Consider the following 57,671-nt stretch of genomic DNA (forward strand, 5'->3'; position numbering starts at 1 on the left):
TTTACGCATAAAGTCATGGGGGTATTAAGTTATTTCTTTCATTTACAAATTTAATAATTCTCTTGGCTTTATGCTATTTTGCTAGCACATTACAAACATAGGAACTAATTTGCATAAATTTCTCTTTGTTTTATACTATGCGCGGTATGTGTCCTGCATGCTGTGACGCATATACAAAATGCACACTTAAAGTATAGCATATTCAAGGTTGGTTTGTTACCGGACGGATAGAATATCCATCACACCGTTCCCCTCCTCGAGCAATCCAGCAATTTCCATCATTATCAAAATAGAAACAACTGGCATGCTCAGGTTCATCTTTGTTTAAAGTACTGCTCCAATATAAGCTACTTTGATGGAAGGTGCCCGAAACCGTATCCCATTCACTCCATCTGATTTCTGTCCCATTCCGAGATGGACTATATGGGAAAAACAATGTATTACCATTTATATTACTCGTAAATAAACAGCCTTTCACACCATTTTGCGTAATCCATTCCACCGTACAATTTCGGTCTAAATCGCTTAATTCACCACTCGTTGGAATACGCCAATTTCCTCCCCACATAGCACGCGCCACATCATATTCCGTTCCACTAATATCAGCAGGAGGTGTTGCACTGGGATACTCATCCAAATTTTCAGATATTTTTTCCCCTGTCGGGTCAGCCCAACCATAAAGTCCGCCATAATCTTCGGGAGAAGAAGCACCCAAATTGCAGGTAGACCAATACAAAGGCTTACCATTTTCTCCATCAAATCCCATGTAAACGGCTTCGCCTGCAGAAGTATCTGGTACTAGATTTTCCGTTCGGCTCACCACGATAGGATACGTATATTGCTGACCAGCCTCCCATGAATAAGTGGAAATAACCGAACCTTCAGATCCATGATTAACGTTAGCCGACAAGGGGAATTCATATTCCTTCCCATCAATTGTTAAAATAACACCAATACCGCCTCCATGCCATACATTGATTTGTAATGATGAATAAAAAACAGGAAGTAACAGAATATCTATATTTTGTGCTTTTGAGGTATTTATAGTACAATTTACCGGTATTTCAACGAAATAATCTTCTTCACTTGTTATTTTTCTCTTTTCGCCTGTTTTGATACTCATTTTTCCACTGGTGGCAATTTTGGTATCCCGTTTCGTAGGTTGTTCCCCTACATATTGTCCCATATAATACATCAATTTATTTTCTATCCGCACACGGCTAATCACTCCTTCTCCCACATCGTTCAATCCTTTCGTAACCGCAAACGTCAATCTTGTCAAGGCATGATTGAAACGAATATTTGCCGTTGTGTTGTTGATGCTAACTCCTTGGCAACTGCCTTGTAGATAGTCAATCTGTTCAGGAGTAGTTGTAGGATTCAGATAGATATCAATAGAATCCGTAGCATTGGCATTGTACGGATAATAAGCATATACGATAGCTTCATCTTCACGCAACTCCACCTCCCGCTCCAATCGCCAGTCTGATCCAGTGTATATGGCACGTATATTTTGACTGTTTCCTGTATAATCGTGCCCATCCACCGTAGTTACACAGATACCTATTTCATCGCCTTGTTGGAAAGTTGTACCTGTGATAACTCCACGCGAATCTGCCACGCTGGTACGTATTTTCAGCAGGTTACTTTTCTCTTGAATGACGGCATTATCTTCCTCCTGGCTGCACGAAGCGAAACCTATCGCCCCTAACATAAGCAACCCTATTCCGACTATGGTCTTTATTGATTTCATAACTAAATCTGTTTTAATTATTCTACATAATTATCATCACCTACAGTGATTCCTCCTTGCATATTGTTTTCCCACGGAATAATTTCTCCTTCAGATATTTTCAATCCATGATTGGTAATAACCAACTCATAAGTATACTCATGTCCAGATTCCCAAGAAATATCTTCAGAGAAATCAGATGAAAAAACTTTGTTATTACCACACAACAATTGTACAAAAGCGTTTCCTGCACTGAACTTAGTAGGAACCATAAATGTCTCTACTACCTGCGCATCAGTACTCGGACGAATAACACAATCCAACCATACGCCATCATGACTATTATATATAGGTGTAAGTGTATTGGTAGTCATGTTCACATGTCCTGCCCAAGGTATGGCTTGATAACGATCATAAATTACCGGATTATTATTATTACCTATTACAACCGTATTTATCGTTTCGTCCAACGAATATCCATCTTCTATTGTTATGCTAAAGTTCACCTTTGCCATCACATGATTCAAGTAAATATCTGCTTCACGATTAGAACTATTCAAACCTTCACACGTACCATACATATAATCAATGCCATTATAAACCACAAATTCCCACGGATTGGCTTGTTGCTGATAAGGCCAATACGCTATCAACGCCGCATCTCCTTCTGTATAATCTGATACTGGCATATTCCATACTTTATTTGTAAAATCATAAGAAACCATCAAATTATTTTGCCAAATATCTCCCTGCAAATTGCCATGCAATAAGAAACAGCCAAGAGGAATTTCATTTACAAAATCTGTCTGATTCCCTCCCCAAGGAGTATAAGTAACGGAATTAAGAGACAACTGCGACCAATCCAAGGTAGTAAACGATACAATATTTCCTTGCACTTCACTTTCTCCAACCACAGCACAAAGTTGAGCATAATAAGTCGTTCCAGGCTGCAAATCACCAAGCCCGCAATAATATTCCCAATCTGCCGGATTATCACTTCCTTTAGGATCAATTTCAGCATAGTATCGTTGCGCATCAGCCATATTCGCAGAGGTAGAGATTAGAAAATAACCAGCCGCCTCAACACTAATTCGACCTGTTACAAATATATAATCTGAAGAGACATCCACCTCGTTTGTTATGACTTCAATTTCCGGTGTCGGTTCAGGTTCCGCCCCATCATAACCACCTAACCGGTAATAATAATAAATGATGATGTAATCGCCATAAAAACGGTAGATAATGAAAACGTGCTCGGTAAGCTGGAAAATATACCAATGATAATCATCATAATGAAACGAAGGACCGCTTCCGTCGTATTCTCCACTACTTCCACTACCCGGACCAGGTTTATCTCCTTCGTCTACATTCCATACGAAATCACCTCCGCCTGTGCTTCCACCCGGACCGCTTCCACCTTGAGACACATCAATTGTACTATCATCATAGATATTCATCCACGGCATTTCGCCCGGAGATATCACTTCGATTACCTCTCCAGTATTCGGGTCGGCTATTTCTCCTCTGTTCGGCTGCCATGTGCCGACAATCATCTGTGCCAGACTCGGCTGTCCGTCTTCTATCACAATGGTTTCAATGCCGTCTTTATTACACGCAGACATCAATACAGCCAGCAATAAAAACGCAAAGCTATTTATTATTGCATTTATCTTTTTCATAATCTTTCCTCCTTAACTTATTATTCGGTAATTTCAAATTCTACACGACGGTTCATCAGCCGCCCTTCCGGAGTATCATTGGTCGAAATAGGACGCGTCATTCCGTAATATTCATACGACAAATGACTGGGTTCTACACCCGCTTTCAACAAATAATTGTAAACGGCCTCCGCACGTTTTTTCGAAAGTTCCATATTGTAATCGGCATCACCAACATTGTCCGTATGCCCTCTTACAACCACATGAATCGGCGTATTCTTCATCAAGCGCACAATTTTGTCAAGATACGGATACGACTCTTTCTTGATGGTACTCTTATCAAATTCAAAATTAATGATGTCTATCGCACAAATGGTCTTACCTGTAATAGACTCGCCCTTACCCAGCAATTCCATAATTTCCTCCAATGTATAGCAAGGCTTTTCTTCCACCACCGGTTTTTCTTCCACTACTACCGGTTCGGGTACATATACAGGTTCTACGACTTTCTTTTTAGGTGTCCGTTTAAAGATACTCAACGGCACAGAAAGCGAAGCGGTTATCTCAAGTCCCTGCAATTTCCGGTTACCACGGATGTCATACCAGAAACGATTAACAGCAATAGCCTCTCCACTCTTTTCCATATCACTGTAGGTATCGGTAAACCCATACTGATAATTGGCTTCCAAAGCAAACTGCAAACGTTTGCCTCCGTTCAAATGAATGGGTATTTTCACTCCGGCTCCTACTGCACCGGCAAAATAAGTGTTTGCCATATTGGCTTCAGAAACATCCACTTTATAATCCATACCATGTTCGGTGAGCGATATATCACCGCCACGCACAAAGCCGACAACCGGAGCCACATACACATACGGACGTACGCTTTGATAATCACCAAAATTAAAAATCAAAGGCAGACGCACGTCTACATATTTCGCCTTCAATTTATAATCCAAATCACTGTCGCTGATTTTAGTCCCTCGCGAAAGCCAGTCCACTTCTGGACGGATAGAAAACAAACGGTTCTCACCGAACTCAAATTCAGCAAAAACCCCTCCTACACCACCAAATAGCATTTTCGGGTCACGATTTTTCAACTCGGAATACTTAGCCCACGAAAGCCCCATTCCTCCTTTTACACCGAAATAAATCCGATCGGCCGACATTTGAGAAAACGCCGATAAGCCTAGGATAGAAAACACTGCCAAAAACAAAAATTTTCTGCTCATCATATCTTTCTCTTTTTATGATTTTTATAAATATAGAGAGATTCAAGATATTATACAAACCTTCATTTCCAGCTTTTATCACTATATACACAAAAAAGAAGTCCAAACGGACGAAAAGCAGACTTATGCTGTAAAAAAAAGTAACAACAGTCTACCAATAAAACACCAGGAGCGTATGTTGACGGACAGAGAGACAGATTGATTTTTTTTGAATCGAATGAAGGATTCACCAGAGAATGAGAAATATTCTCCAATTCTTTCTATTTTTGCAGGCGAATAACAAACTATTAACACCAACTTTATGAAATATGTAATCGTATCCGACATCCACGGCTCTTTGCCCTGCCTGCAACAAGTAATGAAATTCTATGACGCAAACCAATGCGACGTACTTTGCATCTTAGGTGACATACTGAACTATGGTCCACGCAACAGGATTCCCGAAGGGCTGGACCCTAAAGGCATTGCTGAATGCCTCAATCATTTTTCGGGGTCAATCATTGCCGTCCGAGGCAATTGTGATTCGGAAGTAGACCAAATGCTACTTGATTTTCCGATACTTTCCGACTATGCCTTAGTAGCAGACAACGGAAAATTCCTGCTTCTGACACACGGACATCTATACAATGAAAACCGTTTGCCTAAAGGGAAATATGATGCTTTGTTCTACGGGCACACCCATCTGTGGCAACTGGAAAAACAAAATGGCATAACAATATGCAATACTGGTTCTATAACCTTCCCCAAAGGAGGGAATCAACCCACATTCGCCACTTATGAAAATGGAGTCATCACTCTCTATCATCTTGACGGTACAAAACTAAAATCACTGGAAATCTGAAAAAGACAAGAAAGACATCTCTTACCGAGCAGCATTGAAAATAAAGACAGACAAGACAAAATATGCTGCCTCTCTGTAAGAGAGTCTTTCTTTAATATATTTTATAACGCTTATATATCTGTAGTTGTCAACGCATATATATTACAACAGCAAAGCAAGTATATTCATTTCACCCTACACACATTACGAACAAACATTCTTACGTAAGAATCTTCTAATCTCTGCTCTTTCCCAATGGAATAGACAACCCGATGAAGGCATTTACCGCTTTCGAGCTATTCCCAAAATACATATAGTCAGTACCTAAGAACAATGCTCCCAATTTCAAGGCAAGACCAAAAGACTTTCCTCCCGCCTGAATCGGAGAATAACTGGCAGCAATATTAAACCAGTTTTTCGGCCGGTAGGTGGCCGAGAATGTCAGTTCATTCAAGGTCTTAGGTTCAGCAAAGCGTGCGGTATATATAGCACCAACACTCAACTTATTATCCAGCAAACCATACTCACCTGCCAACAGGATAGTAGACGCCAACGTAGTCTTGGTATCTTCTGCAGCCTCTTTGTCTTGCACAAAATTGAAACGATCCATACTCAAGAAGTCTCCATCCAGAAAATCCTGATAATTGCTGCCTGTCACTTCAAAAGAGCCGTTAGCAGGTGCAGCTACTGTAGTTTCGCCTTCTTTCCATTTAATGAATCCTAAATCAAGTACAGCCGCTGATACGGTCAAGTTATCCCATACCTTGTAACTGGCTCCCAGGTCAATACCGAATCCTGCACCCGCTATGCCAAAATTGCTTCCGTCTATATCGAACCCATCAATCTGCCCCGTAGTTTCATCAAAACTCAAGCCTCCACCTTTCATTGTCGTGGAGACACGTGCATTAACCGTGGCACTACCATACGTCTGATAAGGATTCAGTTCCGTATAATCACCGTTTGTCAGTGCGTCATCCACATAAATATCGAAATTGTCAACAGCCATTTCGGCACGTGCTATCCCCAACAGCACTTTCACACGTCCACCCACAGAAAGTTTCTCGGTTATCTGACGGGAATATCCCAAGCCGATTTCGGCATAAGCATTCAGATTGAAGTTCATATTCGAGAAGCTACCATTGATATCTTCTGTATTATTTACCCTACGCAAGTATTCAAACATAGACTGGGGAATAGATGCTCCTACATCAGCACGTAAACCGACATTTACATTCCAGAAGCCCTTCCCCGCATACCAACCAAAAGAAAGGACATCGGTTTTGAGGTTTACATTCAGACGGTTGTCTGATTTCAACCGGCTGTACAAGTCATCATTTAGAAATATATCTTCTCCCGAATCAAGAACATCCACAATGTCGTTGATGCCCAACACATTGGAAGACGTACCGACATTGAATGACCCTAAAACCGGTATATTAAAATATCCTCTCATTGGTTGTAATCCTGGATTCAATTCCAACCTTGAGCTAGTACCTTCCATAAAATAGGATGTCCGCAAATACTGGGCATGCACCGTCATACCCAATAAAAGACCACCTGCCACCAACCAAACTCTTCTGTTTAAAAATCCCTTCATAAATATGCTCTATCGTTAAATGTTTCTACAAAAATAAAAAAATAGCCATTACCAACAATTTCACAAAAACGGGATTTTACAACTATCCTATCTGTTTCGTGAGCTAAATGCACAAAATTAGCCACTATATGGTCAAAACTTATAGCTGATAAAATCGTTCGATCATTATTTTCTTATATTTTCGGGATATTAATAACTCCTCGGCAGCATTAAAAGGCGGATACATGATACAACGGTTATCCTGCACCATAATCAGGTAATGCATATTGATGATATACGATTGATGAATCTGTATGAAAACCGAATCGTAAGCACATAACTGTTCTGCCGTCGTACTCCGACGCAACGCCAGGAATGTACCATCGGTCAAGGCTGCTTCCCATATCTTACGGTTCGATAAATAACGGAAATACCCGATTTCGGATGCACGCAAAAAACGCAAGTCCCCAGTAGGAGTCATTACCATAAACGGCCTGTCTTTTAATAAAGCGGCAACATTGCCTACATCACTTTTCACATTTTGCTCATATAATCGTGACATAACCATCTGCAATTCACTCGAATCAACCGGTTTTTGCAGAAAATCAAAAGCAGCACTACGCAATGCGTCAATCACATATTTATTATATGCCGTATAAAATACGACACGCATATTCCATGTAATCCGGTCACGCAAGCGGGCAAGTACATCCATCCCGGTCATATCTGGCAATTCCACATCCAGGAACAACAAATCGGGTTTTGTCTTTTCTATTACCTTCAATCCGAGACTTCCCGTTCGTGCAGTCCCTTCTACCGACACGTAAGAATAACGCTGCAATTCGAACGACAAATTATCAATGGCACTTTCCTCATCGTCTACAATGACTGTTCTAAATATCTGTTCCATAAAAGGGTTTCTTTTGTTTCTTCAATTCAAATGAATAATCTACTGGCAACCGAAAATAAACTTCACATCCGGTTTCATGCGATGCCATCTCTACATTATTTATATGCATCACAATCGGACGACGATTGTAAGCGTTCAACAATTGGAGTGTCCTGGTAATAACTTTCATACCGGTCCCTGTTCCAGAGGCACCACTTCCGATACGATACCCTCCTCCATTGTCACGGATAAATATTTCTATTTCATCGGTGTGTTGACAAATATGTATGCTTAACCGCTTTGGCCCCACCTTTGTACGCAAGCCATGTTTGATGGCATTTTCTATTGGAATCTGCAGCAGCATAGCAGGTATCTTCACATTGGTCTGATTGATTTGGGGATCCACTTCGACGGTATAGACAAAATCGGGCTGCAAAGTCTTGCTTTCCAACTCCACATAAGTCTGCACAAAATCCAACTCGTCACGTAATGTAACAGAAAGGCTATCTGCCAATTCCAAATTACGACGTATCAGTTTAATCAACCCGTTCAGGTTAGTATCCGACTCCGCAACCCGATTCGCCTTCACTTCCCGATTCAACACGTTGAAAATAAAATGTGGAGAAATACGGTTGCGAATATTCGCCAAACGCAACGAAGTGATGGCCGTACGCAAGTTGCTTTCTACTTTGGCACGTTTCTTTTTACGATGTAAGAAAATAAAAAAGCCGCACATACCTGCTAGCACCACCACCAGCGAACCACCATAAAGCCATTGGTTCAGGCGCAACACTTCATTTTCTTTTTGTTGAATAAACATTTCTTTCTTCATCAGTGTACTATCGCGCTGATAACGCAATGCTATAGATGCAACCCTCATCCGGATGCGTTCATTACGGGTAGAATCGTCTATTCGGTTATTTTCCTTCAAATAATAATATGCTTGCCTGAAATTACCGCTTTCCTCAAAATAATGCTGCAAGTAACGGTTCCGTATATGCAACATATTAGGGTCGATAACATCAGGTTTTACAGCTTCTTGCAAACGTTTCCTTGCCAAAGGCAAATCTCCTCTTTTCAAAGCCAGTTCAATCAGCTGGGTATCTATGTAATAAAGAGCAGAAGTGTTTTCCATCTCCTTGAAATAAGCATAGCACTGATTCAGGTAATAAGTTGCCGAATCCGTCTGATTCATCAGCAAAAAAACCGCTCCTAAATTCACCATTGTCATATTCCGTTCAAATTTCATATCCGGATACTGGTTGACAAACACCAACAACCGGCGGAAATAATCCAATGCTTTCGGATAGTCCTGCCGATAATAATAAGAATTTCCCCGGTTATTCAAATAAATATGCTTCTCATAAGGTTTCATTTGAGCGAAATATTTTCCTGCCAAATCGAAATAATAGTCGCAACGGTCGAAATCCCGCAAATTCATATTGACTTGAGCAAGCCCATAATAAATCGGGAAACGTTCCTCATCGGGCATGCGCAACGAATCAGCCAATGCCAAAGCCCTTCTGTACCAATACGAACTCCAGTCATATCTGCCTTCGCCACTATATGCATCTGCCAAATTCAACGCAACATTCAGCAGTTTATAAGGCTCATCCACACGCTCGCAAAAATCATACGCTCTCCGAAACGCCATTCGTGCTGAGTCAAAAACAGTCGTACGTGCATACAAGTTGCCCTTCATATTTGCGACTTCTGCCGATAAAATCCAATGCCGCTTACTGGACACATTCGTTTTTTTGCAGAAATCCGTAGCTAAACGCAACAGGCATTCTACCGAATCTGTTTCCGATATAAACATCTTTGCCTTTGCCTTAAGGGTAAGCATTTGATAATACGTAATGCTGTCCTTCAGCAAAGGCAAGATACTATCGACTTTTTCACATACAAAAACAGGATTATCACTTAACGTATCTTCCCATTGCGCAAACAAAGGCGCATAGCAATCTACATTTTCCACCTTTTTCTTCCTGACACAACTTCCTGCCAATCCTCCCCAAAGGCAACTTATTATCAAAACTATCACTATTTCACGATTCATATCTTTTCTTGTCTTGCCAAGACAAATGTATGTAAAAAAAGTATACATAGCAAAAATAAGTTGCATAAATTACACGAGCAAACAAGGAATTTCGTATTTTTGGAATAAAAATCCAAACATCATAAATAACGGGAAATATGAAAACACTATCTAACGACAAAATCAGTATCCAAGTAGCCGATCATGGGGCCGAACTGGTAAGCATCGTTGCTAATGAAACAGAATATTTGTGGCAGGCAGATCCTCGGTTCTGGGGACGTCATTCGCCTATATTATTCCCTATTGTAGGACGGGTATGGAACAATTCTTACCGCCACAAGGGAAAATCATACGAATTAGGGCAGCATGGATTTGCACGGGACATGGATTTCCAGCTGACATACGAAGAAGAGAACGCCCTCATTTACAGTCTGGAAAGCAATGAAGAAACACTGAAGAAATACCCCTTCACATTTGTACTGGAAATTGGCTACCGGCTAAAAGGGAATCGCATCGAAGTAATGTGGAGTGTTCAAAATACAGGAAACGAAAACATGTATTTCCAAATAGGCGCACACCCTGCTTTTTATTACCGTGACTTCGACACAGTTACCCAAGAAAAAGGGTTTCTCGACTTCGGTAAAGACAAAAAAACATTAGAATATATCTCGCCAACAGAAAAAGGCTGTACATCAAACGAACGACAAAGCCTGACACTAAACAATGGAATGCTGGAACTAACTCCTGCCACTTTCCAATGTGATACCTACATGTTTGATAATAGCCAACTGAAAAAAATCACACTGACAGACAAATCCAAGACTCCTTACCTTAGCGTAGAATTCGACAGCCCACTGGTAGCCATCTGGTCGCCTTCTGTATCCCATCCCGATGTTCCTTTTGTCTGCATTGAGCCATGGTACGGACGTTGTGATTCTGTCGGATACAAAGGAGAGTTTAAAGACCGTGAATGGATGCAGACCCTGGAACCTGACAAGAGTTTCGATGCCAGCTATTCCATCGTACTGGAAGATATAAAGTAATCAAAATTTTTCTTTATTATAATGATTATCTTCGTTTACGACCATACATTCGAAGGCTTGCTTACGGCTTTGTTTGATGCATACGTGCGCCGGACATTTCCCGACAAACTTTTGCATGAAACAGAGCCTCTTCCTTTATTTTATAATGAACTTTACCGCGTCACCACCTGTACTGAAAAAGCGGAACGGGTATGGAAAGCCTTGTGTAGAAAACTATCGAAACAAGCTACAGCACTCATCACCTACTGTTGGTTGTCTGAAGCCTACGAGGCTCCTATGCTCTTGATGAAATATATGAAACAAATATTCGATTCAAAACACTCTATTACTACCGATTTCACCAACCCTGTAACATTAGCTGTTACACAACTTGGAAGAAAAGTAAGCGGTGAACGTCACCGCATCCTACAATTCATGCGCTTTCAAAAACTTGCCGATGGCACATATTTCGGCATAATAGAACCTCTGTATAATGTGCTATCATTAACCATCAGGCATTTTCAAGACCGTTTTGCCGACCAACACTGGATTATCTATGACGCACGCCGGCATTTCGGTTACTATTACGATGGCATACAAGTGAACGAAATCGCTTTTACAAATGTCCATCAGCCTGCTTTATTGACCGGAAAAGTTGATGAAAATCTACTTGACAGGGAAGAAAGACTATACCAGACACTTTGGAAAAACTACTTTCACTCCATCTGTATCCGCGAACGCCTTAACCCTGTCAAACATAAAAAAGACATGCCTGTCCGCTATTGGAAATTCTTGACTGAAAAGAATTAACCATACCCACAAAAAACTGCAGGACTAAAACGGGAACAATAGCGGCAATACAACTATCATCACTACCCCCATAAGTATCTGCAATGGCAAACCTACCTTGACATAATCCATAAACGTATACTGTCCGGCAGGCATTACCAAGGCATTAGGAGGAGTAGAGAAAGGTGAAGCAAAACACATACTTGCAGCTACTGTTACGGCAAAGAGAAAAGGCACCGGGCTTACCCCAATCTGCATAGCACTCTGCAAGGCTATAGGAGCCATCAACACAGCCGTCACCGTATTGCTGATAAACATGGTCATCAAAGAAGTGGTAAAATAAATGCCTGCCATCAAAACCAATGGTCCGTATGCCCCCAACCCGTTCACCAAAGAACCGGATATATAATCGGACGCTCCTGTCTTCTCCAATGCCAACGACATAGGCAGCATACCTGCAAACAATACGATAGTTTCCCAATTAATGGTCTTATAGGCAGCCTCTACATTACGGAAGCATCCCGTAAGCACCATCAGCATAGCGGCAATCATCACCGCCGTAACCGGAGCCACCGGAATAAAGTCGAAAACCATCATCGCCACCATCAATAGCATAATAACAGCAGCCACCGGCGCCTTGTAGTCGAGCGTCACCTTGGCGGCCTCAGCCAAAGGTTGTCCCAATACCACCCAGTCGGTATCTTCTTTAGTCAACCGGGCTATATCATGCCATTGGCCCTGCACAAGCAACACATCACCATTGTGCATCCGTTCATTGCCAAGGTCTTGCAATATATACTCTTTTTTCCGGCGTATCCCCAGCACATTCACATTGAACTTATCACGGAAACCTGCTTCTTTTACCCGCTGATTGAGGATGTTGGAAGTGGGCATCAACACTATTTCTGCAATGCCGATATCATAAAATCCCAACGAACGTTCGCCATTGACGGCTTCTTCGGTAATGTGCCCGTCCATCATCTCCAACCTACATTCCCCGACAAAACGGTTTACGGATGAAATATCCCCATTTACATACAAGACATCATTTGCCTGGATAACCGTATCTGCCGATGCCAACTTTTGCGTAACTGTCTTCAGGAAACGATGCTGTGAAGCTTCTCCCCGACGTACTTCCAGAATATTCAGTCCGTAGCGCCGTCTCACATCCAATGTCTGTACCGTTTGACCGACAATACCCGAAGCTGCATCCACCCGTAAACGAAACAGGTTATGTGCCAAACCATATTCTCTGACCAGTTCATTCAAAGACTTTCCGGAAGATTCACCATTGTTTTTTTCACGTTTCTTCGATAGGAACCATTTCGTAAGAGGCAACAACACCACGATGCCTGTTGCCACACAAACCAACCCTACCGGAAGGAACGAAAAGAACGACAAGGATTCAAATCCCGCATGTACCAGTGTGTCTTGTATCACCAGATTAGGCGGGGTACCAATCAGCGTCATCATACCTCCCATACTGCTGGCAAAGGCCAACGGCATCAACAAACGTGCCGGATTCATACCAGCGTTGTTGGCAAGACTTACCACAATAGGCAACATCAAAGCTACAGTACCTGTATTGCTTACAAAAGCCCCGATGGCAGAAGTCACCAGCATGACCAGCAAAAACAAACGCAACTCGCTTTTACCTGCCAACTTCAAAATACGTGAACTGATCATCTTGGCCAATCCGGTCTGGAAGATAGCCCCTCCTACGACAAACAGTCCTACCATCATAATCACTACAGAATTAGAAAAACCCGACAAAGCCTCTTCTGGAGTCAAGACGTGAAAAACCAGCAAGCCTATCAGCGCACACAACGCTACTATATCCGACCGCACCCTTCCCGAAACAAAGAAAACGGCAGACAGGACCAAAATAACAAGTGTTACAAGCATCTTTTAAATGAAGAATTAAAAATTTAAGAATGAAAAATTTACCCTGTATCAGCCACCGTGCTGGAACTGTTCTATCAGCAATGTAAGGTTTGCCGTAAACAACCGGGCAGAAATGGCAAGCAAAATAATGCCGAAAAACTTACGGATAATATAAATTCCCCCTTTCCCCAGCATGCGTTCGATACGGTCGGTCATCTTTAAAACAATAAACACCCATACCATGTTCAGCAACAAAGCCAATAAAATGTTAACCGTTGCATATTCCGCCCGCAAAGACAACAAAGTAGTAAACGACCCAGCCCCGGCAAGCAACGGGAAAACCAACGGCACCAACGTAGCCTCCTTGATAGGACCGATATTCTTGAATATCTCGATGTCCAGTATCATTTCGAGCGACATCAAAAAAATGACAAACGCACCCGCCACCGCGAACGAAGCGATATCCACCTGAAAAAGCTTCAGAATCATGTCACCGGCAAAAAAGAAAGCCAGCAACAGTCCAGCCGATATCAAAGTAGCCTCTATCGCATTGACAGAACGTCCCTTTTGCTTCAAATCCAGAATAATGGGAACAGCACCAATGATATCAATTACCGCAAACAGCACAATAAACGCACTTACCAATTCTTGCAAACTAAATACTCCCATAGCCTCATAAGTTTAATTTTTGTTCACAAATATAACATAAAAAAACGAGATGAAGATGCATATCAAGCAATATCCCTCCAAATTTCACAAAAAAAAGACGGAACCACCCAGCCGGAAAACATATTTCCATCGCTCTCCGAATATATCTTCAAAGACAAAAGGATATACCTGCACAAGCCAGACTAGTTATATGACCAACCGGTATCATCTATGTTGACCGAAACCGTCCTCTGCCCCAGCAAGCATTACCAGACGGTAAGAAACAATAAAAAAGGTAAAAGCCATGTTATGTATCAGAATATTGCTTAATTTTGTATGTTAAATTATAACTTAATAAAGTTAAAGACAGATGGAAGAGAATAGTATGTACAATAAGCTTTTGCTACTTCCCTTGTTCCAAGGGCTATGTAAAGAAGACTTTACAGCCATACTGGAAAAAGTAAAACTACATTTTCAAAAGCTTCCCGCAGGTAGTTGCATCGTGCGCCAAAACAATGCTTGCGAGGGCCTGTTTTTTGTCTTGCAAGGCAAAATACAGTCAGAATCAGCAGACCAAACCCATAATTATACACTCTACGAAACATTGGAAGCACCGTATGTAATAGAACCTTATTCATTGTTCGGAATGTATCCGCAATACAATGCGTCATATCACACCCTGACGCCCGCAAACATCATCAGTATCGACAAATCATACATTCTGACAGAACTGAACAAATATGCCATCTTCCAGCTGAATTTCATGAATCTGCTTAGCAACCGGGCACAAACCATTTACCGCCGCCTGTGGAACGCCCACATCGGCGACACACAAAGCAAAATCATCAATTTCCTGTTGCTGCGATGCACCACCACCAACGGCTTCAAAAGGCTGCATATCCGGATGGAGGACCTTGCCGACCTGATAGATGACACACGCATCAACGTATCGAAAATATTAAATGAACTAAAACAAGAAGGCCTGGTATCACTCAGCCGGAGAGAAATAGAAATCCCCGACATGAATGCACTTATAGCCTACAACCAAACCAATAAACAAACAAAATGACATTTATGGAAAATCCATTTTTCACCCCCTACCATACACCGCACGCTACCGTGCCATTCGACCGAATCACGCTCGCCGACTATGAGCCTGCCATCCGCGAAGGCATGCGCCGTGAAAACGAAGAAATCAGAGCCATCACCGATAATCCACAAGAACCTACCTTCGATAATACGGTAAAAGCATTGGAACAGTCTGGCGAACTGCTTGACCGAGTCACCACGGTGCTATTCAACCTGATGAGTGCCGAAACAAGTGATGACCTGGAAGCCATTGCTGAAAAACTGATGCCCGAATTGTCGGAACACAGCAACGACATCAATCTGAACGCAAGGCTTTTCCAACGTATCAAACATGTGTATGAAAAACGTGACCGGATCAACCTTACACACGAAGAATACCGGTTACTGGAAAAAACGTATGATGGATTTGTGCGCAACGGTGCCAACCTCTCGGATACGGACAAAGAGACTTTCCGCAAACTCAGTACAGAGCTGAGTACCCTTACTCTTCGTTTTTCACAAAACCACTTGAAAGAAACCAACAATTACGAATTGCAACTGACCCAAGAAGAAGACCTGAAAGGGCTTCCCGAAAGTGCCGTCGAAGCAGCTGCACATACAGCAAAAGAAAGAGGGAAAAACGGATGGATATTTACGCTGCAAGCACCCAGCTATGTGCCGTTTATGAAATATTGCGACAACCGCCAATTACGCCGTCAGCTATATCTTGCCTACAATACCCAATGTACACACGATAATGAGCAAAACAACCTTGATATCGTCAAACGGTTGGTAAACCTGCGCATGCAGATAGCCCAGCTGCTAGGATTCGCCGACTTTGCCGACTATGTACTCAGGAAACGCATGGCAGAAGACAGCCAGCACGTTTATCGCCTGCTCGACCAACTGCTGGAAGCCTATACCCCTACAGCCCATAAAGAAATAGAAGAAGTTACAGCCTTGGCACATGCCCTCGAAGGAGAACACTTCGAACTGATGCCCTGGGATTTCTCGTATTACTCAGAAAAACTGCGCAAGGAAAAATTCGACCTTGACGAAGAAGCCCTCCGGCCTTACTTCGAACTGAGCCAGGTGAAAAGCGGTGTATTCGGATTGGCTACACGCCTGTATGGCATAACTTTTAAAGAAAACAAAGACATCCCCGTATATCATCCGGACGTCAAAGCATATGAAGTATACGATAAAGACGGAAGTTTTCTGGCCGTACTTTACACCGATTTCCATCCACGTGCTGGGAAAAAATCAGGAGCATGGATGACCAGCTACAAGGAACAATGGATAGACGACAATGGTACCAACAGCCGTCCACATGTCTCCGTCACGATGAATTTCACAAAGCCGACCCCCGACAAACCGGCACTGCTGACATTCTCGGAAGTAACCACATTCCTGCATGAATTCGGACACGCATTGCACGGCATATTCGCCAATACACGGTTCAAAAGCATGAGCGGAACAAATGTTTATTGGGATTTTGTAGAACTTCCCTCGCAAATCATGGAAAATTTTGCCATTGAAAAAGAATTTCTTAATACCTTTGCACGTCATTACCAGACTCATGAACCACTGCCCGAAGAACTGGTTAAGCGAATTATAGACGCAGCCAATTTCAACGTTGCCTACGCCTGCCTGCGTCAAGTCAGCTTCGGATTGCTGGATATGGCATGGTATACACGTCATACCGCATTCGACGGAGATGTCCGTGCATACGAAAAAGAAGCGTGGAAACGCGCACAAATCTTGCCGCAAATAGCCGGCACGTGCATGAGCGTACAGTTCGGGCACATTATGTCGGGAGGCTATGCCGCCGGATATTATAGTTATAAATGGGCAGAAGTGCTGGACGCTGATGCTTTTTCTGTATTCAAGGAAAAAGGCATTTTCAATACCGAAGTGGCACAATCGTTCCGCGACAATATCTTGTCGAAAGGAGGAACTGAGCATCCGATGGTACTATACAAGCGCTTCCGAGGGCAAGAGCCTGCCATCGATGCTTTACTGAAACGGAATGGAATCATAAAATGAAAAAACAATGAGAAAATACGGATTATACATCTGGCTGTGCATGGCAACGCTGCTTTGCGGATGCAACCAGGAAGATGATGTGTTTGAAATATTTGCCAGCGGACAGACATGGCATTGGAGCGGTTCGTATGACACGACAAACTGGCAAGATGACAATAACTACACCTTGACAACCTCGAAAGATGACTTGGAGCAAATCAACAAAGACCCGGACAAGTTCATCATCCAATTTGCTGAAGACGGGAGCGTAACAGGACAAGGCGAATCGTTTACGTTTACCGGCACATGGAGTGCAGACGGAAATGACCGGAGTTTTTCGGTGAGGCTGACTCCCAACCATACCCCTAGCGGACGAGACAAGACGTTCTATGATGAAATCAGCAACGCACATTTTTATCGGGGAGATTCACAACTCATTAAACTATTTAATGCAGACAAGAACCACTATATACAATTTTACCCCGTCGGATTCAGAAACTAAAATAACACCTTATTATATATATGGAACCAAGCGACACCAAACAAGAAACATTAGACAGGCGATACATGCGCATGGCTACTATCTGGGCAGAAAACTCTTACTGCAACCGAAGAAAAGTAGGGGCACTGATTGTCAAAAACAAGATGATAATCTCGGATGGCTACAACGGGACACCTGCCGGATTTGAAAACGTATGCGAAGACGAACACGGACTGACCAAACCGTACGTATTGCATGCCGAAGCTAATGCCATCACCAAAATAGCCCGTTCGAACAACAGCAGCGAAGGAGCAACACTTTATGTCACCGCATCCCCTTGCATCGAATGTGCCAAGCTGATTATCCAAGCCGGCATCAAACGGGTAGTGTATGCCGAAAAATACCGGTTGGAAGATGGTATCGAACTCTTGAAACGCGCAAATATAGAAGTGATTTATTTAAACGAAGAAGCGTATGACAAATAACAACAAAAACCGGCTGATGCCTTTCCTGCTTGCCTTTTGTGTAGTGATAGGAATCTTAATCGGAACATTTTATGCCAACCATTTTTCAGGCAACAAACTGGGCATCATCAACACTTCATCCAACAAGCTGAACGCTCTGTTGCGTATCATAGATGACCAGTACGTAGACACTGTAAATATGTACGACCTGGTAGAAGAAGCCATGCCTCAAATACTCGGCGAATTGGACCCGCACTCGGCATACATCCCGGCCAAAGATTTAGAAACTGTCAATTCAGACCTGAAAGGCAGCTTCAGCGGTGTAGGCATACAGTTCACCATCCAAGACGATACCATCCACGTGAACAATGTAATCCCCGGTGGACCTTCGGAAAAAGTAGGTATGCTGGCAGGCGACCGTATCATTGAAGTAGACGACTCGGCTTTCGTGGGTGAAATAGTAACCAATACCGAAGCCATGCGACGCTTGAAAGGCGAAAAAGGAAGCACCGTCAAACTGGGTGTCTACCGCCCTGGTGAAGAAGAAATACTACACTTTACAGTTGTCCGTGGCGATATTCCGGTAAAAAGTATCGATGCCGCCTATATGGTCAATGACCAGTTTGGCTATATCAAAGTAAACAAGTTCGGAGAAACCACTTATCCGGAACTGCTGGTTGCACTTGCCAAACTGAACCGTGCCAACTACAAAGGACTGATTATCGACCTGCGTGGAAACACCGGAGGATATATGGCATCAGCTATCCAAATGATTAATGAGTTCTTGCCAGGAAACAGCCTGATAGTATATACAGAAGGACGTAAATCCCCACGCGAAAACTACACATCCAACGGTACTGGAAGCAGCCAAAGCATTCCGCTTGTCGTGCTGATGGACGAAGGCTCGGCATCGGCAAGCGAAATATTTGCCGGAGCCATTCAAGACAATGACCGGGGTACCATCATCGGACGCCGCTCGTTTGGCAAAGGGCTTGTACAGCAACCTATCGAGTTCAGCGACGGTTCGGCTATCCGCCTGACCATTGCCCGCTATTACACTCCTTCGGGACGCTGTATCCAAAAGCCATACGTAAAAGGAAACGATTCAGAATACGAAATGGACTTGATTACCCGTTACGAACATGGCGAATTTTTCTCGGCAGACAGCATCAAGCAGAATACCCAGGAAATCTATCATACCCGGCTGGGACGGACTGTTTATGGAGGCGGAGGCATTATGCCAGATATCTTCGTTCCGCAAGACACCACAGGCATTACGACTTACTTCCGCATGGCCGCTGCACGGGGACTGATTATCAGATATACATTGGATTATACAGACAAGAACCGAAGCACGCTCCAGAAGTATACGACTCCCGACAGCATGGTCGACTACCTGAAAACCCAGAACCTGCTGGAAAAATTCGCATCGTATGCTGAAAAGAAAGGATTGAAACGCCGGAATATATTGATGTACAAATCCAAAAAACTGTTCGACGAAAACCTGTACGGAAACATCATATACAATGTTCTGGGCATCGAAGCATACATTGAATACAGCAACAAGACCGACAAAACCGTCTTGCAAGCTCTGGAAGTATTGGAAAAAGGAGAATCTTTCCCTAAAGCACCGGAAGAAGCAACCAATTGACCCAACACATCAAGCACATGCAGTCAAAGAAAGATATCAGAACCCGTATAGCACAAGAAAAAAAACAGCATACGACAGAAGAATTACACAATCTTTCTTCCAGGTTGTTTAGCCAGTTGGAAGCACATCCGCGCTTCCAACTGGCTAAAACCGTCTTGCTTTATCACTCTCTTCCCGATGAAGTACAGACACATGCATTCATAGAAAAATGGTATTCCCAAAAGGTAATTGTGCTGCCTGTAGTAAAGGGCAACGAACTTGAATTGCGCACATATAAAGGTGCAGACCAGTTGCAGACAGGTAGCTTCCACATCCAAGAACCCCTCGGAACAGCATTTCCTTCACCTGCCTCCATCGACCTTGCCATCATTCCAGGCGTATCTTTCGACCGGAGAGGCAACCGTTTAGGACGAGGCAAAGGATATTATGACCGTCTGCTCAACAAACTGAATGTATATAAAATAGGTATATGCTTCCAGTTCCAACTGACCGAGCCAGGACTTCCGACAGAAGACTCCGACATACCTATGGACGAAGTATGGACCGAAAACGGGAACGTTGCCTCTACCGGAAGACAATGTTGACTATTACCTGCGAACCGACTTGAGCATTCAAGTTACGTATCAGCAACGTCCGGCTCATTGACAACTCCTGCCGCAAGACCGACGACGACAAATGCACATACAAGACCTGGTTCTTGATATACAGATTCATCGTATAACGCGCAATGACGGGACCCACCACGTCTTTCCATGCCTCTATCAACCGGTATTCATTAAGTGGAGTCTCCAGACCTTCCTGCCTGAGCAAACGCCGGATAACATCCCCTACCTGCTCTGTATTGTTCCGTTTCATACGTCATCTTCTCCTTTCCGTTCCGACACACATCCGTCTACGACCTCAAACAGTTTATAATCCTCTCCCACCTCACGCAGAATCTTATCCAGATGCTCACGATTGGTATCGGTTATAAATATCTGACCGAAATTGTCTCCTGCCACCAGTTTGACAATCTGTTCCACACGCGATGCATCCAATTTATCAAATATATCATCCAACAATACAATGGGAACAGTATGGTTTCCTATCCGTTTCAAGAAATCGAACTGCGCCAGTTTCAATGCGATAAGATAGGTTTTATTCTGCCCTTGCGAACCTTCACGCTTGATGGGAAAATCACCCAGTTTCATAACCAAATCATCCTTATGCATACCTTTGGTAGAATACCCCAAAAGACGGTCGCGCTGCCGGCTCTCTTTCAGCAGCTGCAACAAGTCTCCCTCTCCCGCATGCGATTCGTAGGTCAAACTTACCTGTTCCCGTTCCTGCGAAATATAGGCATAATGCGACTGGAATACCGGTACAAATTCATCGACAAAGCTTTTCCGCTTCCGGTAAACGATTTCTCCCATCGCAGCCATTCCTTCTTCCCACAAGGTCATCAGTTCATCTTCCGGTTCCATTTCCGATTTCAATAAGGCATTACGCTGCTGCAAAGCCTTGTTATACCTGATCAGGGCATCCAGGTATTCACGGTCGAACTGCGAAATAACCACATCCATAAACCGGCGCCTTTCCTCGCTCCCTCCTGCTATCAACCACGAATCGGCAGGCGACACCATAACCAGAGGAATCAACCCTATATGGTCCGACAGGCGGGAATATTCCTTCTTATTACGTTTGAACTGCTTCTTCTGCCTGCGTTTCAACCCACAATACACCTCTTCCGGTTCGCCCAGACCATTCTCGTAAAATCCTTGTATCACAAAAAAGTCACGGTCATGAAAAATATTCTGCGAATCAATAGGGTTGGTAGCACTTTTGCAGAACGAAAGATAATACACCGCATCCATCAGGTTCGTTTTACCCATGCCATTCTTACCGATTATGCAATTCAACTTTCGGGAAAATCCCAGTTCTACCTGTTCCAGATTCTTGTAATTTAATATAGAAATGCGTTTTAACCACATAATTCATCCACTTTTAAGTCACAAAAATACGAATAAAAGGACGATTGATAAAAAAACATGCCCGCAAATTTCATTTATAACTATAAATAAATTACTTTTGCTGACCGAAATTGCATTGTCAGGAAAATAATAAAAAACAATAAGAAAGATGTCAAAACAAAATCAAACTCATGACCCATTGAATGTGGATGAAGCATTAAGCACTTCCGAAGCATTCCTGTTTAAGTACAAGAACCTGTTGATAGGTATCGTAGTAGCTATCGTAGTAATCGTATGCGGATTTCAGGCTTATACCCACTTTATCGGCGAGCCCAACGAGGTAAAAGCATCCGAAGCACTGTTTAAAGGCGAACAATATTTCGGAAACAACGATTTCGAGTCCGCCTTGAAAGGGGACAGCCTGGGATATGCAGGCTTTCTGAAAATAGCAGACGAGTACAGCGGAACAGATGCAGGAAATCTGGCTAATGTTTATGCCGGACTTTGCTACGCACAATTAGCCAAATACGAAGAAGCCACTACTTATCTCGACAAATTCAGTGCAGACGACTATATGGTAGCCCCGGCAATCATCGGTACTTTGGGTAACTGCTATGCACAGATGGGACAACTGGACAAGGCTGCAGCCACCCTACTGAAAGCTGCCCACAAAGCAAACAGCACAACCTTAAGCCCCATCTATCTGCTACAGGCAGGTCAGATTCTGGAAAAACAAGGCAAAAACGCCGAAGCTGTAGATGCTTACAAGGAAATCAAGACCCAATATGGCAACTCCTACCAAGCCATGAATATCGACAAGTATATCGAACGCGCTTCTATTAAATAAAGGTGGGAAAAGCATTCCATAGCGGAATCTTCCTACCAGCATGAGGCCAACGCAAACTATATAAACTAAATTGAATATCCGCAAACAATCCATGTTTGCGGATATTCATTAAACCAATTCTCACCATCTACCCAAAAACTCAAAAGCCATGTCAACAGCTTACCACAATCTCTCCGATTACGACACCAATGCCGTACCCGATGCTTCAAACATGCGTTTCGGAATCGTTGTATCCGAATGGAACTCTAACATTACCGGTGCCCTGCTGCAAGGAGCCGTAACTACTTTAAAAAAACATGGCGCAAAAGATGAAAACATCCTGACCGCAACCGTACCGGGCAGCTTCGAATTGACATACGGATGCTCCCAGTTCATCAAAAGCGGCAAAGTAGATGCAGTTATCGCCCTAGGATGCGTAGTGCGCGGCGATACGCCTCATTTCGATTATGTATGCATGGGAGCCACCCAAGGTATTACCTGTTTGAATGCAACCCATGACATCCCGGTACTCTTCGGCCTGCTTACAACCGATACCATGCAACAGGCAGAAGACCGCGCAGGTGGAAAATTAGGCAATAAAGGCGATGAATGTGCCATCGATGCAATAAAAATGATTGATTTTGCTTGCAAATTAAAAAAATAGCATTACCTTTGCAACGCATTTGAGAAAACGAGGGAATAAGCCAAATATTCCCTCTCAAAAAAGGGCAAATACCAGAGTGGCCAAATGGGGCAGACTGTAAATCTGCTGGCTTACGCCTTCGGTGGTTCGAATCCATCTTTGCCCACTGATTTGCGGAAGTAGCTCAGTCGATAGAGCATTAGCCTTCCAAGCTGAGGGTCGCGGGTTTGAGTCCCGTCTTCCGCTCTATGAAAAGAGTGCTTTTATAAACGGGCAAGTACCAGAGTGGCCAAATGGGGCAGACTGTAAATCTGCTGGCTTACGCCTTCGGTGGTTCGAATCCATCCTTGCCCACTGATTTGCGGAAGTAGCTCAGTCGATAGAGCATTAGCCTTCCAAGCTGAGGGTCGCGGGTTTGAGTCCCGTCTTCCGCTCTCCAAAGAGACTATCTCGGATTTTCACGAGGTAGTCTCTGATTTTTTTATTGAATATCCGTTCATTTTATCCAATCCCGCATCATCCACATTTTCGTTAATCTGACGAAATCCGGCGGATATTCCACAGATTTTTCGTAAGTTTGCCTGCAAAACCATAAAAGACATTTACATTCATGCAACGTTACGATTACTTGATAGTAGGCGCCGGATTATTCGGCTCCGTATTTGCCTACAAAGCTACACAAGAAGGAAAGAAATGCCTGGTCATCGACCGCCGACCGCATTTGGGAGGAAACTTATATTGTGAAAACACTGAAGGAATCAATGTACACAAATATGGAGCACATATCTTTCACACCTCGAACAAGCGGGTCTGGGATTTTGTCAACTCCATCGTAGAGTTCAACCGTTATACCAATTCGCCCGTGGCAAACTATAAAGGTAAACTTTATAACCTGCCTTTCAACATGAACACGTTTTACCAGATGTGGGGAGTGACCACACCTGCCGAAGCTCAGGAAAAACTGGAAGAACAACGGGCAGAGGCGGTAGCACGGATGAAAGAACAAGGCATAAGCGAACCGCGCAACCTGGAAGAACAGGCACAACTGCTGATAGGAAAAGACATTTACGAAACACTTATCAAAGGCTATACCGAAAAACAATGGGGACGGAAATGCACCGACCTGCCAGCATTCATCATCAAACGCCTACCGGTGCGCATGGTTTTCGACAACAACTATTTCAACGACAAATACCAAGGCATCCCCATCGGCGGATACAACGTGCTGATAGAACGGCTGCTGAAAGGAACTGACACCCGCCTGGACTGCGATTTCTTCGCCCACAGGCAAGAACTGGAAGCACTGGCAGACAAGATTGTATTTACCGGTGCCATCGATGAGTATTACGGATATAGATTCGGCAAACTGGAATACCGCACGGTGCGGTTTGAGACGGAAACGTTGAACACGCCGAATTACCAGGGCAATGCGGTGGTGAACTACACCGAACGGGAAGTGCCCTACACACGCGTCATCGAGCACAAGCATTTCGAAATGTTCGGTGCGGAAGTGTACCAATGTCCTAAGACCGTCGTGTCACGCGAATACAGTTCGGAATGGACCGAGGGAAGCGAACCTTATTATCCGGTGAATGACGAGAAGAACAATGCACTCTACTTGAAATACAAAGAACTGGCAGACAAGGAAACCAACGTTATCTTCGGCGGACGGCTGGCAGAATATAAATATTACGACATGCACCACATCGTAGAAAAAGCCCTGCTTTTATAAAGAGCCAGTCGTTTCTATACACGGTACAGAATACCTCGAATCAGAAACGCACCATCATTTCCACCACCAGCTTATCCTGTTCCGACTCCAAGGCAAGCGAACGGCCGGCATAAAAATACTTTTCGTAATTTAAGCGGAGGTCTGCCTGAAACGGTTTCCCGAAACTGAACGTCAGACCTCCGGTGATACGCTTGCGTTCATAATCGGTAACCAGGAACTCGCCTTGCCCGTCTAATGTTCCGTCGCTATTATCGCCCATGTAATCGAAGCGGGCAAGGAGAGAGACCTTTTTGAACAGACTTTTCTTTTTCCGGATAAACCAATCGTAATTTACAAAAGCATCTACCGCCCATACACCCTTAAACGAGGAATTGGCATACTCCTTATACATGGCTTCCACCTCGAAATGCCAGTTATTCCAATTATAATAGGTACCTATGTCATACATATAAATATTCCGGTCCGTAGGACGGATGCGCTGTGTGCTCAATGTCAGGTTATACCCCTTGAAAGGGGTTAATTCCAATTTCGCCGAATACGAAAGCGCCTTGTGCCAGCCTTTTTGCTCCGTCAGCCCCGAACCGCTGAACAAACCTGCTTCCAGCGAAAAGGGGAACCCTTCTTTACGCACATACTTTAACGTAGCGCCAGCATCACGCAGGCTGCCCATCTGCTTGGCGATAAACGAACGGTTAGCGAAATACTGCAAGTGAGGCGAGCGGTGCGCGTCAATCGTAAACGGCACACGCATCTGCCCGACAGTAACATAAAACCCTTTCAACGGGGCAACCCGTGCGTAAGCATCCAGCATCTTGATTTCTCCTTCATCGCAAAGGTCTATTTCGGCTTTATAGCTCACGATGGGAGTTACATTCCCCGTAACGCTCACCCTTGCGGTACGTACCTGAAAACGCTGTTCTCCGGTAGCGGTCTGGTACTCGTACTTACCTCTCAACGTTCCGTGTACTTCCGGCAAGTAGTCTTTCCAACTCACCTCTTGCGCAGCAGTCCCTATTGCATTAAACGCAACAAGCAATGCAAATATAGCTTTCTTCATAAACCAACTTTATAAAATATATATGAACGTCCTTTAGACCGGATTTGGCTGTAGGGGCGTATCGCATACGCCCTGAAAACGACCGCATGAATCAGTTGACACATTCGGGCATGCGATACCCCCTACAGCCAATTGGGCTAAATGTGGATAGTTAGTCATTTATCCCCTCCAGGCTTTACATTCCAAACCAGCAAAGTACAGAGTGTTGACAACAATGCCGCACCTATCCAGAACCAGTTGATAGCCGTAAAATCATAGACTTCCACGCCGTCGGCAACCGCCTTGTTGCCCTCTATCAGAATGCCGCTCATCACGTCCTGAATGCCGGCACCCACGTAGCTGGCTATGCCTACCACGCCAAGTGCCGCTCCCGATGCGTTGCGAGGCGCAATGTCGACCGCCATCAGCCCGCCCAGAAAACAAAGCAGCACGCCGATGCTGAGACCGAACAATATCATCGCCGTCACGTCCAGCCAATAATGCACACCGGGAACCAGCAGGAACAGACACAAGGCACAGGTATTCAACAAACCGAATATCAATGCAGGCGCATTGCGCTTGCCCCGGAACAGGCGGTCGGACACGAAGCCCGACAAGACCGTGCCCACAATGCCGCACACCGAGCCGATGGAGATAATGAAGCTGGCATCGAGCGTGTCGTAACCCTTTTGCGCCTCCAAATAGAACACGCCCCAACTGTTTACGGCATAACGGCTAATATACATAAAGGCGCTTGCCAATGCCAATATCCAAATGGCAGGCATCAGCAGGACCTGTTTCTGTGCCCTGTTGTAGTCCGCCGCCTCTGCCTCGGTCAGTTCTTTCTTCTCTTTCGGCTGGCTGACGGGAGGCAGTCCCTTGCTTTGTGGCGTGTCATGGAAAAAGTTCCATACAATTAAAGCTCCCAGCAAGCCCACCAGTCCAGCTCCCCAGAATCCGTAACGCCAACCAAACGCACTCACAATGGAAGCCACGATGATAAAGGTCAACGCCTCGCCAATGTTGTGGCTTGCCGACCAGAATCCGTAGAACGAACCACGTTTTTTGTCATCAAACCAACGCGACAAACCCACCACGCACGAAGCAGCTCCCATCGACTGAAACCATCCGCTGATTCCCCAAAGCACAGCAAACAGGATGAACGAATGGATAAAGCCCAAACACAGATTCACAAGTGCTGTCACCAACAGACCTGTCGACATAAAACGCCTGATATTGCTTCTGTCCGCCAAAAATCCGTTGGTAAACTTCCCTATTGCATAGGTGAAGAACAGCACCGATCCGATGATGCCCAGTTCGGTTTCCGAGAAGATACCTTCTTCCACAATGGGTTTCTTCACCACATTCAGACTCAGGCGGCAGACGTAATACATGCCGTACCCTAACGTGGCAGAAAGGAAAGTGGACCACTGCAGGTGCTTCAGCCTCCGTTCCGATTCAGGTGTCCATCCGTCTCCACAAGGTTTCGGCTTGGATACTTTATAAAACTCAATTATTGATTTTAAAATCATATCACTTCTTTTTGTTCTAATTCTTTTAATATACAACTCTCCAAATTATCACCCGGCTTATAATGCAAGACGCTCATCCCTAAAGACCGAGCTGTCATGCAATTGGCAAAAGAGTCATCAATGAATAAGGTCTCCCTCACATCTATTCCGGCATCCTCAACGGCTTTATGGAATATAACCGAATCAGGCTTTGCCGTATGCAACTTATAGGAAAGGTAGATTCCCTTAAAAAAATCATCGGCATTTAATCCTCTATAATCGAAACTTTTCTTGGAAAACGTGTTCCAATGTATAGAATTGGTATTGCTCAAAAGATATAAATTGTATGTATCCTTCAGCATATACAGGAGTTGCAATTTCTCTACAGGAATCCTGCCCAACATTCCATTCCAAACCGAATCGACTTCCTCATCCGAAAGAATCACGGAAGCCCTTGCACGTATTTCGTTTCTAAATTCACAATCAGACAGGTTTCCTTTCTCATATTCCAAGAAAAAACCGGCTTTATGGGCACTGCCGACTTCATCATCAGCGAACTGTATCCCGAACGCTTTGCAGGACTTGGCAAAGCGTTCCACAGATACATCTATCAATACATTGCCCCAATCGAATATTAAATTCTTAATCATACCTAACACAGTGTTTGGAGACTGAGAAACAGTTTCTGAGAATGGCTTATATTGTCTGCATGGCCTTACGGAACCATGCAGACAATTATAAAAGCTCCATTCAACCTTTATTGATGCAACCCCTTATCCCTCAGATAGTCCAAGAGAAGAGCCGGACGGTCTGTCTGAATAAGCTTGGCTCCCTGATTGATAATCCATCCCCAGCTTTCCTCCGGTTCGCCCAATTCCACCGCACGGTCATCATCGTGTCCTCCACAGAGTTCAGGCCACAAAGAATTGATGAATATCTTAGCCCCACTGTCTTTTACCTTCTTGATGAGACGCAATACTTCGGGCGAATCATTATTGAAAACCAACTCAAAAGCTTTGGGTTTCATATGCTCCAGGTAACCATCGATAAGGGCTTCCGCCCCCTCCTTATGCAAGTTTACCACCGGCATAAAGACCATCTTGTCCAAGACTTCCCCATTTTCGGCCTTCACCTTTTCATACGGATGGTTCGACTTTATCACACACTGGTCTACCGTAGCTGTTTTTTCCAATACGACGTATGCATCCTTAAAGTAATCGTATCCCTTGTCTACGTTCACCATTATCTTACCTTTACAAAGCATCATCACTTCTTCGAAGGTAGGGATTTTGTGACGGGTCTTCTGACCGTGCCCTCCTTTCAAGAAGAATTCCCTCAACTCTGCAAGCGTATAGTCTTCAGGTTTTCCTTTGCCTGTTGTCGTACGGTCAATGGTCTTGTCGTGCATCAAAACCAAATATCCGTCTTTTGTCTTTTTCAAATCTATTTCCACCATATCCACTCCCATGTCTATGCAATTCTGAATAGCCTGTAACGAGTTCTCAGGAGTGTTGCGCCAATCACCACGATGTGAAACCACTAAGATTCCTTCGGACGCTAAATTTTCAGTAACAGATACACTCTTCTTTTCAATGACTGGTTTCTCAGCAATTGAATTATTCTTCTCTTTCGGTCCGCAAGATGACAATGTCAACAAGCAGACACATACCATATATATAAAATACCTCATATTGAAAACCTTTTTAATTTGAACGACGACCGTTTCTCAAACTGTTACCTCCCCGCATTGACCAGCCTTTCATTGCCCCGGTAGCGGTTGTCCGGAATGCGCACAATCTGCCCGGCTGCTGGTTTGTCTCGACATTCACACAAATATAAACCGTACCGTCACTGCCTATTGCCGGCGATGAACAAATCTCATTGCCCAGCTTGACTTCCTTATATACTTGCTTGCCTTCTTCATTCAAGATGTAGAAATAGCCGGCACCGTCTCCGAAACAGATATTTCCGTTATCGGTTATGGCAGGTGTACAACGAATCCTTCCCTGGCTGCGGAATGTCCAAACCATATCTCCGTTCGATTGGCTGTAGCAAGTCATCACGCCGTCACTATCACCGACATACAGACGCCCGCTCAAGTCAAGCGCAATTCCGCTATTGTCGTATTTCGATACACTTGGCGACTGCCATTTGACAATTCCGTCGGCAGCATTTACAGCCATGACGATGCCTCCGTCAGACGTGTTGCCGCACATATAAATCGTTCCGTCTTCGCCCAAAGCCGGTGCAGCCGTACAAGACGCTCCATATTCTATTTCCCAAAGTTTAGAACCATCTGCCTTGGCGAAAGCCAGCATCTTGCCACTGTTGTTGCAGACATATACGGCATCGTCACCGATAACCACCGGAGACTGTATGTCACCGCCGCAATCCGCACTCCACAATTCACTCATCGAAACAGCTGAAAGAGCACATAACTTTTGATTGTCACCTCCATAATATACAGTTCCGTCCATATCCACAGCCGGAGAAGTATATTTCACATTGTCATTCGTATCGTATGTACCCAAAATGGTTGAAGACTCCGATTTGAACGCATACAAATTATCATCATAACTGCCAATGTAGAACGTTCCGTCATCAGCAACAGCCGGCGTACTTCTTACCACATCACCCGCCTTATAAGTCCATTGTTCTTCGCCGTTATTATTCAGCACCGCAATGTTATAATCACCGCGGCTGTTATTGGCATCGCAACCGAAAATGATGTTCCCTTGATTATCGACTGCCAAAGAAGCATCCTGGAATCCCGTAGTGGTAGTATATTCCCATATCAGTTCCGGTTCCTCATCTGATAACGATTTTTCCTTGACAGCAATGGTCTTATCAAAGGAATTTGCATTCTGCTGCCCCTGATTGTCCCATACAGTCAACACCACCTTGTAATCACCTGGCTCATTGTAGAAAATGGTAGGATTCTCTTCTTCCGATGTTGTTCCGTTTCCGAAATCCCATTGCCAGCGGCTTATCTGCCCGTCTTCGTCAAACGACAGATTGGTAAACGAAATGCTTTGTTCCACTTCCACTGTAGTAGCCGTAGCCTTGAATGCAGCCACCGGCTTAGTATTCACTTTATCATCATCTTGGCAGGCGGTTATCAATACAAACGCCGCTGCCATCCATATTAGTTTTTTCATACGCTGTTAATCTCTTTTTAAGTTGTCAAGATATTTTTTTAACTCGACAGGAAAATCCGTCTGTGCAACAGTTCCTCCCAAACTGACAAACCTGTTTACTTTCTGATAGTTGTCCGTATATGGAGTATCATCGTCATTGACATAGACATTCATGAATCCGGCTATCCCGTTACTATATGCTTTCTCCAAAATATCGTTTTTCCAAGCCTCCGAATTGAATTGAACGATAGCAAGTTTATCAACTAAAGACATAAAGCCGTCTAAGTCATCCATTGTGTAAACAACCGGAAACACATTCACCGTCTTGTCAATGTTCAACAAATTGGACGCATCCTGCAACTCGTAAACGGTAAACATACATTGAGACAGCATACCGCATTGTTTCACTATATTGTAAACGGAACGGTAATCCGAGATCTTCATATCAATATCCACATATATCTTCCCTCTTGCCGCCATCAGCGCCTCTGCCAATGAAGGTACATGTTCCATTGTCTGTCGACCGTCAAAATACAAATAGTAAGACTTTATCTCTTCGAATGTCAAGTCAGAAACCTTACCTGTTCCATTAGTGGTTTCATCTATCGTAGCGTTGTGCATCAACACAAGCTCATTGTCTTCCGTCATCCGCACATCAATCTCGATGAAATCAATGCCGTTCTGTATAGCCTTCTCGATAGCGGAAACCGAATTTTCCGGAGCTTCCTTCCAATACCCACGGTGTGCACATACCTGATAATGCCTGTCTGTCAAAGATTCAGGAATAGAAAGACGGACTGCCGAATTTATTTCTTCGGCAAAAACCTTTACCAAAGTCTTATATTCTTTCACCTCTCCAGTAGACAAGGTTACTGAAGCCACTACCGTATAATCATCAGGAATACGATAAGCATGTGACGGAGCAAATGCATCAGACGTTTCACCGTCACCGAAATCCCAACAGACAGAAGCTACATCTGATTCCGTCACATTCTGGAGCGTAAATGTCACGCCTTCTCCATAACCGACCTCATTGGCAGAAGCCTCAACCGCTATGGATGCAGATGCCGCACCTCCTTCTATCGAATCGGAGCCACAGGCATAGAAGGACATGACAGATACGAGCATGAAAAACTTAAAAGCCTTTATCATTGCGTTCCTCCTTTATTTGTCCCAATTCGGATTCTGTACCAAATTCTCGTTCAACAATAAGTCACCTGTTGGCAGAGGATACAGATAATCACGCGATTCATCGAATTGTTTTGTATTATCCTTAAAACCGATTAAATTGCCGTGGTCACCTTCCGTAAGCTGAAGCACACCTCCGATTTCCACACTTTGCGCAGCGGTAGTCGAAGGGGCAGTACCCGTGTACAACATCAAATCAGGTGCACCGTCTCCATCCAAGTCAAACTCGCCTAATGACGGGAAATACATACCGATAAAATGAGGTTCCAGCAATTTGCCGGCTTTCCATCTCACTAGGTCATCCCAACGGAAACCTTCCATTACCAACTCAATCCGTCGTTCTCTTCTGATTTCCAATATGATTCCTTGGTTGCTTCCCGATACATTCGGATACAAGGCTGCCAATACCGCATCGGGCGACTGATTAGCAAACGTCATATCTAAATTAGGCATACTGACCCGGCTGCGTATCAGCCGGATGGTACGGTCTATATCATCCTGTGTAATAATGCCCAGTTCAGCTTTTGCTTCCGCATAGTTCAACAAGACTTCAGCATAACGGATAAACGCAACATCCTGATACGAAGCTCCGTCACCGTCTTGCGTTTCGTCAGATAAGAACTTACATAGCTGATAGCCTGTCATCGTAGCAGCAAAATCAGGAAGCAAGGTCGCTGTTCCGCCTATACGCTGATACCCCAAAGAACGGATTGTCTGCGCCAAACGGCGGTCACGGCTCTGCATTTCATCGTAGAATCCCATTGTGGCATATCCTGTCTTGCTTGTAAAAGGCATTCCGTTCAGTTGGAGGTAGGAGTCTACCAAGTCTTTTGTCAGGCCGATGTCACGTTGGGTACGTGATGTCAAGTAATAGTTCACATTATGCATCTGGTTCAAAGTCAACGAATAACGGCGTCCCAAAATCACTTCATCCTCTTTTAATGTAGAAGCGAACAAATCCCGATAATCCGTATCCGGATTGCCTGTACTATACAAGGTATAGCCTGATTCGTCCATCACTCTTCCTGCAGCTTCGTAAGCTTTCTGTAGCAATGTATCACTTCCTTGTATACCTAACTCTGTATGATATTTACGGAAAGTACCTTCATACAAACAAACACGGGAGAGAAGGGCCAATGCCGTCCAGCGGGTTACCTGATCAGAAGCACGTTCGTCCCCCAACTTGTCTACGGCTATCTCCAAATCCTGTATAATCTTGCTTACAACAAATTCACGGCTATCACGCGCTTTATACAATAAATCGATGTCACCGGTCTGAATAACCGTTTCATACCAAGGCACGTCGCCGAAGCGTTTTACTTTGTCGAAATAGAACCACGCACGGAAGAACCGGGCTACTCCTTCATACTTATCGCGCCCCGCTTCATCGGTACAGCGTTGGTAATTGTCGAAAAACAAGTTTATTTCACGCAGATCTTCCCAATCCCAGCCTCCGCTTCCTGTTTCGGAAGGAAGAATCCGTTCGTGGCTGCGCTGCTCATCCGGTATGCTGGAATACAGCACATTATCCGTCTTCAGGTCTGCATCGATAATGTTACGGATAGAAGGAAGCTGTTCATAAAAACCGTTTGTGTACAGTCTCAGGTCATCTGCCGTCTTAAATGAATTTTCCGGCGAGATTTCCGCAATGGGATAACGGTCCAGAAAGGAATCGTTACAGGAAACCGTCAATATGCTTCCCACAAAAAGGGAAACCAATTTGATTGTACTATATTTCTTTTTCATAACTGATATTCTTTAGAATTTAATGTCAAAGCCAAAGGCAAATGTCTTGCTGAAAGGATAAGCATTGCCATTACCCAATTGTTCAGGGTCGACAGTACGGTCTGGATTATTCTTGTACAGCGGAGAGAATGTTAGGATATTCTCACCGGACACATACATGCGGATGCTTCTGATAACCTTCAGCTTCTGGCAAATCCGTTCGGGCAAGGTATATCCAAGAGTAATGTTTTTCAAACGCACGTATGCTGCATTCTGAAGATATTTATCTGAAACAACTCTTAACTGTGAGCCTTCGTAATTGCCGCCTTCATTGGCTGCATAAACAGCCAGACGCGGGAAATAGGCATCCGGATTATCCGGTGTCCACGACATGGATTCGATGCTTTTCGGATAGAAGTTCAGGTACTGTCGGGTGAAAGGACCCCAGAAATAACCGTTATCATCACCCGGCCACCAGTCTTGTTTTAATACACCCTGGAAGAATGCGGAGAAATCGATGCCCCGATAATTGAACCCTAAGTTGACACCCAAGGAATATCTTGGTGTGGTATTTCCAATCCGACGCAAATCGCCGTGGTCGCTCAATGTCTGTTTTCCCGGAGTGATTGAACCGTCTTCATCAATGTCCTTGAACTTCAAGTCGCCCGCTACAGGATGATTTACCAGATAATAGTTGCGTATGCGCTGGTTCACCAGCAGCTGGTCGGCATGAGTCAGATATTCGTCATCGGTCTGGAAGAAACCTTCAATCGTATATCCCCATACTTCTCCCAGTTCTTTTCCTACATAGAAATCATCAATGTTCCCGCTCGGATTGTCGAACCGGGTAATAACCGTACGGTTATCTGCAAGGTTTACCCCGATATTATATTCGAAAGGAGCATCCCATAAGGTAAAGCGGTCTCTCCAGTTTACCGACAACTCAAAACCTCTGGTACGCAAGTCGGCTGCATTTTCTTGCGGTTCTTCCGTACCGAACACGGCAGGAAGCTCCTTGCCTTGCGTCAACATATCGCGTGTGTCACGCTGATACCAGTCGAACGAAGCCGAAAGACGGTTGTTGAAGAAAGACAGGTCAATACCGGCATTAATGGTTTGGGATTTTTCCCAAGTAAAATTAGAAGAGATAGCATCGGGAGTACTCAAGTAACTCAAGTTTGCCCCATTTACAATATAATTTCCTTGGCTCACTTTCATTTTAGCGATATAATCGTACTCGCCTACATTCTGGTTGCCCAATGTACCGAATGACAAACGCAGTTTCAGATTGTCCATCCACGAACGCAAAGGTTCGAAGAACTTCTCTTCGCTTACTCTCCAAGCAACTGAACCAGAGGGGAATATACCCAGACGATTATCATGAGGGAACTTGGACGACAAATCAAAACGTCCGTTGAACTCAATCAAATACTTCCCTTTATAATCGTAATTGAACCGATAGAAAGCGGCACGGATGGCCCATTCTGCTTTCGAACCCAGCAGCTCGATATTCTCGCCGGTCGCCAAATTAAATGAACCTAAATCTTCCGAGATGGGTCCGCTGCGCATAGCTACCGTACGCTCCCAGTGTCTCCACTCCTGATTAAACCCGACCATCGCTTTCAGGTTATGCTTATCATTGAAGGTATGGCTATAAGTAGCAAATGCATTGATGGCCTGATATTGCGAATGCCAGTGTCTTTCCTTGTACAATTCTGTATTGGGCTTATAGTCGGTCACTCCCTCTCCACCCGGCTGGTTCGTATGAGGAGTAGATACACGCAACTGGCGTGAGAACGGACTTTCCTTACGGAATGTATAATCAGCGTTCAAGTCCAGTCCCTTAATAGGAGTGTATTGTATACTGAATGTATTCATCAAGTCATATTCCGAATCCGTTCCGTGGCTCTTTCCGTAAGTCAAATCAGCGAAAGTACCGTCGGCAATATCACGCCCCGGTGCATACGGACTGTTTATCATAATGCTTCCGTCGGGATTGTGAGGCAAATACAACGGCGAAGCATGGTAAGTGTATTTCCGCCAGTCTTCATCGTTATTGTTTCCGCTCATATCGCGGGCGTTGGTCACCGGATAATCGTAATCGCTCATATAAATATTGGTAGAGTTGGTAAACTTCAAGTTGTCCAATATCTGAAAATCCACCTTCGAACGCAACGTGTAGCTTTTCATCTTGTCGGGATTGATGCGGTAGATACCGTCGCGCGAATAGAATCGTCCCGACAAGTAATAGCGCACGCGGTCGGAACCTCCGGAGATGTTCAGGTTATGTTCCATCGAAGGCTGGTTGCTGCGGAAAATATAATTCCACCAGTCCGTATTACCGTAATGCACATACCGTTCTACACCATCTATGGTCTTTATCAGCACACTGGGAAGCGACGGGTCTTTCTTGCGGGCTTCCATATAGGCATAGTCTTCTTCGGTATAGCCCAAATACGTACTCGTGTTTTCCATCAGGCTCAGCTTGTCACTCAACCGTGCCCATTCCAACCCGTCTGTAATGAAATTGTCGGTATTAATGGTCGGATTGCTCCATGCAAAATGATTGGAGTAGTTCACCTGTATCTTCCCTTTCTCGGGATTCTTGGTCGTAACCAATACCACACCGAATGCCGCACGTGCTCCGTAAATAGCCGCGGAAGAAGCATCCTTCAGAACCGTAACCGAAGCGATGTCCTTCGGGTTGATGTAGTTCATATCCCCTTCTACACCATCAATCAGCACCAGCGGTTCGCCTCCGTTGATAGAACCTTCTCCACGCACATTGAACGAGGCTTTCTTGTTAATCGCACCGTCGCTGAACGACACATTGAAGTTGGGGATAAGTCCTTGCAGGGCAGACCCCGTATTGGCGCTGATGCGGTGCTCTATCTCCTTGGACGAAATCTGCGCTACGGAACCCGACAAGTTCGCCTTCTTCGCCGTACCATATCCTACAACCACCACTTCTTCCAATACTTCGGTATCTTCTTTCAATACAACATTCGCCAACGCTTTGTCTGTAGCCTTGAACGCCAGTGTCTTGTAACCAATGTAAGAAATATCTATCATCGCATCTTGAGGCACATCGGCAATAGAGAAATTACCGTCCATATCAGTAATGCTTCCGTTCGAACTTCCCCTCACCAATACACTGGCACCGATAACAGGAATGCCGGTTTCATCGGTCACCACCCCCGATACAGTAAGGCTTTTGTCGCTTTTAGATGTTTCCTTAACCTGCTTCTTTGAAATAATAATCATCTTGTCCTGTACAATCCACGTTAATTGCGGTCCCAGGATTTTCGACATTACTTCATCCAAAGAAGAGTTCTGGAATGATGCATTCACTTTCCGGTTCACATCCACTTCGTCTGTCTTGTAAACAACAGACAATCCCGTCTGGCTTTCCACCTCTTTCAATACGGTCTTCAGCGGCGTATCATTGAAGCTCTTGCTCACGGTCTGAGCATTCAATGCCAAAACACCCCAGCCGAATGAAAGGCACAGGAACAGCCTGAGAAAACATTTTCGGTTGTTCATAGTTTAAAATTTTAACGATTAATTGATGTTATATGATAACTCTGATTTTCTTTCTTTACCGAAAAAGGAATAATCTTTTGAAGAGCATCAAACACTTGCTCCAATGTTTCTTCATTACGTAAGGAAACACTAAACGTCTGATGACTCAAGACCTCATCATCTACATAAATCCGGACATCGAAACGGCGGGAAAGCCGCATCATCAATTCCTGGAAAGTTATGTTATCATCTACCAGCTGATTGTTCGTCCAGGCATTCGACTGAGCGGCATTAACCCGCGAATGTTGCAATTCTCCAGTACTCTTTATCAGCTTCATCTCCTCGCCTGGCTGCATATCGACTGATTCGTCCTTATAATTCACTGTTACTTTTCCTTCTATCAATGTAGTAGAAATAAAAGGGTCCTCCTCGTATGCCGACACATTGAATTTAGTACCTTTCACCACGACATCATACCCATGTGTATGGACTGTAAACGGAACACCTCCGTTTTGTTTCACTTCGAAATATCCTTCCCCATCTAGCACGACCACACGGTTTTTCGCATTGAAGCCGGTAGAATACTTCAAGGTAGACCCACTGTTCAACCAGACCGAAGAACCGTCTGCCAAAAGAAGCCTTGTCTTATCGCCCAAGGGAGTCTCATACACAAAATAAGATACTTCCATTCCGGTATGGACATTGCGGTAAAGTATGGCTACTGATAAGCAAACCAATACCAATACTACAGCAACAAAAGAAAACATACGCCGGAAAGTGAACCGATGTTTCGGAAACATAGGCATTGCGGCCTCATTGGCAAGCATCCGTGTATGAAGACGCTTCCATTGTCTCTCCACATCGGCATTTGTCTGCCCTGAATTCAACCACTCGCGTTCCCATTTCCGAAACAACGTGAAATGACGGGAATTTTCATTGATGAAATCAAACAAAACACTTTCTGCATCCCTCGGAATTTTCCCCTCGAAATACAAAAAAGCCAAGTTACGTATATAAGAAAGTCTATCCATAAAATTCGTTTTCTATAGATAGAACAATCTGAAAGATAATTACCCAACCCCCCCAATGCATTTTTCTCAAAAATTTTTTTTGAATCAGTACATCAGAAATTGTTTTGAATTTATCGTGTACTTATACTATGCGCGGTATGCATTTGTGCATTTTGTTGATGTCACAATTCCTGTATGCTGTCTCCGTTCCGTTCACCGCGCATTACTAAACTGTACTTTGTCAGACTCAGATGATTTAAAAGGTTGTCGTTATTATCTTCTTCTCCCAGCGCAGATAACTTCGTCTGGTATAAGATTAATAATCTTCCGCTTGTAAGATTAATAATCTTGCAGCCTGAAGATTAATAATCTTACAGCGAATGGACTTATATGCGTTTGCCGATACACCTATATCCGCAGGCTTCCGCAAACGGCTGCGTCTTGCTATGATTTTATCCGGAAAGGCGGTAATCGGCAAGCATTTGTTCGAATGCTTACGAAATTTAATCAGACAATGGGAAATAAACCGAAAGCATCAGATAGTATTGATGTGAAATTTTCAAATCACAGAGGCAGAAAATGCACATTTTGATGCCGTTTAAAGTATAGCGTTTAAAGTATAGAAACTGTTTTGAATTTTTCCAAAAAGTTTTTTTCATCCCAAATCAGCACACGATAAATCCAAAACAATTTCTTAAAAACAGGCTCTACTTGAAAAGCAAAAAAGACATAATAATAAGGTAGTGACTGTAAGACGTGTTGTCCTTCAAATAATCAGAAATAACCTTAAGAGACTTGGAGATATGCTTCTCTACCGCTGTTGTAGATATGCCCAACATTTCAGCTATCTCCCGATTTTTCAACCCTTTAAAACGGCTAAGCAAAAATATTTCCCGAGAACGGGGGGACAATTGTGACAAGGCTTTATCTATCTGAACTTTCAAGTCTTCATATAATATAGGCTCGTCGGCACTCAACATCAGGTCGGCAGAATATAATCTTTCTTCGCCATCCAATATGTTCAGATAGTCAATAGAAACATGATGCACCAACGCTGTATGTTTCAGATAATTCAAACAAGCATTACGAACCATTAGGAAAAGCAGAGAACCTAGAGATACCGCAGACAACATTTGCCTTCTCTCCCAGAAAGTCATAAAACATTCTTGAAGAATATCTTCCGCAGTCTCTTCGTCACGCACAAACCGTATAGCATATCCTAGCAATCTCGGATAAAACCGCTTGAACAGATATTCAAAAGCTGCATGATCACTTTGCTTTAAGTCACTCAGCAAATCTTCTTCTGTAGAAAAACGATAGATATTCGGTTGATTCAGTTGTACTACCATATTATATTTCCTAATTTATACAAATTCGTATATCACAAAGTTAAAGAATTAGTTTCATTCCTTGTCTAAATTTCTACAAATATTTCTCCATAATCCCGCAAAATTGCTATCATCCATCATTTTTGTTAAAATTCTGTTTCACTCAGAAAGTATTTTGAATTTGTCATATAATGATTGGAAATGAGTTTCCGAGGCATTTTTGCTTTTGCGATATGACAAACCCTATAACCCGGTAACGAAAAAACAAGCAAAAGACTCTCCACTTTCCGAAAAAATAGTATCTTTGTCACAAGATCAAGGTATCTTTATTTTTCACAAAAAGCAAACTATAATCTATGGCATCGTCTATACTGATAGTGGAAGATGATTTGGTTTTTTCAACCATGATGAAAACATGGCTGACGAAAAAGGGATTCGAAGTAGACACGGCAAGTACCAATGCACGGGCACGGAAGCTGCTTGCCGAACACAGGTATGACCTGATTCTGTCCGACCTGAGACTACCCGACCAAGACGGCATCCACCTGCTGGCATGGCTGCGGAACCAGTCTTGCCATACCCCCCTCATCATCATGACCAGCTATGCGGAAATACAAAGTGCCGTAGAGGCCATGAAGCAAGGAGCAAGCGACTACATCGCCAAACCCGTACAACCCGACGAACTGCTGAAGAAAATAAAAGAAGCTGTCGAAAATGCGGAAGCGCCTGCCGCCCCGGGAAGTGAAAAAACGGCTCCACCTGTCACACAAAACTTCCTGGAAGGGGAAAGCGAAGCGGCACACCAACTGTTCAACTATGTACGCCTGGTAGCTCCCACGCAAATGTCGGTGCTGATAAACGGCGCAAGCGGAACGGGCAAAGAATACGTGGCACACCGCATCCACGAACTGAGCAAACGTAACGGCAAACCGTTTATCGCCATTGATTGCGGCTCAATCCCCAAAGACCTGGCAGCATCAGAGTTTTTCGGACACGTAAAAGGCTCATTTACAGGCGCACTGACCGACAAGGTGGGTGCTTTCGAAGAAGCAAACGGAGGCACACTCTTTCTGGACGAAATAGGAAACCTGAGCTACGAAGTACAAATACAGTTGCTGCGTGCCCTGCAAGAACGGCGCATCCGCCGCATCGGTTCGACCAAAGAAATCGAAGTGGACGTACGCCTTATCTGTGCCACCAACGAAAACCTGAAAGAGGGCATTGCCAAAGGGACTTTCCGCGAAGACCTGTACCACCGCATCAACGAGTTTACCCTACGCATGCCCGACCTGAAAGAACGCCGGGAAGACATCCTGCTCTTTGCCAATTTCTTCCTCGACCAGGCAAACCGCGAACTGGAACGCAACCTGACCGGATTTGACGCGGCGGCAAGCGAAGCACTCCAACGCTATCCGTGGCCAGGCAACCTGCGCCAGCTGAAAAACGTAGTAAAACGTGCCACACTGCTGGCACAAGGCAACTTCATCACTCCACTGGAACTGGGGGAAGACATACTGAATCCGCTGGCAGAAACCAACGACACACCATTCAGCCTGCACAATGGGGAACAGGAAAAACAGCGCATCCTGCACGCCCTGCAACGTACCGGAAACAACAAAAGCAAGGCGGCACAACTGCTGGGCATAGACCGGAAAACGTTATACAACAAAATGAAACTGTATAACATGATGAATAATGAATGAACTTGAAGCCCGCATATGTGTGGAATAATTCCACAATATTGTGACAGATTTCCACACATTCCCCACATCCCTCTTCAAGCCCAATCCGGGCACAAGGCTCATTATCAGCATCCTGGGAAAGTCCAACGGACCTGGCACGGCATTTGCCCTACATTGGGTGTAAGAGAGAATTGAAACAAGAAAAAATTAAAGGAAACTGGACTAAACAAAGGCTAAACTATTACCCAACCCCATAAATAAAACAAGTCAAAAATTAGTATTTCAACATACTATCTTTTGATAAAATGAAGATGCCTATGTGTTAATAAGGAAAGAGGATGCTGTGAAGCATCCTCTTTTTGCTTTCTTGTGTAGCCTGCGTCCGATGATAGCTCCAGACTTTCCTTTCCACCATGCCTTATACCGACAATACCGATTACGAAGGGTATTACCAACAGGTGCTTTACATCATCTTCACCTTGACGGGATATTATGTAGACGTAGAAGCGCACACCTCGAAAGGACGGATAGACGTGGTAATGCGCACCGTACATATAAATTATTCCTGCCCCAAAGGATTGCCATACCGGCAAAGATTTATTAACTTTGCATCAAACCCTATAAACAACACCCATGAGATACTTAGACCCTAAGGCCGACCTGACTTTCAAGAAAGTATTCGGCGAACATCCCGACCTGGTCATCAGCCTGCTCAACGCATTGCTGCCTTTCGATAAGCCTGAAGAAGAAATAAAGGAAATCGAATACCTGACTCCGGAACTGGTGCCGGAGACACCGCTGAAGAAAAACAGCATCGTAGACGTGCGCTGCAAAGACAAAGCGGGCAGGCAATTCTTGGTGGAGATGCAGATGCTTTGGTCGACCGCCTTTATGCAACGCGTGCTCTTCAACGCCTCGAAAGCATACGTGCGCCAGCTAGGAGGAAGGGAAAGCAAATACGAACTGCTACAGCCCGTCTATTCACTCAACCTGGTAAACGATATTTTCCTACCGGATGTACCGGACGCTTACCACGACTATCAAATCGTTCAAGTGGAGCATACAGACAAGATTATCGAAGGACTGAGGTTTATCTTCGTGGAGCTTCCCAAATTCAAGCCACAAAATTTCAAAGGCAAGAAAATGGCGGTGCTCTGGCTGCGCTACCTCACGGAAATAAACGAACAAACCCGCCAAGCCCCCAAAGAACTGCTGGAAAATCCGGAAATCAGCAAAGCCGTAACAGAAATCGAAGAATCCGCCTTCAGCGATGCGCAACTCTGGTGGTACGATGACTTCTGGGATGCCGTACGGGTAGAGAACACCCTGATAAGCGATGCTTTGCGGGAAGGTATGGAAAAAGGCATGGAAAAAGGAATGGAGAAAGGAATAGAGAAAGGCAGACAAGAAGGAATGCAAGAAGGCATAAAACAGAGTAACATCCAAAATGCACGCGGCATGAAAGCAGAAGGCATTCCAACTGAAATCATAGCTAAAATAACAGGTCTCACACCTGATGAAATTGCAAAGCTATAAAAGAAAAAGAAGAAGCGAGACTTATCTGGATAATTCACACTGAGACAAGCCTCGCTTCTTTTATCTATACCATACGCACTTGGGACCTTACATCTATTTCATGCGAAGCATTACAACAAAAGAGTTATTTCAATGATTCAAAAGGAGTAATAATATAGAAGCATAGGCTTCTACCCCCTTTAACACCTTATAATTATAATCCTTGAAAGGCTTTCCACAGATTGCCGGCGGGCACGGGAGCCGTAACCACTATCTGCTCTTTCGACACCGGATGAACAAAACATACCTTTCGGGCATGAAGGCAAATACTTCCGTCGGGATTGGAGCGCGGAAAACCATACTTCAAGTCACCCTTTATCGGGCATCCTATTTTTGCCAACTGACACCTTATCTGATGATGACGTCCTGTCTTCAGGTCAACTTCCAGCAGGTAATAATTTTCCGAATGCCCGATAAGGCGGTAATGAAGTACCGCCTTTTTCGAGCCATTCACCTCTTTATCATAAGCATACGACTTGTTCTGTTTTTCGTTGCGCACCAGATAATGCACCAATTCACCTTCTTCGACCTGAGGACATGTCTTGACAACTGCCCAGTAAGTTTTTTTCACCTCACCTTTGCGGAACATCTCATTCAGACGCGCCAATGCCTTACTGGTCTTGGCAAAGACCACCAATCCGCTCACAGGACGATCCAGCCGATGTGTCACTCCCAAGAAAACATTGCCGGGCTTGGCATATTTCTCCTTGAGGTATTGCTTTACCGTCTCCGACAGAGGCACATCCCCCGTTTTGTCGCCCTGCACGATTTCAGAAGCAGTCTTATTGACGATAATGAGATGATTATCTTCGTACACTACGGTCATACACTCGGTCGGGGCAACATTACATGTTCATACCGCCATCTACCTGAATCACCTGACCCGATACGTACGACGACATATCCGATGCCAGGAACAAAGCGATGTTTGCCACATCCTCGGGCGTACCGCCACGGCGCAACGGAATGCGTTTGTTCCATTCTGCCTTTACTTCATCTGACAATTGTGCAGTCATATCGGTGATGATGAAGCCCGGAGCAATGGCATTGGCACGGATGCCACGCGAACCCAATTCCTGAGCAATAGACTTGGCAAGACCAATCAAGCCAGCCTTCGAAGCTGAATAATTACATTGTCCGGCATTGCCATGTACACCTACCACCGAAGCCATATTGATGATATTACCACTACGCTGGCGCATCATAATCGGCGTGCAGGCATGAATGAAATTGAAAGCCGATTTCAAGTTGACGTTAATAACAGCGTCCCATTGTCCTTCGCTCATACGCATCATCAGACCGTCTTTGGTAATACCGGCATTGTTAACCAAAATATCAATAGAACCGAAGTCGGCGTGAATTTGCTCTACCACCTTGGCGGTATCTTCGAAATTGGCAGCATTTGAGGCATAGCCTTTTGCCTTGACTCCCAAAGCGGCGATTTCGGCTTCGGTCTTCTTTCCATTTTCATCAATAACCAAATCTGTAAATGCAATGTTTGCTCCTTCAGAAGCAAATTTCAATGCAATTGCCTTACCGATACCGCGTGCAGCACCGGTAATGATAGCTGTTTTTCCTGTTAATAATCCCATAATCTTTAAGTTATTTAGTTTTTTGGTTTGTAAGTTTGTTAGTTTATAAGTTTTTTCAAGTTAAACGTAGTTACTTGAAGGACAATAATCCTGCTGCTGAAACCGATGCTAAAAGTATTGACATCTAACTCCTAATTGGCATTTTTACAATTTTCTTCCCAATGCCCCGTAGACAATCTTTGCTACGTAACGCCAGCCGATTTCATCGTCAAGGTCTTCGCCTATCTGACCGCGTATGTAGGGCACCTCAATCCCTTTTATGCAATAATGCAGAATGTCGGCAGTTATCTCCACATTGTCGATATCAAACAGTCCCTGCTCTTTTCCTTCCTTCAGCACAGTACGGAAAAGCTTCATTTCATTGGCATCAAAATGCTTGCGCATTGCTTCCACACGCCAGATATCGCGAAAGAAATTGGCACGCAGCGTACCGTTGCGATATACCGCCAGCTTGACAATATCCAAATGGGTGGAAATAAGTTGAAGAATCTTTTCATCAGGAGGAATATCTTTCTGGGCAACTTTCTCCATCGTATCGGAAAGCATTTCCAACTCCGACTTGACTACAGCCATATAAATCTGCTCCTTATTTTTAAAATAAGTATACAGCGTACGGCGTCCCTTTTTTGAAGCCACGGCAATATCGTTCATTGTCGTAGCATCCACTCCTTTCTTGGCAAAAAGCTGTCGGGCTACGTCTACTAATTTTGCTCGGGTCTTCAGTACGGTCATCGTTAATCCTTAAAATTGCACAACATCTACATAACGTGAGCAAAAGTACAGTTTTTCTTCCGACTACACAAATTTTTTTTATTGTCTTTTTGGAGTTAAAAGAAGTCAGAAGGAACCAAAGGGAAAATAAAAATGCAGACATGCATATTGTCTTTTTATAGTCCTCGAAAACAATTCGCAAAATTAACCTGGGCAAAGAAACTGTTTTGAATTTATCGTGTGCTGGTTTGAAATGAGTTTTTGAGGCATTTCCGTTTGTGTGATGAGAAAGATAGCGGACTATCTGACGAAGGACAGAAGCGGAAAGGACAAAAAAACCGCCCAAAGCACACACGAAAACGAATACATCAAACCAAGAAAAACTTTTTGGAGAAATTCAAAACAGTTAAACAAGCTCCATATAAAATCTGCTGCAAATCCGAAGAACAAGCGAAAAAAATCTGCAAATCATTTGCATATTTAAAAAAAAGTCTCTACCTTTGCACTCGATTTAAGAAAACAATGATTAACATCGCGGAGTGGAGCAGTTGGTAGCTCGTTGGGCTCATAACCCAAAGGTCGTCTGTTCGAGTCAGGCCTCCGCAACTAAAATATTGATTAACATCGCGGAGTGGAGCAGTTGGTAGCTCGTTGGGCTCATAACCCAAAGGTCGTCTGTTCGAGTCAGGCCTCCGCAACCAGAAGCAGGAGAGGAACGGAAGTTTCTCTTTTTTGTTTTATACGGATATAGGAACATGCCTGAAGAAACAAAAACCCCTCTTTCCCTACTGCTTCCCTACCGAAGTCTAATTTTCAACTGAACACTATGGCACGTATCTACAACCAACTGACCGAACTTATCGGCAACACTCCTCTTCTAAAGCTGAACCGATTAGGAAACGCACATCATGTCCAAGCCTCCATTATGGCAAAACTGGAATACTTCAATCCGGGTGGAAGTGTGAAAGACCGCGCCGCGCTTGCCATGATAGAAGATGCCGAACAGAAAGGGCTTATCGCACCTGGAGCCACCCTCATCGAACCGACCAGCGGAAACACTGGTATCGGAATGGCATGGATAGCCAATATCAAAGGGTATAAAACCATCCTCACCATGCCCGAAACCATGAGCGTGGAACGACGGATGCTACTGAAAACAATGGGAGCACAACTGGTACTCACACCGGGAGCAGAGGGTATGAGCGGAGCCATCCGAAAAGCAGAAGAACTGCACCGTGAACTACCTAATTCTATTATCTTAAAGCAATTTGAGAACCCTGCCAACCCACTTGCCCACCTGCATACAACGGCTGAAGAAATATGGCAGGATACCGATGGAAAAGTGGACGTGTTTATAGCCGGGGCAGGAACTGGAGGCACGATAAGCGGAGTAGGAAAAGGACTGAAAACCCATAATCCCCACATCGAAATCATCGCTGTAGAGCCAGACAGTTCGGCTGTATTATCGGGAGAAAAAGCCGGAAGCCACCGCATTCAGGGCATCGGTGCCGGATTTGTCCCGAAAAACTATTATCCGGAAACAGTAGACCGCATTATCCGCATCAAGGATGATGACGCCTTTCGTATCGAAAAAGAACTTGTCATAACCGAAGGTCTGCTGACAGGTATCTCATCTGGAGCCGCCGTATGCGCTGCCCTTCAGCTTGCTGTACAACCGGCTTATACCGGTAAAAACATTGTGGTGCTTCTACCTGACACAGGAGAAAGATATCTTTCCACCTTTTAAGAGCCTGTTAGTTAGAAGGAGTTAAAAGCCTATTGGTTTTCAACTCCTTTTAACTCTGTGAAATAACTCCTTCTAACTCCTTAGTCTTAAAAAAGCTTCTCTATATCTTCCTCTTTCAGCACAGCCAGTACGGTCTTGCCATCGGGAGTATAATTAGGGGTAGGAACGGCAAAAAGTTCGTCCACCAGATTATTCATCTCTTCTGCCGTCAAGACTTGTCCCGGCACAATGGCCGAAGCTTTTGCCAGCGATAAGGCCAGCGCCTGCTGTATTTCTTCTTTCACGTCCTTACCTTTCTCCATCGCAGTCTGAACCAAGTCGGTCACCAACCGCTCTGGATTCAGTCCTTCGATGCCTGCGGGTACACCATTGATGGCATACGAGCCTCCACCCAAATTGCTCAAATCGAATCCCAAAGCTTTCAAATCGTCCATAATCGTTTCCAACACCGGTATTTCGGAGACAGAGAAATGTACCATCTCAGGGAATAACATGCGTTGTGATACGTGCCGCTTGTCGGCTATCTGCTTCATATAACGGTCGAACAAGATGCGGATGTGCGCCCGTTGCTGGTCGATAATCATCAGCCCCGATTTTACGGAAGTCAGTATATAACATCCTTTATACTGGTAATGCTGTGTAACGCTCTCTTTCACGGTTGCTTCGGGATGTGCATCGTAGAGTGTAGGAGAAGCCGGCTGTATTTCTTCCGTATGCCAGCTATCCTCAGAAGCGGGTGTTTCCGCTTCAGGCTGCCAGGCATTGCTTTTCCGCTCCAGTCCCTCGAACAAAGGCTCCCATTGCGTATGCTTCTGGCGAGAGGAAGAAGGAGAATACGAAGAGGGAGGAGCCGTTGAAGTCTTTACATCAAACGGATTGTAAGAAGGATCATACGATAGTGACGGCTGCACAACCCCAGCTTGCTGGTCGGGCTCAAATGCCGGAATATCGGGCATCCCTTCGGTATCGAAATCAATGGAAGGAACAGCATTGAAACGTCCCAGTGTCTCTTTCACCGCCGCCGAAAGGATTTGCCAGATAGCCTGTTCGTTTTCAAACTTGATTTCAGTCTTGGTAGGATGGATATTGACGTCAATATTGGCCGGTTCCACCTCAAAATAAATGAAATAAGATACTTGTTCGCCCACGGGTATCAAGTGTTCGTAAGCATCCACCAATGCTTTATGAAAATAAGGGTGGCGCATAAAACGTCCATTGACAAAGAAGAACTGGCGGGCGCCTTTCTTACGTGCTGTTTCAGGCTTACCGATAAACCCGTGTATTTGCACCATACTGGTAGTAACGTCAAGCGAAAGCAATTCCTGATTCAGTTTTTTGCCAAACACGCCCATAATGCGCTGGCGCAAAGGCAAGACAGGGAGATTCAACATTTCCGTGCCGTTATGATGCAAAGTGAACGAAATGTCAGGATTCACCAACACGATGCGTTCGAACTCGGTCAGGATATTACTCAGTTCTGTCTGGTTCGACTTTAAGAATTTGCGCCGTGCCGGCACGTTGTAAAAAAGATTCTTCACACTGAAATTACTTCCGCAAGGACACGCCACTGCTTCCTGCCCTTCTACTTTCGAACCGGAAATAGTCAGCAGTGTTCCCAGCACGTCCCCTTCCTGACATGTACGCAATTCCACCTGTGCCACTGCAGCAATAGACGCCAGGGCTTCTCCTCTGAATCCCATTGTGTGGAGGGCAAACAAGTCGGATGCCTCACGAATCTTCGATGTCGCATGCCGCTCGAATGCCAGCCGCGCATCTGTTTCCGACATTCCTTTCCCGTCATCAATTACCTGTATACACGTTTTTCCAGCATCCGTTATCAGCACATCTATATGATGCGCACCTGCATCCACTGCATTCTCCACCAATTCCTTTACCACGGATGCAGGACGCTGTATCACTTCGCCCGCCGCAATCTGATTAGCTACGGAATCGGGCAACAAACGTATCACATCGCTCATATATTCTATACTCCTAAAGAAATTTCATCTGTCAACTATCTGGTATGGAAGAATCGGCTTCCTCCACATTCTCCTTTTCCTGGTTTCCAGCCTCTGTTTTTCCGGCATCACTTTCCGACGGAGCCTTTTCTTCCACTTTCTTTTCAGGTTGGGCCAACTTGTCAAACAAGTGCTGGTTCGGAAGTTCTATCGGGCCACGTACATTCTTCTTCAACTGATCTTCTGCTTTCTTGGCACGCCAGTTGAAAATATCCTCCTTATTCAACGGACGGATGTAATCGAACCACACAAAGTTCTCCAATTTGTCTTTCCCTTTCGGAATCATCAACATCGGATACAAAGTACCGTTCGACTGGGGGCTCATTACCATCCGTTCCAATTTCTGGTGCTCCAGATAGATTTCCAGTTTACTCGTCTCAGACACATTCATACCAATCAGCGTACTGTCCGAATCCATCGGATAATAGACCAGGCGTACCGAGCCGATAACTTCAGTCTTATGCATTTCCCCATCGCGGAAATAGGCTTTCATCTCCTTTCCCGTCACCTGATTATACATTGTCGAATCCAATTCTTCTACCGACAATGCCTGATTGATGATATGAGCCCAGTCAATGGTGCTGTCATTCATATAAATGCATATCTTCTCTCCTACCAGTTGTTGATTCTTGTTCCACAAAATAGGATCCTGGTACATTGTCAGACAACTGTCTTTGGTAGAGAATACCAGCGAATCTGCGACTCCCTGCACATCCGTACGATAGAAACGCACCTTATGAAAAGCCTGCATCTCCCTGAACATCGTATCCGTATCCAGATGGAAAGTGCGCATCATCAGCGTATCACCGTGAAGAAACAAACTGTCCCCCTGCGAATAATCAATCCCCACCGCCTTATCGGTAGCAAAGGCAAACTTGGTCTTCTCATTATAAAAGCCATATTCGCCGGTCATCATATTCTTGTTGATGGTATCGGTCATCACCATGTTGCGGAATGCTTCGCCCGTTCCTGCATCACGGTCATAATACAAGGTATCACCAGTCAGCTGTTTCCCGTCATTGGTCAGAATCGAGCGGTTGTACAAATAGGCTTTTCCGGTCATCGTATTATATGTACCCAGCTCGGAATAAATATGGTTATTGTCACTGTCTATATCCGACGGCCCCACGATGTTGGCTATCTTCGTCAGCGTATTATATTCCAGCGTATCCGAAGTCAGCGTAAACTGCGGGTTAACCAGCTGTACGTTATAATTGAACACCGATTGCTTCGTACTGGGATTGTATTCACCCCATTCCGAAGTCAAGACGTTCTGTTCGTCCATCAGTGTTCCTCCGTCAAAAAAATAGCCGAGATTGTACACACGGTCATAGTTCAGACTATCAGTCAGCAACGTAGTATTCTTATTCTCCATCCGTACGTTCATACGTACTTCAGCAATCTGCGTATTCCCGTCATAAAACAATCTGTCTCCATACAGAAAAAGCGTATCTCCCTGATTCATCTTGACATTGCTGAAGGCTTCAAACGAACTTATCTTGTCATAATAATAAGCACTGTCGCAATACATATACACACTATCGTGCCGGAAAACGACATTGCCCACCACGACCTGTGCATCAGGATGACGAGAATCTTTCCGCAACAAGTCCGAATGTATCAGATAAACCTTGCTCTTGGGTTGCTGTTTCTTGGGAGTTGTCTGTTTCTGAGGCATTTGCCGCTTTTGCGCCACCGAATCCTCCTGCGTCCCGGCTATCTGCGAACGGAGCGGTTTCTGCGCCAAAAGACAAAAGCCGAAAAGGCATAGGACACTCACCAAAAGCGCCCTATGCCCGTTTATCCTATATTTCCTGTTCTTTTCTTTTTGCATCATAACTTTTTCAGTTCATCGCTTAATCCATCCCGGATATTTGAATTCGCAATTGCGCCATTTCGGACTGATACGCACATAAGTGTTCTTCTGCTTGTCAACAATCCATTTCTGAAGCTTCTCTTCGCTCCTCTTTGAAGTTACCATCGCCTTCAGACGCTGATAGTCTTCCGTAATGGTAGCCTTATGTCCGTCAATGCGGTTCTTCAGTTTCACAATGGCACACACCTGCTTGCCGCTTGAGTTAATCATCGTAAAAGGTTTTGAGATTTCCCCGATCTGCATGCCTTCCACAACTTTCGCTACATCTTGCGAAACCAGTCCGGCAAGTTCCTGCATCTCGAAACGGGAAGTATTCGATTGCGGATTGGCAAGCAAACCATGATTGTTTCGGGTATCCTTATCCATCGATATCCACGTGGCGGCATCATCAAACGAGAATTTTTCTTTCCGGATGTCATCGGCAATGGAATCCAGACGCGCCAAAGCAGCATCAATGTCTTTTTGGTCTACTTTGGGACGCAACAGGATATGACGGTAGTTCACACGGTCGCCTCGTTTTTCTATTAATTGTGCAATGTGAAAACCAAATTCCGTTTCGAACACCTTCGACACCTTTTTGGTATCTGTAAGGTTAAACACCACATTGGCAAATTCGGGAACCAATGCACCACGGCCCGTAAATCCACCTTCACCACCACGGCGTGCCGTACCAGGGTCTTCCGAATAGAAACGTGCCAAGGTAGAAAAAGAAGTCTCGCCTTTATTTACCCGGTCGGCATATTCACGCAACTGTGCTTTCACCCGTTCTATCTCTTGCTCCGAAATTTTGGGCTCCTGCGTAATAATCTGCACCTCCACCTGTGTAGGTACGAACGGAATGCTGTCTTGAGGCAGTTTGTTGAAATAGTTACGCACCTCGGCAGGAGTGAGCTTGATGTCGCCCACGATTTTCATCTGCATTTCTTGCACTGTCTTGCCGTCGCGGACATTCTCACGAAGCATTTCACGGATCTGCGTGTAAGTCTTATTATAATATTCTTCCATTTTCTCCCGCGAGCCGATTTGTTCAGTCAGCCACGAAATGCGTCGTTCCACCTCTTGAATTACATCCTGGTCGGACACCACGACACTGTCCAGTTCTGCCTGATGCAAGAAGAGCTTCTGCACCGCCAGTTCTTCTGGAATCACACAATAAGGATCACCGTCGAAATGCCTGTTTTCGTATTGTGCGTTCAAACGTTCGTTTTCTACATCTGATTTCAAGATAGCCTCGTCACCCACTACCCAGACGACCTCATCTATTACATTGTCTTGGGCATAAGCAGAAATCCCTGCCAGCAACAACAGCATGCATACACACCATCTGATTACTCTAAACTTATTCATTGTCAGGTTTATAATAAATTATGTCATTAGCCTCCGAAGCCTCTTTATATAAATCATGCTTCATCTGATTTATAAATTCCACACGCTTCAGATTAATTATCATTTCTTTTATCTCATTCTTGGCATATTCCAGCGGCAGGCGGTCACCCTTCGGAAGAAACTTTTCCACATGCAGGAAATAACAGAAAGCCGTATCACGTACCTCCACATTCTTGTTCCGGTTCAAATAATCGGGATCTGTATCCAACGCATCAAGGGGAAGTTTCAATGAAAATTCCGACACCGGACGCCAACGGTCGTAAAAATAATCATAACTCACTGCATGGGCAATGCTGAACTTTTCCAACCTGTCCACAGCCTCCTGCGTATGTTGCTTGTACCATTTCCGCACCAGATTCAAGTTTTGCGTATGCAAAGGAACTTTGACAAACACACCTTGTATGTAAGGTTGCTCTGCTTGAAATTGTCCGGCATGCCGCTCATAATACGCACTGATTTCTTCCTCACTCACCTCGTTGCCCAACTTCTGTCTTACCAGTTCTTCCTGATAAGCATGCATAATCAGTGCCCGCCGGTAAGCCTCCACCTGCTGGTCTATCTTTACATTGTCGGGAATATTCCCCTCTGCCTTACGGTAAAGCAAGTTATCTTCCACCCAATTACGGATATACGCCTCGGCAAATTCTACGCTGTCTTTCCCTTTCACACCTATCGGCATCGCCGCATCCACGTCTTCTTTGTACAGAAACGCATCCCCCACCTCCACCAGCGGGGTTTTCCCCTGATGGTTGAGCGTCTTGGTGCAAGCAGTCAAGACCAGCAATCCTATGGTCAAGAAACATCCTTTATTCATCTGTGACGTTTTTCGTCTGAAAGAGCGAACGAAGATACAGTTTTAATCGATTACTTCCGCTACAATTAACGGTTTTTATATATCAAAGTACGCAATTTTTCGTCATTTTACGATTAGAAAAAACATAGAAGAAACTTACACATTTATGAACCGCATAGCTGCCTTGCTTGTAAGATTATTAATCTTCACGCCGAAAGATTATTAATCTTCACACTGTAAGATTAATAATCTTACAAACGATGCAGCTATATGGCGAAGAGAACAAAGCTTGCTTGTCATGCCGGATATGTGAGCCGGCGTAACGGAAGAAGCGGATTGGCTATCCAGCATGACACTGGAAAACAGGAATAACACCGGCTGTGTGTATTCCATAACAACTCCCCTTTAACTTCCTGGTGACTAAATGCCGACATTCAGCTGATATTTTCTTCATTTTCCAACACGCGTCCTTAATTCTTCCAATTGTCTCATTTTCAAAGTTCTGACAAAATCCGTTTTCACTTGTCCATACACATCTGTATAATTTTCCGGTCCCTTCTTCAACCGTTTACCTACCACAATAGCATACGGATAACGTGGGTCATGCGGCATCTCTCCACACTTGAAAGCCAACTTATCGATATACGGATTCTTTCCTATCTGAAACAATCCTACCTGTATCACAGCATCCACCTCGGGATGTTCTGCCTGCCACATCCGAAACACCTCTTCCATCTGCTCCATCGGAACTTTTTTCAAACATTTGCGAATGCGTGAAGCGCTTTTTTTATCTTTGCAAAGCACTACAGCCCCTTTGTAATGTGGAAATTCCCATGCATAAGCCTTCTTGTTAGCTTCGAAAAAATGCTTCAATTCATTTTCATCGCTAACATCAGGCAAAGGATGACGAACATCCCACCATGCCGCCAGCATACAGTTCTTTACCTCCGTCAGACAACGTTCCACTGCAACATCTTTTCTTTCACCGTGTTGCCATTGCATATAACGCGACCGGTTAAGTGCCGGATTTTTCTCCCCCAACCGGTCCAGATAAATCTCCAGAAAAGGACTTGCTTCCTCATAACTGATAGCCGGCTTCCGGTCGACTAATTTGATAATATGCACGCCCAACGGCGACAAAAACGGTTTCGTATAGGTTCCCTTCCGCATTGTATCCAAACGACAAGAGAACTCCCTCAGCAAAGCCACCGACGGACACCATTGTGCTTCGCATCCTTGTTCCAGATATATCTCGAAAGGCATTCCGCCCTGCAACGAAACATACACCGAATCCATTTGCCGGCAAACCTGCCCTACTTCGTTCCGGGTAGCACGTTGCGGAAGCAACCGGACAATTTCTTCCAGTTTCACCCAGCCTTTCGCCGAATAACGTTCCACACTTTCACGGTAAAGCGCATGCAATACAGAATCCTGGCGACCTGCATCAAGCAACACCGCCCGCAATGCCTTTCCTTGTTCCACCTTACAACGGTGACGGAAAGCAGGCACGGTATCCCAGCCACAACGTTTGGCATCTGCCACCTTCAGAAGAAACAATTCATCATCCAATTTATCGGCATAAAGAAAAGAAGCAGCCTTCAAAAAACAAATGAAAAGAATCAAGATTCTGGACAATTTCATACGATATGCTTATAAAAACGAAAGACACAAAGACACAAGATATTTACAGTTCTATCTACGAAGTACAACCGCTGTAAATCGTAAACAAGCAGTAAATAAAAACTTGGTGTCTCTGTGCCTTTGTGTAACAATATCTTATCCTTATTGCGGACGACTGTAGTTAGGAGCCTCGCTGGTAATCGTCACATCGTGAGGATGACTTTCCAATACACCTGCATTGGTAATACGCGTGAATTTCGCATTGTGCAATTCCAGAATGTTATGCGCACCACAATACCCCATTCCTGAACGCAAACCGCCTACTAACTGATAAATCACCTCATACAATGTACCTTTGTAAGGAACACGTGCCGAAATGCCTTCCGGAACCAGTTTCTTTACATCGGTGGTCGAACTCTGGAAATAACGGTCTTTCGAACCATTTTCCATAGCTTCCAAAGAACCCATGCCGCGATAAGACTTAAATTTACGTCCGTTGAAAATAATGGTATCGCCCGGTGACTCTTCGGTACCAGCCACCAATGAGCCAATCATTACGCAATAACCACCTGCAGCCAATGCTTTGACTACATCACCCGAATAGCGCAAGCCACCGTCAGCAATCAAAGGAACACCTGTACCTTCCAATGCTTTTGCCACATCATAAACAGCAGACAACTGAGGTACACCTACACCAGCAACCACACGTGTAGTACAGATAGAACCCGGACCAATACCTACCTTCACAGCATCAGCACCAGCCTCCACCAGCATCTTTGCCGCATCACCCGTAGCCACGTTTCCTACCACGATATCAATATCAGGGAAAGCCTTCTTGGCTTCTTTCAACTTTTCGATAACATACTTCGAGTGTCCGTGAGCCGTATCAATCACAATAGCATCGGCACCAGCCTTTACCAACGCTTCCATACGTTGCAACGTATCATTGGTTACACCTACACCCGCAGCCACACGCAAGCGACCTTTAGCATCCTTGCAAGCCATCGGTTTATCTTTTGCTTTGGTAATGTCTTTATACGTAATCAGACCTATCAGTTTACCATTCTCGTCTACTACCGGTAATTTCTCGATTTTATTCTTCTGAAGGATATCCGATGCCGTTTCCATATCCGTACCCGGAGCTGTAGTCACAATGTTCTCCTTGGTCATCACCTCGTCGATACGCTTATTCATGTCACGCTCAAAACGAAGGTCACGGTTGGTCACGATACCTACCAGATAGTTTTCGTCATCCACTACCGGAATGCCGCCAATCTTATATTCTGCCATGATATCCAGCGCATTCTTTACCGTGGAACCACGTTTAATGGTCACCGGATCGTAAATCATACCATTCTCGGCACGCTTTACGATAGCCACCTGACGTGCCTGCTCTTCAATAGGCATATTTTTGTGAATAACACCAATACCTCCTTCGCGGGCAATAGCAATTGCCATCTGCGCTTCGGTAACGGTATCCATGGCTGCCGTCACAAACGGAATCTTCAATTCAATGTTGCGTGAAAACTTAGTCGTGAGATCGACTGTTTTTGGTAAAACTTCTGAATAGGCAGGAATCAACAATACATCATCGTAAGTCAATCCGTCCATCACTACTTTATCTGCAATAAATGACATAGGGTTTATGTTTAGATTTTATTGCGTGCAAATGTACGAATTTTATTTGAATCTAAAAAATAGCAAGACATTTTTTCACTTATTTCTCCTGTTTTTTAGGTTTCAGGCTCTTCCAAAGCAGCAATTTGCTTTTCATGATACTGCCACCCTATGCCGTTCTTACCTCACTACTTTTCTTTTATAAATGCTATCAACGTTTCGATATTTCCACAAGCCACAGGCTCTCTACCTGCGGGATGCCATACAAATAAATCTGTTTCTCCAGAACCGGCATCAATATATGCTTCCGATTCCACTTCACGGTCGGCATAAATGGCATAACGGCGTAAAGCTTTCTGCACCATGTCATATCGATACCCCTCTCCTGTCAGCCTGATGCTTCTTACATATTCGGGCGCAATACGGAACAATCCGCTCCGGCGATCGAATGCAATACCCTCGCGGGTAAAGAAAGTCTCCAATGTACCATCCAACGAAAGATCTTCGGGAGTCCCGACAACTACCCCCTGCCGGTCCATCAACCAAAGCTTATCAGCTATCTGAAGTGCCAGCTCAAGGTCGTGCGTAGAAAGAAATACGGTCTTATCCAAACCATGTGCCAGCGTGCGCAGCAAACGCATCATTTCTACCTTGCTGGGAAAATCAAGAAAGGCGGTCGGCTCATCCAACAAGATGACCGGAGTCTGTTGTGCCAAAACCTTGGCTATCATCACCTTTTGACGTTCTCCATCGCTCAAAGTATGTATCATACGGTCAGATAATCCGGCAATACCTACCTGTTGTATCGCCTCTGATACGATACGCTTATCTTCTTTGCCCAGTGTTCCCCAAAAACCTGTATACGGACTTCTTCCCAAACCTACCAGTTCTTCCACACTCAGATTGGTCACTTCGCACCGTTCTGTCAATACAATGCCTATCAGTCTGGCAAGCTCCTTATCTGCATAATCCGACAAACGTTTGCCTGCTATCCATACTTCCCCAGCCAAAGGAGGTTGGGAAGCCGACAAAGTACGCAATAAAGTAGACTTTCCAGCCCCGTTCGCCCCCAGCAAACAAGTCAGTTCACCATTATAGACAGATGCATTAATATCCGATGCCACACGTATCACACTGTGTTTTCCAGTATAACCGGTAGAAAGGTGCCGAAGCTGAATTACAGGTTTTTCCATCATACATGCCAAACATAAAAAAGAGAAGCCACCCTTACAAGGTGACTTCTCCCATTGTTATCATTTATTAATCAAAACACGTCTTATGACCGATGATTAATCGTTTACTGATGCCATGTGAGCAATCAGATCCAATACTTTGTTAGAGTAACCGATTTCGTTGTCATACCAAGAAACAACTTTAACGAAAGTATCAGTCAAGTAAACACCTGCGTTTGCATCGAAGATAGAAGTCAACGTGCAGCCCAGGAAGTCAGAAGATACAACTGCATCTTCA

At 44.4% G+C, this 57,671-nt stretch carries 45 protein-coding genes, 6 tRNA genes and 2 pseudogenes (1 of these 53 running past the window's edge); 22 read left to right on the top strand and 31 right to left on the bottom strand.

Translation table 11 applies throughout. The annotated features are described in order from the left end of the window. Nucleotides 1-202 precede the first annotated feature (202 nt). Genes B5F71_RS01830 through B5F71_RS01840 form a run of 3 tightly spaced genes read right to left on the bottom strand, consistent with a single transcriptional unit; the run spans nt 203 to nt 4,625 of the window. Nucleotides 203-1,753: a fimbrillin family protein gene (locus B5F71_RS01830; RefSeq protein WP_087207379.1), complete on the bottom strand. Its 1,551-nt coding sequence runs from the start codon at nt 1,751-1,753 to the stop codon at nt 203-205. Between the two features lie 17 nt (nt 1,754-1,770). Continuing rightward, nucleotides 1,771-3,411: a fimbrillin family protein gene (locus B5F71_RS01835; protein ID WP_143269833.1), complete on the bottom strand. Its 1,641-nt coding sequence runs from the start codon at nt 3,409-3,411 to the stop codon at nt 1,771-1,773. A 20-nt stretch (nt 3,412-3,431) separates the two neighbouring features. Continuing rightward, complete coding sequence (locus tag B5F71_RS01840; RefSeq protein ID WP_087207382.1) at nt 3,432-4,625, bottom strand: OmpA family protein; 1,194 nt, start codon at nt 4,623-4,625, stop codon at nt 3,432-3,434. A 298-nt stretch (nt 4,626-4,923) separates the two neighbouring features. Between B5F71_RS01840 and yfcE the strand changes: the two genes are divergently transcribed. Next, the gene (yfcE, locus tag B5F71_RS01845) at nt 4,924-5,463 is read left to right on the top strand and encodes a phosphodiesterase (protein WP_022040038.1); all 540 of its coding nucleotides are present in this window, start codon (nt 4,924-4,926) and stop codon (nt 5,461-5,463) included. A 214-nt stretch (nt 5,464-5,677) separates the two neighbouring features. On the opposite strand, the gene B5F71_RS01850 is transcribed toward yfcE, so the two are convergent. The 3 genes from B5F71_RS01850 to B5F71_RS01860 form a co-directional block, all read right to left on the bottom strand. After that, nucleotides 5,678-7,039: a DUF5723 family protein gene (locus B5F71_RS01850; protein ID WP_087207383.1), complete on the bottom strand. Its 1,362-nt coding sequence runs from the start codon at nt 7,037-7,039 to the stop codon at nt 5,678-5,680. A 139-nt stretch (nt 7,040-7,178) separates the two neighbouring features. Continuing rightward, nucleotides 7,179-7,928: a LytTR family DNA-binding domain-containing protein gene (locus B5F71_RS01855; protein ID WP_087207385.1), complete on the bottom strand. Its 750-nt coding sequence runs from the start codon at nt 7,926-7,928 to the stop codon at nt 7,179-7,181. Continuing rightward, nucleotides 7,912-9,966: a tetratricopeptide repeat protein gene (locus B5F71_RS01860; RefSeq protein WP_087207387.1), complete on the bottom strand. Its 2,055-nt coding sequence runs from the start codon at nt 9,964-9,966 to the stop codon at nt 7,912-7,914. The genes B5F71_RS01855 and B5F71_RS01860 overlap by 17 nt, the downstream gene beginning before the upstream one ends. 137 nt (nt 9,967-10,103) lie before the next feature. Here B5F71_RS01860 and B5F71_RS01865 point away from each other — a divergent pair, with 137 nt between their 5' ends. Both B5F71_RS01865 and B5F71_RS01870 read left to right on the top strand, forming a co-directional pair. After that, nucleotides 10,104-10,988, top strand: a complete 885-nt coding sequence (locus tag B5F71_RS01865; protein ID WP_087207389.1) for an aldose 1-epimerase family protein — start codon at nt 10,104-10,106, stop codon at nt 10,986-10,988. A 21-nt stretch (nt 10,989-11,009) separates the two neighbouring features. Then, nucleotides 11,010-11,777: a TIGR03915 family putative DNA repair protein gene (locus B5F71_RS01870; protein ID WP_087207390.1), complete on the top strand. Its 768-nt coding sequence runs from the start codon at nt 11,010-11,012 to the stop codon at nt 11,775-11,777. A 24-nt stretch (nt 11,778-11,801) separates the two neighbouring features. Here B5F71_RS01870 and B5F71_RS01875 read toward each other — a convergent pair whose 3' ends face one another. Then, nucleotides 11,802-13,661: an SLC13 family permease gene (locus B5F71_RS01875; protein ID WP_022040044.1), complete on the bottom strand. Its 1,860-nt coding sequence runs from the start codon at nt 13,659-13,661 to the stop codon at nt 11,802-11,804. A 48-nt stretch (nt 13,662-13,709) separates the two neighbouring features. After that, nucleotides 13,710-14,309 (bottom strand): MarC family protein, encoded by a 600-nt coding sequence (locus tag B5F71_RS01880; RefSeq protein WP_087207392.1) that lies wholly within the window; start codon nt 14,307-14,309, stop codon nt 13,710-13,712. A 349-nt stretch (nt 14,310-14,658) separates the two neighbouring features. On the opposite strand from B5F71_RS01880, the gene B5F71_RS01885 reads away from it, so the two are divergent. The 6 genes from B5F71_RS01885 to B5F71_RS01910 are packed head-to-tail and all read left to right on the top strand — an operon-like array spanning nt 14,659 to nt 20,561. Continuing rightward, nucleotides 14,659-15,357 carry a Crp/Fnr family transcriptional regulator gene (locus tag B5F71_RS01885; protein WP_022040047.1) on the top strand — a complete coding sequence of 233 codons (699 nt, stop codon included), beginning with the start codon at nt 14,659-14,661 and terminating at the stop codon, nt 15,355-15,357. Continuing rightward, nucleotides 15,354-17,402: a M3 family metallopeptidase gene (locus B5F71_RS01890; RefSeq protein WP_162609930.1), complete on the top strand. Its 2,049-nt coding sequence runs from the start codon at nt 15,354-15,356 to the stop codon at nt 17,400-17,402. The genes B5F71_RS01885 and B5F71_RS01890 overlap by 4 nt, the downstream gene beginning before the upstream one ends. Before the next feature lie 7 nt (nt 17,403-17,409). Next, entirely contained in the window at nt 17,410-17,883 is a 474-nt protein-coding gene (locus B5F71_RS01895; RefSeq protein WP_022040049.1) for a DUF4847 family protein, read from the top strand. A 20-nt stretch (nt 17,884-17,903) separates the two neighbouring features. Continuing rightward, nucleotides 17,904-18,347 carry a dCMP deaminase family protein gene (locus tag B5F71_RS01900; RefSeq protein WP_022040050.1) on the top strand — a complete coding sequence of 148 codons (444 nt, stop codon included), beginning with the start codon at nt 17,904-17,906 and terminating at the stop codon, nt 18,345-18,347. Then, the gene (locus B5F71_RS01905) at nt 18,337-19,977 is read left to right on the top strand and encodes a S41 family peptidase (protein ID WP_087207394.1); all 1,641 of its coding nucleotides are present in this window, start codon (nt 18,337-18,339) and stop codon (nt 19,975-19,977) included. The genes B5F71_RS01900 and B5F71_RS01905 overlap by 11 nt, the downstream gene beginning before the upstream one ends. A 17-nt stretch (nt 19,978-19,994) precedes the next feature. Beyond that, nucleotides 19,995-20,561 (top strand): 5-formyltetrahydrofolate cyclo-ligase, encoded by a 567-nt coding sequence (locus tag B5F71_RS01910; protein WP_087207449.1) that lies wholly within the window; start codon nt 19,995-19,997, stop codon nt 20,559-20,561. Here the strand turns inward: B5F71_RS01910 and B5F71_RS01915 are convergent. Together B5F71_RS01915 and recF are read right to left on the bottom strand one after the other, a co-directional pair. Next, nucleotides 20,542-20,832 carry a DUF721 domain-containing protein gene (locus B5F71_RS01915; RefSeq protein ID WP_022040052.1) on the bottom strand — a complete coding sequence of 97 codons (291 nt, stop codon included), beginning with the start codon at nt 20,830-20,832 and terminating at the stop codon, nt 20,542-20,544. The genes B5F71_RS01910 and B5F71_RS01915 overlap by 20 nt on opposite strands. Beyond that, nucleotides 20,829-21,947 carry a DNA replication and repair protein RecF gene (gene recF, locus B5F71_RS01920; RefSeq protein WP_087207396.1) on the bottom strand — a complete coding sequence of 373 codons (1,119 nt, stop codon included), beginning with the start codon at nt 21,945-21,947 and terminating at the stop codon, nt 20,829-20,831. The genes B5F71_RS01915 and recF overlap by 4 nt, the downstream gene beginning before the upstream one ends. 148 nt (nt 21,948-22,095) lie before the next feature. On the opposite strand from recF, the gene B5F71_RS01925 reads away from it, so the two are divergent. The 7 genes from B5F71_RS01925 (at nt 22,096) to glf (ending at nt 25,127) form a co-directional block, all read left to right on the top strand. Beyond that, on the top strand, nt 22,096-22,773 hold the full coding sequence (locus B5F71_RS01925; RefSeq protein ID WP_087207398.1) for a tetratricopeptide repeat protein: 678 nt from the start codon (nt 22,096-22,098) through the stop codon (nt 22,771-22,773). 148 nt (nt 22,774-22,921) lie between these two features. Further along, nucleotides 22,922-23,416 carry a 6,7-dimethyl-8-ribityllumazine synthase gene (gene ribH / locus B5F71_RS01930; protein WP_022040055.1) on the top strand — a complete coding sequence of 165 codons (495 nt, stop codon included), beginning with the start codon at nt 22,922-22,924 and terminating at the stop codon, nt 23,414-23,416. A 62-nt stretch (nt 23,417-23,478) separates the two neighbouring features. Beyond that, nucleotides 23,479-23,561, top strand: a tRNA-Tyr gene (locus tag B5F71_RS01935). Between the two features lie 7 nt (nt 23,562-23,568). Next, nucleotides 23,569-23,641 (top strand) — tRNA-Gly (locus tag B5F71_RS01940). 25 nt (nt 23,642-23,666) lie between these two features. Beyond that, nucleotides 23,667-23,749 (top strand) — tRNA-Tyr (locus B5F71_RS01945). Between the two features lie 7 nt (nt 23,750-23,756). After that, nucleotides 23,757-23,829, top strand: a tRNA-Gly gene (locus tag B5F71_RS01950). A 176-nt stretch (nt 23,830-24,005) separates the two neighbouring features. Then, the gene (gene glf / locus B5F71_RS01955; protein ID WP_087207400.1) at nt 24,006-25,127 is read left to right on the top strand and encodes a UDP-galactopyranose mutase; all 1,122 of its coding nucleotides are present in this window, start codon (nt 24,006-24,008) and stop codon (nt 25,125-25,127) included. 40 nt (nt 25,128-25,167) lie between these two features. Here the strand turns inward: glf and B5F71_RS01960 are convergent, their stop codons facing one another. The 10 genes from B5F71_RS01960 to B5F71_RS02005 all read right to left on the bottom strand — a co-directional run bounded on the left by B5F71_RS01960 (nt 25,168) and on the right by B5F71_RS02005 (nt 39,578). After that, nucleotides 25,168-26,184 carry a porin gene (locus B5F71_RS01960; RefSeq protein WP_087207403.1) on the bottom strand — a complete coding sequence of 339 codons (1,017 nt, stop codon included), beginning with the start codon at nt 26,182-26,184 and terminating at the stop codon, nt 25,168-25,170. A gap of 155 nt (nt 26,185-26,339) precedes the next feature. Next, nucleotides 26,340-27,692, bottom strand: a complete 1,353-nt coding sequence (locus tag B5F71_RS01965; protein ID WP_087207451.1) for an MFS transporter — start codon at nt 27,690-27,692, stop codon at nt 26,340-26,342. After that, the gene (locus B5F71_RS01970) at nt 27,692-28,324 is read right to left on the bottom strand and encodes an HAD family phosphatase (RefSeq protein ID WP_087207404.1); all 633 of its coding nucleotides are present in this window, start codon (nt 28,322-28,324) and stop codon (nt 27,692-27,694) included. Before B5F71_RS01970 ends, B5F71_RS01965 begins: the two co-directional genes overlap by 1 nt. A 107-nt stretch (nt 28,325-28,431) precedes the next feature. Then, nucleotides 28,432-29,364, bottom strand: a complete 933-nt coding sequence (locus B5F71_RS01975; RefSeq protein WP_022041049.1) for a glycerophosphodiester phosphodiesterase family protein — start codon at nt 29,362-29,364, stop codon at nt 28,432-28,434. Nucleotides 29,365-29,377: 13 nt separating this feature from the next. Continuing rightward, the gene (locus B5F71_RS01980) at nt 29,378-30,832 is read right to left on the bottom strand and encodes a PQQ-binding-like beta-propeller repeat protein (protein WP_087207408.1); all 1,455 of its coding nucleotides are present in this window, start codon (nt 30,830-30,832) and stop codon (nt 29,378-29,380) included. 6 nt (nt 30,833-30,838) lie between these two features. Continuing rightward, on the bottom strand, nt 30,839-31,963 hold the full coding sequence (locus B5F71_RS01985; RefSeq protein WP_087207410.1) for a glycerophosphodiester phosphodiesterase family protein: 1,125 nt from the start codon (nt 31,961-31,963) through the stop codon (nt 30,839-30,841). A 12-nt stretch (nt 31,964-31,975) separates the two neighbouring features. Beyond that, nucleotides 31,976-33,745, bottom strand: a complete 1,770-nt coding sequence (locus B5F71_RS01990) for a RagB/SusD family nutrient uptake outer membrane protein (RefSeq protein WP_087207411.1) — start codon at nt 33,743-33,745, stop codon at nt 31,976-31,978. A gap of 12 nt (nt 33,746-33,757) precedes the next feature. Continuing rightward, nucleotides 33,758-37,267: a TonB-dependent receptor gene (locus B5F71_RS01995; RefSeq protein WP_087207413.1), complete on the bottom strand. Its 3,510-nt coding sequence runs from the start codon at nt 37,265-37,267 to the stop codon at nt 33,758-33,760. A gap of 11 nt (nt 37,268-37,278) precedes the next feature. Continuing rightward, on the bottom strand, nt 37,279-38,277 hold the full coding sequence (locus tag B5F71_RS02000; RefSeq protein WP_087207415.1) for a FecR family protein: 999 nt from the start codon (nt 38,275-38,277) through the stop codon (nt 37,279-37,281). Nucleotides 38,278-38,963: 686 nt separating this feature from the next. Beyond that, entirely contained in the window at nt 38,964-39,578 is a 615-nt protein-coding gene (locus tag B5F71_RS02005) for an RNA polymerase sigma-70 factor (protein WP_087207452.1), read from the bottom strand. Nucleotides 39,579-39,940: 362 nt separating this feature from the next. On the opposite strand from B5F71_RS02005, the gene B5F71_RS02010 reads away from it, so the two are divergent. From B5F71_RS02010 to B5F71_RS02020, 3 genes and pseudogenes are all read left to right on the top strand, one after another. Next, nucleotides 39,941-41,287 (top strand): sigma-54 dependent transcriptional regulator, encoded by a 1,347-nt coding sequence (locus B5F71_RS02010; protein WP_087207416.1) that lies wholly within the window; start codon nt 39,941-39,943, stop codon nt 41,285-41,287. Between the two features lie 371 nt (nt 41,288-41,658). After that, a pseudogene (locus tag B5F71_RS20910) lies at nt 41,659-41,814 on the top strand (PD-(D/E)XK nuclease domain-containing protein); the annotation flags it as partial. 85 nt (nt 41,815-41,899) lie between these two features. Continuing rightward, complete coding sequence (locus B5F71_RS02020) at nt 41,900-42,802, top strand: Rpn family recombination-promoting nuclease/putative transposase (protein ID WP_087207418.1); 903 nt, start codon at nt 41,900-41,902, stop codon at nt 42,800-42,802. Between the two features lie 193 nt (nt 42,803-42,995). Here B5F71_RS02020 and B5F71_RS02025 read toward each other — a convergent pair whose 3' ends face one another. From B5F71_RS02025 to B5F71_RS02035, 3 genes are all read right to left on the bottom strand, one after another. Next, nucleotides 42,996-43,667: an RNA pseudouridine synthase gene (locus tag B5F71_RS02025; protein ID WP_087207421.1), complete on the bottom strand. Its 672-nt coding sequence runs from the start codon at nt 43,665-43,667 to the stop codon at nt 42,996-42,998. A 19-nt stretch (nt 43,668-43,686) separates the two neighbouring features. Next, nucleotides 43,687-44,433, bottom strand: a complete 747-nt coding sequence (fabG, locus tag B5F71_RS02030; protein WP_087207423.1) for a 3-oxoacyl-[acyl-carrier-protein] reductase — start codon at nt 44,431-44,433, stop codon at nt 43,687-43,689. A gap of 144 nt (nt 44,434-44,577) precedes the next feature. Next, a complete protein-coding gene (locus B5F71_RS02035) occupies nt 44,578-45,165 on the bottom strand; it encodes a TetR/AcrR family transcriptional regulator (protein ID WP_022041035.1) in 588 nt (195 codons plus the stop codon). A gap of 512 nt (nt 45,166-45,677) precedes the next feature. Between B5F71_RS02035 and B5F71_RS02045 the strand changes: the two genes are divergently transcribed. The 3 genes from B5F71_RS02045 (at nt 45,678) to cysK (ending at nt 46,891) form a co-directional block, all read left to right on the top strand. After that, nucleotides 45,678-45,750 (top strand) — tRNA-Met (locus tag B5F71_RS02045). 19 nt (nt 45,751-45,769) lie between these two features. After that, nucleotides 45,770-45,845 (top strand) — tRNA-Met (locus B5F71_RS02050). A gap of 125 nt (nt 45,846-45,970) precedes the next feature. Further along, on the top strand, nt 45,971-46,891 hold the full coding sequence (gene cysK, locus B5F71_RS02055) for a cysteine synthase A (protein ID WP_087207427.1): 921 nt from the start codon (nt 45,971-45,973) through the stop codon (nt 46,889-46,891). Between the two features lie 86 nt (nt 46,892-46,977). On the opposite strand, the gene mutL is transcribed toward cysK, so the two are convergent. From mutL to gap, 8 genes and pseudogenes are all read right to left on the bottom strand, one after another. Further along, nucleotides 46,978-48,870 (bottom strand): DNA mismatch repair endonuclease MutL, encoded by a 1,893-nt coding sequence (gene mutL, locus B5F71_RS02060; RefSeq protein WP_087207429.1) that lies wholly within the window; start codon nt 48,868-48,870, stop codon nt 46,978-46,980. A gap of 157 nt (nt 48,871-49,027) precedes the next feature. After that, nucleotides 49,028-50,746 (bottom strand): annotated as a pseudogene (locus B5F71_RS02065) (OstA-like protein); the annotation flags it as partial. A gap of 12 nt (nt 50,747-50,758) precedes the next feature. Further along, a complete protein-coding gene (locus B5F71_RS02070; protein ID WP_087207431.1) occupies nt 50,759-52,132 on the bottom strand; it encodes a peptidylprolyl isomerase in 1,374 nt (457 codons plus the stop codon). Next, nucleotides 52,125-52,985, bottom strand: a complete 861-nt coding sequence (locus tag B5F71_RS02075) for a peptidylprolyl isomerase (protein ID WP_022041030.1) — start codon at nt 52,983-52,985, stop codon at nt 52,125-52,127. The genes B5F71_RS02070 and B5F71_RS02075 overlap by 8 nt, the downstream gene beginning before the upstream one ends. A gap of 429 nt (nt 52,986-53,414) precedes the next feature. Then, nucleotides 53,415-54,605, bottom strand: coding sequence for a peptidylprolyl isomerase (locus B5F71_RS02080; RefSeq protein ID WP_087207432.1), 1,191 nt, complete (start codon nt 54,603-54,605; stop codon nt 53,415-53,417). A gap of 141 nt (nt 54,606-54,746) precedes the next feature. Next, entirely contained in the window at nt 54,747-56,222 is a 1,476-nt protein-coding gene (gene guaB, locus B5F71_RS02085; RefSeq protein ID WP_087207434.1) for an IMP dehydrogenase, read from the bottom strand. Nucleotides 56,223-56,389: 167 nt separating this feature from the next. Continuing rightward, a complete protein-coding gene (locus B5F71_RS02090) occupies nt 56,390-57,397 on the bottom strand; it encodes an ABC transporter ATP-binding protein (protein WP_022041026.1) in 1,008 nt (335 codons plus the stop codon). Nucleotides 57,398-57,490: 93 nt separating this feature from the next. Next, nucleotides 57,491-57,671: the 3' end of a type I glyceraldehyde-3-phosphate dehydrogenase gene (gap, locus tag B5F71_RS02095; RefSeq protein WP_013617444.1), read on the bottom strand. 830 nt of this gene lie beyond the right edge of the window; the window shows 181 of its 1,011 coding nt (coding positions 831-1,011); its start codon lies beyond the right edge, outside the window — the gene reads right to left on this strand; it ends in the stop codon at nt 57,491-57,493.

Source organism: Bacteroides sp. An269 (assembly GCF_002159755.1).
Lineage (GTDB): Bacteria > Bacteroidota > Bacteroidia > Bacteroidales > Bacteroidaceae > Phocaeicola > Phocaeicola intestinalis.

Bases quoted from the DNA above. Each gene is read 5' to 3' on its own strand.
- B5F71_RS01830 (WP_087207379.1), bottom strand. From the start codon at position 1,753: ATGAAATCAATAAAGACCATAGTCGGAATAGGGTTGCTTATGTTAGGG.
- B5F71_RS01835 (WP_143269833.1), bottom strand. From the start codon at position 3,411: ATGAAAAAGATAAATGCAATAATAAATAGCTTTGCGTTTTTATTGCTG.
- B5F71_RS01840 (WP_087207382.1), bottom strand. From the start codon at position 4,625: ATGATGAGCAGAAAATTTTTGTTTTTGGCAGTGTTTTCTATCCTAGGC.
- yfcE (WP_022040038.1), top strand. From the start codon at position 4,924: ATGAAATATGTAATCGTATCCGACATCCACGGCTCTTTGCCCTGCCTG.
- B5F71_RS01850 (WP_087207383.1), bottom strand. From the start codon at position 7,039: ATGAAGGGATTTTTAAACAGAAGAGTTTGGTTGGTGGCAGGTGGTCTT.
- B5F71_RS01855 (WP_087207385.1), bottom strand. From the start codon at position 7,928: ATGGAACAGATATTTAGAACAGTCATTGTAGACGATGAGGAAAGTGCC.
- B5F71_RS01860 (WP_087207387.1), bottom strand. From the start codon at position 9,966: ATGAATCGTGAAATAGTGATAGTTTTGATAATAAGTTGCCTTTGGGGA.
- B5F71_RS01865 (WP_087207389.1), top strand. From the start codon at position 10,104: ATGAAAACACTATCTAACGACAAAATCAGTATCCAAGTAGCCGATCAT.
- B5F71_RS01870 (WP_087207390.1), top strand. From the start codon at position 11,010: ATGATTATCTTCGTTTACGACCATACATTCGAAGGCTTGCTTACGGCT.
- B5F71_RS01875 (WP_022040044.1), bottom strand. From the start codon at position 13,661: ATGCTTGTAACACTTGTTATTTTGGTCCTGTCTGCCGTTTTCTTTGTT.
- B5F71_RS01880 (WP_087207392.1), bottom strand. From the start codon at position 14,309: ATGGGAGTATTTAGTTTGCAAGAATTGGTAAGTGCGTTTATTGTGCTG.
- B5F71_RS01885 (WP_022040047.1), top strand. From the start codon at position 14,659: ATGGAAGAGAATAGTATGTACAATAAGCTTTTGCTACTTCCCTTGTTC.
- B5F71_RS01890 (WP_162609930.1), top strand. From the start codon at position 15,354: ATGACATTTATGGAAAATCCATTTTTCACCCCCTACCATACACCGCAC.
- B5F71_RS01895 (WP_022040049.1), top strand. From the start codon at position 17,410: ATGAGAAAATACGGATTATACATCTGGCTGTGCATGGCAACGCTGCTT.
- B5F71_RS01900 (WP_022040050.1), top strand. From the start codon at position 17,904: ATGGAACCAAGCGACACCAAACAAGAAACATTAGACAGGCGATACATG.
- B5F71_RS01905 (WP_087207394.1), top strand. From the start codon at position 18,337: ATGACAAATAACAACAAAAACCGGCTGATGCCTTTCCTGCTTGCCTTT.
- B5F71_RS01910 (WP_087207449.1), top strand. From the start codon at position 19,995: ATGCAGTCAAAGAAAGATATCAGAACCCGTATAGCACAAGAAAAAAAA.
- B5F71_RS01915 (WP_022040052.1), bottom strand. From the start codon at position 20,832: ATGAAACGGAACAATACAGAGCAGGTAGGGGATGTTATCCGGCGTTTG.
- recF (WP_087207396.1), bottom strand. From the start codon at position 21,947: ATGTGGTTAAAACGCATTTCTATATTAAATTACAAGAATCTGGAACAG.
- B5F71_RS01925 (WP_087207398.1), top strand. From the start codon at position 22,096: ATGTCAAAACAAAATCAAACTCATGACCCATTGAATGTGGATGAAGCA.
- ribH (WP_022040055.1), top strand. From the start codon at position 22,922: ATGTCAACAGCTTACCACAATCTCTCCGATTACGACACCAATGCCGTA.
- glf (WP_087207400.1), top strand. From the start codon at position 24,006: ATGCAACGTTACGATTACTTGATAGTAGGCGCCGGATTATTCGGCTCC.
- B5F71_RS01960 (WP_087207403.1), bottom strand. From the start codon at position 26,184: ATGAAGAAAGCTATATTTGCATTGCTTGTTGCGTTTAATGCAATAGGG.
- B5F71_RS01970 (WP_087207404.1), bottom strand. From the start codon at position 28,324: ATGATTAAGAATTTAATATTCGATTGGGGCAATGTATTGATAGATGTA.
- B5F71_RS01975 (WP_022041049.1), bottom strand. From the start codon at position 29,364: ATGAGGTATTTTATATATATGGTATGTGTCTGCTTGTTGACATTGTCA.
- B5F71_RS01980 (WP_087207408.1), bottom strand. From the start codon at position 30,832: ATGAAAAAACTAATATGGATGGCAGCGGCGTTTGTATTGATAACCGCC.
- B5F71_RS01985 (WP_087207410.1), bottom strand. From the start codon at position 31,963: ATGATAAAGGCTTTTAAGTTTTTCATGCTCGTATCTGTCATGTCCTTC.
- B5F71_RS01990 (WP_087207411.1), bottom strand. From the start codon at position 33,745: ATGAAAAAGAAATATAGTACAATCAAATTGGTTTCCCTTTTTGTGGGA.
- B5F71_RS01995 (WP_087207413.1), bottom strand. From the start codon at position 37,267: ATGAACAACCGAAAATGTTTTCTCAGGCTGTTCCTGTGCCTTTCATTC.
- B5F71_RS02000 (WP_087207415.1), bottom strand. From the start codon at position 38,277: ATGGATAGACTTTCTTATATACGTAACTTGGCTTTTTTGTATTTCGAG.
- B5F71_RS02010 (WP_087207416.1), top strand. From the start codon at position 39,941: ATGGCATCGTCTATACTGATAGTGGAAGATGATTTGGTTTTTTCAACC.
- B5F71_RS02020 (WP_087207418.1), top strand. From the start codon at position 41,900: ATGAGATACTTAGACCCTAAGGCCGACCTGACTTTCAAGAAAGTATTC.
- B5F71_RS02025 (WP_087207421.1), bottom strand. From the start codon at position 43,667: ATGACCGTAGTGTACGAAGATAATCATCTCATTATCGTCAATAAGACT.
- fabG (WP_087207423.1), bottom strand. From the start codon at position 44,433: ATGGGATTATTAACAGGAAAAACAGCTATCATTACCGGTGCTGCACGC.
- B5F71_RS02035 (WP_022041035.1), bottom strand. From the start codon at position 45,165: ATGACCGTACTGAAGACCCGAGCAAAATTAGTAGACGTAGCCCGACAG.
- cysK (WP_087207427.1), top strand. From the start codon at position 45,971: ATGGCACGTATCTACAACCAACTGACCGAACTTATCGGCAACACTCCT.
- mutL (WP_087207429.1), bottom strand. From the start codon at position 48,870: ATGAGCGATGTGATACGTTTGTTGCCCGATTCCGTAGCTAATCAGATT.
- B5F71_RS02070 (WP_087207431.1), bottom strand. From the start codon at position 52,132: ATGAATAAGTTTAGAGTAATCAGATGGTGTGTATGCATGCTGTTGTTG.
- B5F71_RS02075 (WP_022041030.1), bottom strand. From the start codon at position 52,985: ATGAATAAAGGATGTTTCTTGACCATAGGATTGCTGGTCTTGACTGCT.
- B5F71_RS02080 (WP_087207432.1), bottom strand. From the start codon at position 54,605: ATGAAATTGTCCAGAATCTTGATTCTTTTCATTTGTTTTTTGAAGGCT.
- guaB (WP_087207434.1), bottom strand. From the start codon at position 56,222: ATGTCATTTATTGCAGATAAAGTAGTGATGGACGGATTGACTTACGAT.
- B5F71_RS02090 (WP_022041026.1), bottom strand. From the start codon at position 57,397: ATGATGGAAAAACCTGTAATTCAGCTTCGGCACCTTTCTACCGGTTAT.